This window comes from Priestia sp. SRI_019 (assembly GCF_057586255.1).
In genome coordinates, this window is record NZ_JBYCZN010000002.1 from 1150285 (window position 1) to 1207955 (window position 57671).

The 57671-nt window shown below is 38.2% G+C and carries 57 protein-coding genes (2 of these 57 only partly in view); 13 read left to right on the forward strand and 44 right to left on the reverse strand.

Translation table 11 applies throughout. The annotated features are described in order from the left end of the window. A protein-coding gene (locus tag AC2YJL_RS16105; RefSeq protein ID WP_014460809.1) for a KGG domain-containing protein crosses the window boundary here: on the forward strand, positions 1-114 show its 3' portion. It extends 96 nt beyond the left edge of the window; only the last 114 of its 210 coding nucleotides appear in the window; its start codon lies beyond the left edge, outside the window; the stop codon is at positions 112-114. Between the two features lie 82 nt (positions 115-196). Here AC2YJL_RS16105 and AC2YJL_RS16110 read toward each other — a convergent pair whose 3' ends face one another. From AC2YJL_RS16110 to AC2YJL_RS16120, 3 genes are all read right to left on the reverse strand, one after another. Next, on the reverse strand, positions 197-613 hold the full coding sequence (locus tag AC2YJL_RS16110; protein ID WP_251567726.1) for a hypothetical protein: 417 nt from the start codon (positions 611-613) through the stop codon (positions 197-199). A 231-nt stretch (positions 614-844) separates the two neighbouring features. Continuing rightward, positions 845-991 carry a hypothetical protein gene (locus AC2YJL_RS16115; RefSeq protein WP_014460813.1) on the reverse strand — a complete coding sequence of 49 codons (147 nt, stop codon included), beginning with the start codon at positions 989-991 and terminating at the stop codon, positions 845-847. A 68-nt stretch (positions 992-1059) separates the two neighbouring features. Continuing rightward, a complete protein-coding gene (locus AC2YJL_RS16120) occupies positions 1060-1200 on the reverse strand; it encodes a hypothetical protein (RefSeq protein ID WP_195694882.1) in 141 nt (46 codons plus the stop codon). A gap of 218 nt (positions 1201-1418) precedes the next feature. Here AC2YJL_RS16120 and AC2YJL_RS16125 point away from each other — a divergent pair, with 218 nt between their 5' ends. Together AC2YJL_RS16125 and AC2YJL_RS16130 are read left to right on the forward strand one after the other, a co-directional pair. Continuing rightward, a complete protein-coding gene (locus tag AC2YJL_RS16125) occupies positions 1419-3092 on the forward strand; it encodes a ribonuclease J (RefSeq protein ID WP_195694883.1) in 1674 nt (557 codons plus the stop codon). Positions 3093-3319: 227 nt separating this feature from the next. Next, positions 3320-3472: a YpzG family protein gene (locus AC2YJL_RS16130; RefSeq protein WP_013056278.1), complete on the forward strand. Its 153-nt coding sequence runs from the start codon at positions 3320-3322 to the stop codon at positions 3470-3472. 46 nt (positions 3473-3518) lie between these two features. Here the strand turns inward: AC2YJL_RS16130 and AC2YJL_RS16135 are convergent, their stop codons facing one another. The 3 genes from AC2YJL_RS16135 to AC2YJL_RS16145 form a co-directional block, all read right to left on the reverse strand. Continuing rightward, positions 3519-3659, reverse strand: a complete 141-nt coding sequence (locus AC2YJL_RS16135; protein WP_013082476.1) for a hypothetical protein — start codon at positions 3657-3659, stop codon at positions 3519-3521. Between the two features lie 70 nt (positions 3660-3729). After that, positions 3730-5073, reverse strand: a complete 1344-nt coding sequence (locus tag AC2YJL_RS16140; RefSeq protein WP_195694884.1) for an amino acid permease — start codon at positions 5071-5073, stop codon at positions 3730-3732. 127 nt (positions 5074-5200) lie between these two features. Further along, positions 5201-5827 (reverse strand): LysE family transporter, encoded by a 627-nt coding sequence (locus AC2YJL_RS16145; protein ID WP_116737140.1) that lies wholly within the window; start codon positions 5825-5827, stop codon positions 5201-5203. A 168-nt stretch (positions 5828-5995) separates the two neighbouring features. Here AC2YJL_RS16145 and AC2YJL_RS16150 point away from each other — a divergent pair, with 168 nt between their 5' ends. Then, positions 5996-6232 (forward strand): hypothetical protein, encoded by a 237-nt coding sequence (locus AC2YJL_RS16150; RefSeq protein WP_195694885.1) that lies wholly within the window; start codon positions 5996-5998, stop codon positions 6230-6232. Positions 6233-6366: 134 nt separating this feature from the next. On the opposite strand, the gene AC2YJL_RS16155 is transcribed toward AC2YJL_RS16150, so the two are convergent. The 16 genes from AC2YJL_RS16155 to AC2YJL_RS16230 form a co-directional block, all read right to left on the reverse strand. After that, complete coding sequence (locus tag AC2YJL_RS16155) at positions 6367-7215, reverse strand: MBL fold metallo-hydrolase (RefSeq protein WP_230932155.1); 849 nt, start codon at positions 7213-7215, stop codon at positions 6367-6369. Between the two features lie 151 nt (positions 7216-7366). Further along, complete coding sequence (locus AC2YJL_RS16160; RefSeq protein WP_230932154.1) at positions 7367-8806, reverse strand: aldehyde dehydrogenase family protein; 1440 nt, start codon at positions 8804-8806, stop codon at positions 7367-7369. Positions 8807-9291: 485 nt separating this feature from the next. Continuing rightward, complete coding sequence (locus AC2YJL_RS16165; protein WP_230932153.1) at positions 9292-9582, reverse strand: putative quinol monooxygenase; 291 nt, start codon at positions 9580-9582, stop codon at positions 9292-9294. A 205-nt stretch (positions 9583-9787) separates the two neighbouring features. Continuing rightward, positions 9788-10453 (reverse strand): type 1 glutamine amidotransferase domain-containing protein, encoded by a 666-nt coding sequence (locus AC2YJL_RS16170; RefSeq protein ID WP_251567724.1) that lies wholly within the window; start codon positions 10451-10453, stop codon positions 9788-9790. Between the two features lie 266 nt (positions 10454-10719). Then, positions 10720-11940 carry an MFS transporter gene (locus tag AC2YJL_RS16175; protein WP_251567722.1) on the reverse strand — a complete coding sequence of 407 codons (1221 nt, stop codon included), beginning with the start codon at positions 11938-11940 and terminating at the stop codon, positions 10720-10722. A gap of 360 nt (positions 11941-12300) precedes the next feature. Continuing rightward, the gene (gene hutP, locus AC2YJL_RS16180) at positions 12301-12765 is read right to left on the reverse strand and encodes a histidine utilization transcription antiterminator HutP (RefSeq protein ID WP_013056267.1); all 465 of its coding nucleotides are present in this window, start codon (positions 12763-12765) and stop codon (positions 12301-12303) included. Positions 12766-12975: 210 nt separating this feature from the next. Continuing rightward, entirely contained in the window at positions 12976-13935 is a 960-nt protein-coding gene (locus tag AC2YJL_RS16185) for an L-threonine 3-dehydrogenase (protein ID WP_251567720.1), read from the reverse strand. A 37-nt stretch (positions 13936-13972) separates the two neighbouring features. Then, entirely contained in the window at positions 13973-15163 is a 1191-nt protein-coding gene (locus AC2YJL_RS16190) for a glycine C-acetyltransferase (protein ID WP_487374812.1), read from the reverse strand. 485 nt (positions 15164-15648) lie between these two features. Beyond that, entirely contained in the window at positions 15649-17109 is a 1461-nt protein-coding gene (locus AC2YJL_RS16195) for an MDR family MFS transporter (RefSeq protein ID WP_060747529.1), read from the reverse strand. Between the two features lie 301 nt (positions 17110-17410). After that, positions 17411-17845 carry a ferritin-like domain-containing protein gene (locus tag AC2YJL_RS16200; protein ID WP_013056263.1) on the reverse strand — a complete coding sequence of 145 codons (435 nt, stop codon included), beginning with the start codon at positions 17843-17845 and terminating at the stop codon, positions 17411-17413. Between the two features lie 107 nt (positions 17846-17952). Beyond that, complete coding sequence (locus AC2YJL_RS16205; protein ID WP_285852694.1) at positions 17953-19518, reverse strand: glycoside hydrolase family 32 protein; 1566 nt, start codon at positions 19516-19518, stop codon at positions 17953-17955. Between the two features lie 96 nt (positions 19519-19614). Further along, positions 19615-21069 (reverse strand): glycoside hydrolase family 68 protein, encoded by a 1455-nt coding sequence (locus AC2YJL_RS16210; RefSeq protein ID WP_195694893.1) that lies wholly within the window; start codon positions 21067-21069, stop codon positions 19615-19617. Positions 21070-21656: 587 nt separating this feature from the next. Continuing rightward, positions 21657-23345 carry a gamma-glutamyltransferase gene (gene ggt / locus AC2YJL_RS16215; protein WP_230932147.1) on the reverse strand — a complete coding sequence of 563 codons (1689 nt, stop codon included), beginning with the start codon at positions 23343-23345 and terminating at the stop codon, positions 21657-21659. 226 nt (positions 23346-23571) lie between these two features. Further along, positions 23572-24288, reverse strand: coding sequence for a YjjG family noncanonical pyrimidine nucleotidase (locus tag AC2YJL_RS16220; protein WP_195694895.1), 717 nt, complete (start codon positions 24286-24288; stop codon positions 23572-23574). A 36-nt stretch (positions 24289-24324) separates the two neighbouring features. Continuing rightward, positions 24325-25017, reverse strand: a complete 693-nt coding sequence (locus AC2YJL_RS16225; RefSeq protein ID WP_487374813.1) for a Crp/Fnr family transcriptional regulator — start codon at positions 25015-25017, stop codon at positions 24325-24327. 170 nt (positions 25018-25187) lie between these two features. Then, complete coding sequence (locus AC2YJL_RS16230; protein ID WP_407819052.1) at positions 25188-26561, reverse strand: amino acid permease; 1374 nt, start codon at positions 26559-26561, stop codon at positions 25188-25190. Between the two features lie 289 nt (positions 26562-26850). Between AC2YJL_RS16230 and AC2YJL_RS16235 the strand changes: the two genes are divergently transcribed. Both AC2YJL_RS16235 and AC2YJL_RS16240 read left to right on the forward strand, forming a co-directional pair. Beyond that, entirely contained in the window at positions 26851-27465 is a 615-nt protein-coding gene (locus tag AC2YJL_RS16235; RefSeq protein ID WP_230932145.1) for a LysE family translocator, read from the forward strand. 186 nt (positions 27466-27651) lie between these two features. Then, positions 27652-28794: a SpoIIE family protein phosphatase gene (locus AC2YJL_RS16240; protein WP_195694898.1), complete on the forward strand. Its 1143-nt coding sequence runs from the start codon at positions 27652-27654 to the stop codon at positions 28792-28794. 28 nt (positions 28795-28822) lie between these two features. Here AC2YJL_RS16240 and AC2YJL_RS16245 read toward each other — a convergent pair whose 3' ends face one another. The 8 genes from AC2YJL_RS16245 to AC2YJL_RS16280 form a co-directional block, all read right to left on the reverse strand. Beyond that, positions 28823-29677 (reverse strand): CheR family methyltransferase, encoded by an 855-nt coding sequence (locus tag AC2YJL_RS16245; RefSeq protein WP_013056253.1) that lies wholly within the window; start codon positions 29675-29677, stop codon positions 28823-28825. An 18-nt stretch (positions 29678-29695) separates the two neighbouring features. Then, positions 29696-32461, reverse strand: a complete 2766-nt coding sequence (locus AC2YJL_RS16250; protein ID WP_195694899.1) for a CHASE3 domain-containing protein — start codon at positions 32459-32461, stop codon at positions 29696-29698. Between the two features lie 719 nt (positions 32462-33180). Beyond that, complete coding sequence (locus tag AC2YJL_RS16255; RefSeq protein ID WP_369360842.1) at positions 33181-33429, reverse strand: hypothetical protein; 249 nt, start codon at positions 33427-33429, stop codon at positions 33181-33183. 38 nt (positions 33430-33467) lie between these two features. Next, on the reverse strand, positions 33468-33953 hold the full coding sequence (locus tag AC2YJL_RS16260; protein WP_230932139.1) for a PaaI family thioesterase: 486 nt from the start codon (positions 33951-33953) through the stop codon (positions 33468-33470). A gap of 139 nt (positions 33954-34092) precedes the next feature. Beyond that, positions 34093-34935 (reverse strand): aldo/keto reductase, encoded by an 843-nt coding sequence (locus tag AC2YJL_RS16265; protein WP_369360844.1) that lies wholly within the window; start codon positions 34933-34935, stop codon positions 34093-34095. A 117-nt stretch (positions 34936-35052) separates the two neighbouring features. After that, entirely contained in the window at positions 35053-36297 is a 1245-nt protein-coding gene (locus AC2YJL_RS16270) for a Bcr/CflA family efflux MFS transporter (RefSeq protein ID WP_230932137.1), read from the reverse strand. A 213-nt stretch (positions 36298-36510) separates the two neighbouring features. After that, positions 36511-37698: a methionine gamma-lyase gene (gene megL, locus AC2YJL_RS16275; RefSeq protein ID WP_230932136.1), complete on the reverse strand. Its 1188-nt coding sequence runs from the start codon at positions 37696-37698 to the stop codon at positions 36511-36513. Between the two features lie 156 nt (positions 37699-37854). Beyond that, positions 37855-38904, reverse strand: a complete 1050-nt coding sequence (locus AC2YJL_RS16280; protein WP_230932135.1) for an NAD(P)/FAD-dependent oxidoreductase — start codon at positions 38902-38904, stop codon at positions 37855-37857. Between the two features lie 189 nt (positions 38905-39093). On the opposite strand from AC2YJL_RS16280, the gene AC2YJL_RS16285 reads away from it, so the two are divergent. From AC2YJL_RS16285 to AC2YJL_RS16300, 4 genes are all read left to right on the forward strand, one after another. Next, entirely contained in the window at positions 39094-39888 is a 795-nt protein-coding gene (locus AC2YJL_RS16285; RefSeq protein WP_230932134.1) for an ABC transporter ATP-binding protein, read from the forward strand. Next, on the forward strand, positions 39889-40812 hold the full coding sequence (locus AC2YJL_RS16290) for an iron-hydroxamate ABC transporter substrate-binding protein (RefSeq protein ID WP_230932133.1): 924 nt from the start codon (positions 39889-39891) through the stop codon (positions 40810-40812). An 81-nt stretch (positions 40813-40893) separates the two neighbouring features. Beyond that, a complete protein-coding gene (locus AC2YJL_RS16295; RefSeq protein ID WP_230932132.1) occupies positions 40894-41904 on the forward strand; it encodes a FecCD family ABC transporter permease in 1011 nt (336 codons plus the stop codon). Beyond that, the gene (locus tag AC2YJL_RS16300) at positions 41901-42908 is read left to right on the forward strand and encodes a FecCD family ABC transporter permease (RefSeq protein ID WP_369360848.1); all 1008 of its coding nucleotides are present in this window, start codon (positions 41901-41903) and stop codon (positions 42906-42908) included. Before AC2YJL_RS16295 ends, AC2YJL_RS16300 begins: the two co-directional genes overlap by 4 nt. A gap of 165 nt (positions 42909-43073) precedes the next feature. Here AC2YJL_RS16300 and AC2YJL_RS16305 read toward each other — a convergent pair whose 3' ends face one another. Further along, complete coding sequence (locus AC2YJL_RS16305) at positions 43074-43241, reverse strand: YfhD family protein (protein ID WP_114894669.1); 168 nt, start codon at positions 43239-43241, stop codon at positions 43074-43076. A gap of 128 nt (positions 43242-43369) precedes the next feature. Between AC2YJL_RS16305 and ytzI the strand changes: the two genes are divergently transcribed. Next, positions 43370-43504: a YtzI protein gene (gene ytzI, locus AC2YJL_RS16310; RefSeq protein ID WP_369360850.1), complete on the forward strand. Its 135-nt coding sequence runs from the start codon at positions 43370-43372 to the stop codon at positions 43502-43504. A 29-nt stretch (positions 43505-43533) separates the two neighbouring features. Here ytzI and AC2YJL_RS16315 read toward each other — a convergent pair whose 3' ends face one another. The 4 genes from AC2YJL_RS16315 to AC2YJL_RS16330 all read right to left on the reverse strand — a co-directional run bounded on the left by AC2YJL_RS16315 (position 43534) and on the right by AC2YJL_RS16330 (position 46564). Beyond that, the gene (locus AC2YJL_RS16315; RefSeq protein ID WP_230932130.1) at positions 43534-43731 is read right to left on the reverse strand and encodes a helix-turn-helix domain-containing protein; all 198 of its coding nucleotides are present in this window, start codon (positions 43729-43731) and stop codon (positions 43534-43536) included. A gap of 45 nt (positions 43732-43776) precedes the next feature. Continuing rightward, positions 43777-44205, reverse strand: coding sequence for a MarR family winged helix-turn-helix transcriptional regulator (locus AC2YJL_RS16320; protein ID WP_114894668.1), 429 nt, complete (start codon positions 44203-44205; stop codon positions 43777-43779). A gap of 61 nt (positions 44206-44266) precedes the next feature. After that, the gene (locus AC2YJL_RS16325; protein ID WP_050690710.1) at positions 44267-45892 is read right to left on the reverse strand and encodes a DHA2 family efflux MFS transporter permease subunit; all 1626 of its coding nucleotides are present in this window, start codon (positions 45890-45892) and stop codon (positions 44267-44269) included. 33 nt (positions 45893-45925) lie between these two features. After that, a complete protein-coding gene (locus AC2YJL_RS16330) occupies positions 45926-46564 on the reverse strand; it encodes an HlyD family secretion protein (protein WP_369360854.1) in 639 nt (212 codons plus the stop codon). 279 nt (positions 46565-46843) lie between these two features. Between AC2YJL_RS16330 and AC2YJL_RS16335 the strand changes: the two genes are divergently transcribed. Beyond that, a complete protein-coding gene (locus AC2YJL_RS16335; RefSeq protein ID WP_050690712.1) occupies positions 46844-47305 on the forward strand; it encodes a MarR family winged helix-turn-helix transcriptional regulator in 462 nt (153 codons plus the stop codon). Positions 47306-47354: 49 nt separating this feature from the next. On the opposite strand, the gene AC2YJL_RS16340 is transcribed toward AC2YJL_RS16335, so the two are convergent. The 6 genes from AC2YJL_RS16340 to AC2YJL_RS16365 all read right to left on the reverse strand — a co-directional run bounded on the left by AC2YJL_RS16340 (position 47355) and on the right by AC2YJL_RS16365 (position 52889). Then, entirely contained in the window at positions 47355-48158 is an 804-nt protein-coding gene (locus tag AC2YJL_RS16340) for an endonuclease I family protein (RefSeq protein WP_230932129.1), read from the reverse strand. Continuing rightward, entirely contained in the window at positions 48155-49114 is a 960-nt protein-coding gene (locus tag AC2YJL_RS16345; protein WP_230932128.1) for a S8 family peptidase, read from the reverse strand. The genes AC2YJL_RS16340 and AC2YJL_RS16345 overlap by 4 nt, the downstream gene beginning before the upstream one ends. 200 nt (positions 49115-49314) lie before the next feature. Then, a complete protein-coding gene (locus AC2YJL_RS16350; RefSeq protein ID WP_230932127.1) occupies positions 49315-50055 on the reverse strand; it encodes a DsbA family oxidoreductase in 741 nt (246 codons plus the stop codon). Between the two features lie 200 nt (positions 50056-50255). Next, the gene (locus AC2YJL_RS16355) at positions 50256-51236 is read right to left on the reverse strand and encodes a DUF3231 family protein (protein WP_116737189.1); all 981 of its coding nucleotides are present in this window, start codon (positions 51234-51236) and stop codon (positions 50256-50258) included. A gap of 180 nt (positions 51237-51416) precedes the next feature. Next, entirely contained in the window at positions 51417-52334 is a 918-nt protein-coding gene (locus tag AC2YJL_RS16360) for an oxidoreductase (protein WP_195694952.1), read from the reverse strand. Between the two features lie 183 nt (positions 52335-52517). Continuing rightward, the gene (locus AC2YJL_RS16365; RefSeq protein ID WP_014460871.1) at positions 52518-52889 is read right to left on the reverse strand and encodes a thiol-disulfide oxidoreductase DCC family protein; all 372 of its coding nucleotides are present in this window, start codon (positions 52887-52889) and stop codon (positions 52518-52520) included. Between the two features lie 419 nt (positions 52890-53308). Here AC2YJL_RS16365 and AC2YJL_RS16370 point away from each other — a divergent pair, with 419 nt between their 5' ends. Continuing rightward, positions 53309-54532, forward strand: coding sequence for an MFS transporter (locus AC2YJL_RS16370; protein ID WP_116737193.1), 1224 nt, complete (start codon positions 53309-53311; stop codon positions 54530-54532). A 279-nt stretch (positions 54533-54811) separates the two neighbouring features. Here AC2YJL_RS16370 and AC2YJL_RS16375 read toward each other — a convergent pair whose 3' ends face one another. The 3 genes from AC2YJL_RS16375 to AC2YJL_RS16385 all read right to left on the reverse strand — a co-directional run. Continuing rightward, complete coding sequence (locus AC2YJL_RS16375) at positions 54812-56026, reverse strand: sugar efflux transporter (RefSeq protein ID WP_369360860.1); 1215 nt, start codon at positions 56024-56026, stop codon at positions 54812-54814. A 103-nt stretch (positions 56027-56129) separates the two neighbouring features. Then, positions 56130-57038 carry a UTP--glucose-1-phosphate uridylyltransferase GalU gene (gene galU / locus AC2YJL_RS16380; RefSeq protein ID WP_230932125.1) on the reverse strand — a complete coding sequence of 303 codons (909 nt, stop codon included), beginning with the start codon at positions 57036-57038 and terminating at the stop codon, positions 56130-56132. A 44-nt stretch (positions 57039-57082) separates the two neighbouring features. Then, positions 57083-57671, reverse strand: the 3' portion of a protein-coding gene (locus AC2YJL_RS16385) for a macrolide family glycosyltransferase (RefSeq protein ID WP_230932124.1). The gene runs 614 nt beyond the window's last position; 589 of the gene's 1203 nt are visible here — the last part of the coding sequence; its start codon lies off the right edge, out of view — the gene reads right to left on this strand; it ends in the stop codon at positions 57083-57085.

Below are 57671 nucleotides of genomic sequence, written 5' to 3' on the forward strand. Positions count from 1 at the left end.
CAAGAAATTGGTGAAAAAGGCGGAGAAGCTACTTCCAAAAATCAAGGTAAAGAATTTTACGAGGAAATTGGAAAAAAAGGCGGCAGATCCAGCAACAGCCAGCGTAATAATTAACTAATAATTTGAAGTATATAAAAAACTCGAGGAAGAAAAGTTCCTTATAGTAATAGTACAAGCTACAGGAACTTTTCTTCTTCTAACCAATCTTTTCCATCTCCTTATGGTAGTGGGCTAACGATTCATCTTTGACGGATGAGAATAGCTCTGAATCAATAAAAGGAATCAATTTCTCTCCTATCTCCCAAGCATTACATTCGATTTGATACAAAAGCCATATATCTTCTGTTTGATCAAACTTTGCACTCAAAGATAAAAGGTCTTCATCTAGCGCATGACCTAATTCATGAGCTAAAATAATCCATTGATAAGATTCTAAACACTCATTTGAACCAAACAAGTGCCGACACTGTATTTTAATATCTTTGTCATATAAAAAAATAGAATGCGTGCTAGGGACATACTTTCCGCCTACACACCGCGTTCCAGGAAACTCATCTTCAATAACTAGCTTTATTGTTGGATCTACTCCATGAACAAGATCATGTAAATTCATAAAATCCCCCACTTCTTTTCTCCAAACTTTAACTTTTTTCCAAAAATACATGTACAGATTTACCATTATGCATACGTTTATCTAAAATAACGTATGTATGGTTTTTTTTCAATATGTACACAGCTATATATAAAAAAAGCAAGCATAGCTGCTTGCTTTTTTATATATGAAAGCGGTGCTTCAACTTTTAAATTGCCCACTTATCCTTACAGTTTTATATGTAAAATTTTATTAACGATAACGACTTGAATATTCGAGAATGCTGCGCAGCATTTGACGTGTACTCTGTGATTCATTTGTACGTTCTTTATATTCAAGAGGACGACTAGGCGTTGACTTATTTTCTTTTTTATACTGAGAATTTTTGTGTTCTGACACGTTTTTTCACTTCCCTATCTCTATTTTATCCAGAGCAGCTCAAAGCTGCTCTTTTGTCTGTCACTCTTTTATTTGTTATGACGGCTTACTTTTGCTTTTTGAAGCTCATCTGTATGAATATCGTTTGATAAAATACTTTTATTCACATTATCGACAGCTGCTGCACTGCTGCTGACTCCTTGGCTTGTGCTTTTATTTTGTTTACTCATTCCATCCACCTCCATGTGTAACGTCTATATTTTATGGAGTTATAAAAAGAAAATAAGAGGTAGTATTAGGAAAATGACCTTCTTTTCTTTTTGCTTGCATCCCTCACATTGAATAAAAAATAAAATCTCCATGTTTAACAGAATGCACCAGAAATAAATGTTCATACTAAGAGTAGAAATTCTGCATATTTATTTTGAAAATATAGGAGGAAATAAGTGTGAGTACAAATAGAAACACACTATCCATTTTTGCTTTAGGCGGCATTAATGAAATAGGAAAAAATATGTATGCCGTTCAATATGATGATGACATCATTGTAATTGACTGCGGCTCTAAATTTCCTGACGAAAGTTTATTAGGAATTGATTTGATCATACCTGATATTACATACTTACAAGAGAATCGAGAAAAAGTTCGAGCACTGGTTGTTACGCATGGTCATGAAGATCATATTGGAGGTATTCCTTATCTTTTAAAACAGTTGAATCTTCCAATTTATGCAACAAGCCTTACCCTTGGATTAATTGATATTAAACTTCAAGAGCATCAATTATCTGCTGAGACGGAGCTTATTGAAATCAACGAAGAGTCAGAAATTACATTAGGCAATATTCCGCTTTCTTTTTTTAAAACGAATCACAGCATTCCAGATTGTCTGGGCATTGTCTTTCATACGCCTGAAGGAGCTGTTGTGCATACCGGGGATTTTAAGTTTGATTTAACTCCCGTTAACGACCAATATCCAGATCTTCATAAAATGGCGAAAATCGGCAGTGAAGGTGTACTGGCTTTAATATCCGAAAGCACAAATGCTGAACGCCCTGGATTTACGCCTTCAGAAAAGCTAGTTGGCAAACATGTAGAAGAAGCTTTTCGTAAAGCAACAAGAAAAGTGATTATTTCTACTTTCGCCTCGAATGTTAACCGCGTACAGCAAATTGTAGATGCAGCGATTAAAACGAACAGAAAACTTGCGCTGCTAGGAAGAAGCATGGTTAACGTTGTATCAGTTGCGCTAGAGAAAGGGTATTTAACCATTCCTGAAGGAATGCTGATTGAACCTTATGAAGTACATTCACTTGCGCCTGAACAAGTCGCTATTCTCTGCACTGGAAGCCAAGGCGAGCCGATGGCCGCTTTATCTAGATTAGCCAGCGGAAATCACCGCCAAGTAGAGATTCTTCCTGAAGACACGGTCATTTTATCAGCAGGGCCTATTCCTGGCAATGAACGTAATATCTCTCGTATTGTCGACAGCCTTTTCACACTCGGGGCTCATGTGATTTACGGTTCTGGAAGCGCAACAGGCATGCACGTATCAGGACATGGCTATCAAGAAGAGCTAAAATTAATGGCTACATTGATGAAGCCAAAATATTTCATCCCGATTCACGGTGAGTTTCGAATGCTTCATCACCACAGCTTATTAGCAGAATCCGTCGGGGTGGAAAAAGAGAACATTTTTATTATAAATAACGGTGATGTTGTTGACATCAAGGGCGGAGCAGCTGTTCAAACAAGAAAGATCCCTGCAGGTAATGTATATGTAGATGGGTTTGGCATTGGAGATGTTGGCAATGCGATTTTACGTGACCGCAAACAGCTTTCAGAAGATGGTATGCTGGTTATTGTTATTACTCTAAATAAAGCGGAAGGGAAAATTGTGTCTGGTCCAGATACCATTTCGCGAGGCTTTGTTTATACCAGAGATTCAGAGCAGTTATTAAAAGATGTTAACCGACAAGTGACTAAAATTGTAAATCAATTACAAAAAGCGCACGTTCACCAATGGAACATTATGAAAAAAGAAATCAAGACAACGCTTGGCCAATTTTTATATAACCAAACCAAAAGAAGACCTATGATCCTTCCTGTCATTATTGAAGTTTGATTACTCCACTAAAAAACTGCCTTAGTCCCCACTAAGGCAGTTTTACTTTATAAATCCGAAGCTTAACCCAAAGTGAGAAGTTGCCCTCTATAGTTTATGAATAGTCACTCCCTTTATATGTATGGTTAAAAGTGTTAGGTGTATTTCTTCTTTTTTACCCCATTCTATAAGAGAGATATTTCACCGCAAATATCTTGTGAAAGTATCCTATCCTTGAGGTGATTATGATGAATGATAAAAATCAAGTAGATCAGCATTCAGAACTATTCCGCCACAACTGGACGAGACCGAAGCGTTCAAAGTCCCAAGTAAATGGACATACAGAGATGTCTCAAACGAACATCATCTTGCGAAGTAATGCAAAAGCTCATCGTTGGTAAGGATGATACACTTCAACAAAAAAAGACGCGAACGCGTCTTTTTTTGTTATTGGCCGTCTGCTCCACTTTGAGTTATCTTGCGAATATGACCATCTTCATAATTATTTTCTCGTAGCGCTTTTGCTTTGTCATCTACTACTTGTTTTTGATCTACTTGTGAAGAAGGAGTCTGCTTGTTTTTTGGCATGTTCATAACCACCTTTTATTTTTGTAATTGTACAACGTGCATAGTGTACCTCATAAAGATTAAATATATGTTAGCTAGCGGCTTCTTCTTCTTTCCACTTATGGCGCAGTTTTAAAATAACAAGGCTTATGACAATTAGAAAGCCTAAGCTTGCAAAGAAACCTGGTCTGCTTGCTGATTCTAACAGCGTGCCGCTTACTGCTAGTAAGATTAACAAGATACCAATAGCTTGTTTTACTTTATCCCACACGGTTTGTTCCATTAAACGATGAAAAGAAATTAAAATAAAGAACCAGTTATAAATCAGCATCAGCCCCGCTGCTGTTGTGATGTACTCATAAATTTTCCCGGGCAATAGCAAGGACAAAACAATAGAAATAACTAATCCCGATGTTGTCAAAAGCAAGGCCGGTAAAGGAAACTGCAGCTTTTTCTTTTCTTGCTTTGAAAACAATGCAGGAGCATCTCCATCTTCTGAAAGAGTGACAATCATTGTTGTTACGGAAAAAAAAGACGCTGACATTGTTGAGAAACCCGCAATAATCATTGCTCCATTAAAAACATGAGGGAAAAATGGAAGGTGATATGTTTCTAAAGCCGTTATGAATGGACTTTGATTTCCATAAAAATCATGAAATGGCACAATTAAAATAGCTAAACTCAGTGAAACAATATAAATAATTCCGAGGAGAATAAGCATACTTCTTCCCGCTTTCGGTGCGTCTTCTTGTTTTTCTAAACGAACCGTCATGATTCCCATGACTTCGATGCCGCCGAAAGCATAAAAGGCATAAAGCAAAGCGCCCCATAAACCTAAAAACCCGTGGGGAAATACTTCACTTATCGTTCGCGGCACTCCTTGTTTGGCACCTTCGTCAAGAAATCCAAATAAAGCGAGACTAGCTAATATAATAAACATTAAAATAGCAGCCACTTTTGTGACAGCAAATACATTTTCCATTCGTTCAAAACCTTTTGTCCCAATTAATACAACAGCAATGCCTAAAACAGCATAAATAGAGGCAAAGACCCACAGTGGAATACCGTCAAACCAAAAACGCGTAAAAAGAGATAAAGCCGTGAGCTGACTCCCCATGATCAGCATCTCTGAACTCCAGTATACCCATCCGCTGCTAAATCCGGCCCATCTTCCATAAGCTTTCTTTGCATAGGAACGAAAAGAGCCTTTTTGAGGATCTTGAGCACTCATTTTAGCAAGAGCGTCAAATACAATAAACGTACATACTGCTGCTAATAAAAAGGCGATTAATACAGCGGGGCCGGCTGCTTTTATTGCAATACTTGACCCTAAAAAATAGCCTGTACCGATGATGCACCCTACTCCGATTAAAGATAGCTGCCACCATTTTAATTTCCCTTCAACCTGACTTCCGCAGCCTATTTTCTTTTTCATACTATCACTCCTTACACCTCGATGTAGTGTGTGATAGTTTGAAAAATTTATGCGTAAAAAGAGGCGGCTTTCTACTATTTTTCAGCAGATAGAAAACGCTTTAAATTCAGTTCTGCTTTCTCCCCTTTTAAATAATGAATTGCTGTACAGCTTGCCAGCCGAAATATATACCAAATCCTATTAGAGAAAGACCGGATATAACGGAAACTGCGGTCAAAAACGTCGCTGCTAAATACCTTCGAAAAGTGCTTGCTAAAGCTGCCATAGCAATATCCCAGCATAAAATCCCTGTAAAAATAGCACAGCTGTATAAAATAAGCTGTTCTGTTTCGTATGTATTAGCTGTTTTGGCTAAAACAGAGCCATAAATACCGAGCCAAAACAGAATAGTAAGCGGGTTTGTTAATGAAAGTAAAAAACCTGAAAAAAAACACTTTACGACCGAATCTCCTTTTGCGTTTCTATGCTGTGTAATTTTCCCTGCGCTCATTAACCCTTCAATACCGGTATAAATTAATACGAAGCATCCAAACGAAAAAAGAAACGTTTTCATAAAATCGCTGCTTAAAAAATGAACGGACCCAAAATAAACTACAAGCATATAAAGAGCGTCAACCGATGTTGCTCCTATCCCTAAGAACCAAGCATGTAGAAAACCATTTTTGATTCCTTTATCAAGCTGAGCGGCGTTGATGGGACCGATTGGTGCGGCTAACGATAGCCCTAATAACATATAGCTGAAAAAAGCTCCCACATGTATCCCTCCCTGCTTCTGAGGTTTTATAAATTGAACTATGATAAATGTATGCAGCCTGCTTAGCTTGTACTACGTAATTTTTATTTTTTTTCTAAATCCTTTTGTATAGCGACGAAAAAGCAGCGCATGTTAACTGTAAATACTATACAGAAGGATGAGAGAGGCATGAATTCATACACTCATATTAAAGAAGCACTACAATTAGCTGAGCAGGCTGTTTATCAAGGACAGATGAATTTGAATGGAGCTAATTTTCAAAATGCTCAAATGCATTTGAATATCGTTCAGCAGCAAATTAATGAACAAAAAGAAGCGACGTCTGGTGATAAAGAATTAAGACGAATGGAAGAACACTTAAGACACTTACGCGAAACCCAGCAGGCTATTCAGCAAAATTTTTAATAAGGATAATAACAACCTTTTTTCACTTTTATACGAAAAACTGAAAAAGCTCTACGAACTCAGTGAGTTCGTAGAGCTTTTGATCTTCACCTGCAGCTTTTAAGAGCTGCGTAAAGATTACAATTTTTTTATTCTTATACATACTTTCCGTAATCAGGACGAGCAATTTCATCAAAATTCTTCGTAAGCTTCAATAAATTAGTTGAAAGCCATTCGCCGGAAACGGGTTTTCCATGTCCTGTCACCGCCACAGACGGATGAAGTGACTGAAGCACTTCAACTGATTTTTGGGCAGATGCCCAGTCCGTAGTTAAATAACGAGGAGGACCGCTAATCTCCAATTCTTGCTCTAGTACATCCAGTAAATATTCTTGCTTAGTGGTAACAAAAGCATCTCCAGCGATAAGTGCAAGATCCTGCTTTCTAAAAAGAGAAATATGTCCTGGAGAATGACCAGGGGTGTGAATCCATTCCCATTCCGGCATATGAGGTACAGAGCCGTCGACTGGTAAAGCTTGCACATGAGAGCCTAAATCAATGGCTTCCGTTGGAAATAGTGGAGAAAGCTTTGCCACGAGCCCGCCTTCCACTGTACCATCCGGTGCAGGATAATTTTTTTCACCCGTCACATATGGAAGTTCAAGTGGATGTGCATATACCGGTATGTTCCACTTCTCCACTAGTTCAATAATAGATCCAATATGATCAAAATGTGCATGTGTAAGAATAATTGCTTTTGGTTTTTTTCCTTTTCCAAACCTTTCCTCTGCCTCTTCGATAATCATAGAAGCCGAATTAGGCATTCCCGCATCCACAAGTACAAAACTATTGTCTTTATCTGGATTTCCTATAAAACATATGTTAACAATCTGTGTAGTGTAGCTGTAGATATCCCGCGTCACTTCGACTCCTTTTCCACTGGCTATAGAGCTCATGGGAATAAAGCTTTCCGTTGATGAACTTCCGTGCATCTCTCTATCCAATTATAATTCCCTCCTTTAACGTGTCACTTCATATGCGCCATACACGTTTATGCTATCCACCTTTGCTTTCGTTATTCTTTTTTTAACTAGCTCTCTTTTATGTATCCATAAAAAAAGAAAGGAGAAAAACTCCTTTCTTTTTTTACACCAATTATACTTTTGCTGGAACTTTAACGCCCATGATCGCTTTTGGCTCTAGATATTCTTCGATACCAAATGCTCCCCATTCGCGTCCAATACCAGATTGCTTAAATCCACCGAATGGTGCAGCTCTGTCTTGCTCGGCATCGTTAACAATGATTTGACCAGCTCTAATATTTTTAGCAACATAGTCAAGTGTTTCTTGGTCTTTTCCGACCGCATAGCCTGCAAGTCCATAAATTGTATCATTTGCAATTTCAAGAGCTTGCTCTAGATCATCATACGTAATAATAGTTGTTACAGGTCCAAAGATTTCTTCTTGTGCAATAACCATATCATTTGAAACATCAGTAAAGACTGTCGGTTTAACAAAGTATCCTGTCTCTAAGCCGTCTGGTTTGCCCGTTCCGCCAGTAAGAAGTGTTGCACCTTCGTCCATTCCTTTTTTAATATAATCCTGTACTCGATCCCACTGTTTTTCCGCTACGAGCGGTCCAGTTACGTTGTCTTTATCTAACGGATTACCAACTGGGAATGATGGCAGAACCTTCTTCACTGCTTCTTCAAATTTTTCCTTCATGGAGGCAGGAATGATAATACGTGTTGCTGCCGTACATACTTGCCCTGTATTCATTGCAATGTGTGAAACTGCTATTTTAGCCGCTTCTTCTACATCCGCATCCTCTAATACAACTAGCGGTGATTTCCCGCCTAGCTCAAGCGCTACTTTTTTGATTGTTTTAGCCGCGTTTTGCATAATTTTCTCACCTACAGCACCTGATCCTGTGAATGATACAAAATCAATGTCCGGGTGAGAACTAATACCGTCACCGATTGTGCTTCCCGTTCCGTTTACAAGGTTAAAGGCACCTTTTGGTACGCCAGCTTCATCAATGATTTCTGCTAATATCATCGCTGCATACGGTGTAAGTTCAGATGGTTTTAATACCATTGGGCTTCCTGCTGCGATAGCTCCTGCAATTTTAGTAGACGTCTGATTTGTTGGGAAGTTCCATGGTGTAATAAGTCCGCTTACTCCAATAGACTCTTTCACGACCTTGTAGCTTCCATGATCTTTTTCAAATGTGTAATCTTCAAGTGCATTAGCTGCTTCTTTAAAGTGGCTAAGTCCCATTTCATAGTGAACTTCTTCTGAAATCTTTAAAGGAGCGCCAAGCTCTTCAGTCATAACTTCGATAAGTTCCTGTTTACGCTTTTCATATCCTTTTGCAATATTGCGAAGCATTTTGATTCGCTCTTCTTTTGTTGTTTTTGAAAATGTGGGAAGAGCTGCTTTAGCTGCTGCCACGGCTTTATCTAGATCTTCTTTTGTACCTAAGCTAATTTTACCAATTGATTTTTCAGTAGCAGGATTGATCACATCTGACGTTTCGTTTCCTGTTGATTCAACCCATTCTCCGTTAATAAAGTGTTTTAAGTTTGTACGCATTGATTTGATCTCTCCTTTTAGTTTGTTACTTTTATTTTGTTAATTGTTGAACTATGTCATCTAGTTTTTATCTACCCGCCTGTCTGCTTCTCAAACACCGCTTCTATTATTTTTGTTTCTTTCACTGCCTTATCCCTTTTCCAATCGGCTTTTCGCAGGTGAATTTTTTTCCTCTGCAGCTTTTTAGTTTTTTATAACCAACAGAGATTGAGTCCTAACGAAATCAAGCCAATTTAAAGATGAACAAATGGGATAAAGTAGTGGATTATTTGTTATACCGCTGTTGATTTTCGTGCAAGCCTTCGCTTTCCAAGGTTGTCGATGAGCCCCCTCATCGCTTACGCTCCTGCATGGTCTCATTAAATGAAACCTACATACAACGTAACCAAAAAAAATCCGAACGAGTTTGATTCTCTATCAAGAATCTCGATTCCTCATTCGGATCTTCTTTCCACTAAAATACTTTAGGCCCAACCTCTTTTGTATTAACGTACTTCTTGCAAACGATGTACCACTCTGCTTTCAATTAACGGTTCTGTTTGCTGTCTGTATTGTTGATAGTGAGGTGTTTCAATGTGAGCTTCAATATCTTCTTTGCTTTTCCATTTCTCATAAAAAACAAATGTACCTGCTTTGTCTGTATCCTGGTAGAGAGTGTATTGAATACATCCTTTTTCTCCTCTTGATGGTTCAATAACTTTTACTAACTCTGATCGAAGCTCTTCTTCTTTTCCTGGCTTGGCTTTCAAAATGGCGTTAATAATAATTTCTGACATCGTTTTTCCTCATTTCTTTAAAAAATATTTCCCATAAAAAGCTTCCCTCTTTTTGTATTTATTACACTGACCATCATATTTTTTGTATGATGATTGATTTCTCTAGTCCAAGACAGCAAAACATCCATGTTATCAACAGCGCTCTTTCTTCATGCTGTTGATAAAAGAAGCCTGTAGGCTATAAGCCTACAGGCTTCTTTACATCTTATTTCAATAATTGTTTCACAACTGCTTTTGCTACACTGATTGTTGACTGAGGATTTTGACCTGTTATCAAGTTTCCGTCTGCTTGTACATTATCTGTCCAGTTTGGAGCAGTTACTACATTTGCACCCAGTTCACGCAGACGCGTTTCCAAAAGAAACGGCATGAAGCGGTCCAATGTTGTTTCACGTTCTTCATTATCTGTAAACGCAGCGACATCTTTTCCTTCGACCAACGGCTTTTCATCTGATAATGTAACACCTACTAAGCCTGCCGGTCCATGGCATACAGCGGCTACTACTTTGTCTCCTTCGTATAGTTCACGAATTAAAGCGTGGAGCATTTGATTATCTGGCAGATCAAACATCGTGCCGTGACCGCCTGGTAAGAAAACAGCATCGAATTTAGCACTGTCTGTAATTGTATCAAGTTTTAGGGTATTCTCTAGATGCTTAGCTGTATTTAAGATTTCTTGAGAAGTCTCTCCTTCAAGGCTACGAGCATCCACCGGCGCTTTTCCTCCTAGAGGACTTGCCACAGTAATCGTAAATCCAGCATTTTTGAACTCTACATACGCTTCACCAAATTCTGAAAGCCAAAGGCCTGTTGGATGATTTTCTTTCATTTTGTCAGCCGTTGTTACGACCATTAATATATGTTTAGACATAGTAACGTCCTCCTGTAAATAAAGATAGTATTTTCTGTTTCCGCCTTACACACCATATTGTAAGAGAGGAATTACTATAATACAAATTAGAAAATATCTGCCTATCCATAAATATTTTTATAGATAATGTAGAGGTCTTTGTTAATAAAGCATCTGCGAAAGAAACAACCATATAACACCTGAACTTATTTTTTATACACTCGAAAAAACCGCCCTTTTGAGTAAGCGCGGTTTTTTCCAGAAAAGCATAGAATCTATCTTTTATTTTAAAGAACAGATTGAGCGTCCATTTGTTTCACTTTCTTTTCTCCCGTTCTTTTAAGACTTACCATAAAAATAAACGAAATACAGTATAGCCCCGCCAAGTACGTCATCGCTACTGTCATATCATAGCTTTGCAAAAGATAGCCGACAAGAATGGGTGATAACCCTCCGAGCGCTCGCCCAAAGTTAAAAATGGTGTTCGTTGCAGTGCTGCGAACTTCTACTGAATAGTGGCTGCTGATCAATGCTCCGTATCCCGCGAACATTCCGTTTGAGAAAAATCCGACCACAGCTCCTCCTATAAGCAGCCCTGCACCTCCTTCGGCATACGAGTATAAAAATACCGCACAAGCTGAAGCAAGAAGAAAGATTCCAAAAGTACGTTTCGATCCAAAACGGTCCATAAATTGACCAAATGTTAGCATGCCTATAATCATTCCCACGGCTGTACTGATTGTCCAAAGAGCTGAACTTGAAACAGAGAGGCCTTGTGATTGCTGAAGCATAGATGGAAGCCATATCATCAGTCCGTTATAGCCTGCAATTTGGACTGTAGCCATCACTGCCAGCGAAATAGTCGTCATCGCCGTCCTAGGCGTAGCGAATAATTGACGAAGCTTACCATTATTTTTAACAACCGCTGTTTTCTCTTTTTGAGCTTGTAGCCACTCAGGAGATTCGTTTAAATTTTTTCGTACGATAAAAGCAAAAATGACCGGGATGACTCCCACAAAAAACAGCGCTCTCCATCCGAAAATCGGCAGGATTAGAGAACTTAAAAGCGCCGCAAGGATCACTCCAAATTGTGCGCCAATACTAACATAGGATGAAGCTCGTCCTTGCTTATGTTTCGGCCACGCTTCTGCTACAAGAGCCATACCAATCCCGTACTCTCCTCCAGCCCCAATTCCGGCAATAAATCGCGAAGCATACACTTGTTCAACATTTGCTGCAAAACCTGTTAATGCCGTTCCGACTGCAAATAGAAGAACCGTGTAGGTAAAAACCCGCACTCTTCCAAATTTATCTGCTAAAATTCCGAAGATGACTCCACCTATCAGCATTCCTATATTCGTAATAGAAGAAATAAGTCCACCTGTTGCTAAATCAATGTGAAATTCAGCAATAATCATTGACATAGCAAACGAGATAAACATAATGTCCATCCCTTCTAACGTCAAACCTGCTACTGATGCTACAACTGTCTTGTTACGATAATTCATGTTGTTCCACCCTCCAGTGTATTCTTTCCGTATCAACGCTCTTTCTTTTTTGAAGGAATGGATAAATAACATATCTCCATTCTCTTTTGAAGCCTCTCTGGACTTCGTTTAAAAGAGGTAAGTAACACATAAAAGCCCTTTTGTCGCAGAGGGCAAAAGGGCACAGATAGGCATAGAAGCAGTAAATGAGTGATCCGTCCTTTTCGGCCTCTCTGGACCGTCTTAAAGGCAGTTATTATATTAATTATTATGTTAACACGCCGCACAGAACCTTTCAATAAGAAAAATATCTTCTTTAAAGCAGCTATGTCTATGTACATCTCTCAATTTTTACATTCGTACTATTTCGTTCATTATTTTTTAAATGTGGTTAAAACCAAAGCCTAATGTATCATGTTCAAAGCCTTTTTTAGGCGCACCTATCGTTCCATACACACAAACGCTAATCCATTCGTCGCTTGATCCTGAAAACTCAATTTTTCCGCGCACGATTGAAAATGTGAGTCCTACCGTCCGTAAAATATCACCCAGCTGCAGCGTTCCTCGACTAACTCCTTGAATGGCTTCAAGTATAGCATGATAAAGAGCGTGAACTTCCCGGTACGACTGGGCATTAATAATTTTGTTTGTCTTGGCGCTCGTTTCAATTGCCGCCACGACTTTAGACAGCTCCATCGCTCCGACTTTTCCTACTGTGTAGCTGTATCCTCTCTCATTAATTTCCTTTTCAATACCTTCAGCTAGTTCCGTATTATGTAAAAGAACGAGTAAAGATGTTAATCTTCCCATTGAAAAATCATTAACTTGTTGAAATTTATTGCTCAACTGTCATTCCCTCCCTTCTATCCCCTTATTATTTTAACAGACGGTACTTACAAAGGTGCTGATTATTCAACGAACGAGCGCTCACTTAAAGGATTAGGAGATTTATGTGTACTGTCCACCACTGTTACGAAGTAGAACTTGCATAAACAAGTAACCTACCTTTTAGTAAGCGCTTACTTTAATTTTAAAGAAGAAATCATTTTTCTCTACTTACGTTAAGACAAGCTGTGATTCAACTTTTAACTTTCCCAGCATCTCTCTCGTCATTTTTTCTAGGTTATATTCTGTTTTAAACCCCCACTCTTCTATTGCACAGCTGGAATCTATATGGTTAGGCCAGCTTTCCGCAATTGCTTGTCGAACAGGATCTACTTGATAATTCAGCACAAATTCCGGAATCGTTTTTCTGATTTCAGTCGCCATTTGTTCTGGATCAAAGCTCATGGCAGAAACGTTAAATGAATTTCGATGGTTCAGCTTAGAACCGTCTGCTTCCATTAGTTGGATAACAGCGTTCAGTGCATCAGGCATATACATCATATCCATATATGTTCCTTTGTCGATATAAGACGTATAGCGCTTATGTTTAACGGCTTCATAATAAATTTCAACAGCGTAGTCCGTTGTCCCTCCACCTGGAGGCGTTACGTATGAAATTAAGCCTGGAAAACGCAGCCCTCGTGTATCTACTCCGAATTTATGGTGGTAGTAATCGCAAAGTAATTCACCCGCTACTTTATTAACACCATACATCGTGGTAGGACGTTGAATTGTATCCTGCGGCGTCCAGTCTTTTGGAGTCGTTGGACCAAATGCACCAATTGAACTTGGAGTAAAAAATTGACACTGAAGCTCGCGTGCTACTTCGAGCGCGTTTACTAATCCGCCCATATTTAGATTCCAAGCTAGAAGCGGTTTTTGCTCGGCTGTCGCTGATAACAGCGCAGCCAAGTGAATAATCGTATCAACTTTATGCTTTTTAGCGATCGTAAATAACGCAGTCTGATCCGTTACATCTAAAATCTCGAATGTACCTGAAGTCACGACATCGCTCGTCGTTTTGCGAATATCGGTGGCAATAATATTTTCTGAACCATATATCTCTCTCATTTTCGCCGTTAACTCAGAACCGATTTGCCCTAAAGAACCCGTTATTAATACTTTTTTCATGTCAATATCCTCCTCGTGTACTGCCTAGATTCAACGTTTAGATTAATTTCATTTCCTTGCCTACTTTTTTGTAGATACGAAGTGCTTCATCTAACATTTCTTTCGTATGAGCAGCCATCGGCATATTGCGAACGCGTCCTGTCCCTCTTGGAACGGTTGGGAAAACAATTGATTTAGCGTATACCCCTTCTTCTATTAATCTCTTACTAAAAATCTGGGTTTGGTTTTCATCTCCTATGATGCACGGAGTGATAGGTGTTTCACTTTCCCCAATGTTAAAGCCTAGTTCTTTTAATCCTTGCTTTAAATACCGACTGTTTTCCCACATTTGCTGCTGCAGCTCTGTACTTGTGCTTAGGATTTCAATTGCTTTCATACAGGCAGCAGCCGTGCCTGGTGTAATAGCAGTCGAAAACAAAAACGGACGGCTTCTTACTTTTAACCAGTCGATTAAGTCTTTTTTTCCGGCTACGTACCCACCTACAGCTCCAATCGCTTTTGATAATGTTCCAATCTGGAAGTCTACTTTTTCAGATAAGCCAAAATGTTTAACTGTGCCCATGCCGTTCCCTAATACGCCCGACCCGTGAGCATCATCTACGTATGTGATTAAGTCAAATTCCTCTGCGATTTCTACAATTTCCGGAAGCTTAGCAATGTCTCCATCCATTGAGAACACACCATCGGTAATTACCATTATTTTATTATATAAATCGGATTTTTGTGCTTCGCCTGCTTTTGCACGAAGATCTTCCATATCCGAATGCTTAAAAGGAATAATTTTTGCTTTTGATAGCCGGCATCCGTCAATAATTGAAGCGTGATTCAGCTCATCTGATAAAATTGCATCATGTTTATCCATAACCGCGGAGATGGCTGCCATATTACAGTTAAACCCAGACTGATAAGCTATAGCTGCTTCTGTATGCTTAAACTCGGCTAGCTTTTCCTCTAGCTTAATATGAATATCTAGAGTTCCATTAATCGTTCGGACAGCTCCAGCCCCCACTCCGTATTTTTTAGTGGCTTCGTTGCACGCATTAATAAGCCTCTCGTCTGTAGCAAGCCCCAAATAATTGTTGGATGATAAATTAATTAATTGCTTTCCCTCAATTTGAATCACAGGTCCATTGGGCCCCTCTACCGAATTAATGACATTGTATAATCCTTTATCTTTTAAATCTTCTAAATTATTATTCAAGAATTCTTTTAAACGTCTGCTTGTCATCTTCCATACCCCCTCATTGTTGTTCAACACGTCTTATAAACTTCTCTTTTCCCCATTAAAAGATTCATCTAAGCACTTACAGTATATGAGTTAAAAATCAAGTGTATTCCTGAGAAAGACAAATGTTTCTTTTGAAAGCGCTTAAAATTCAATGCTTATAGAATTCATAATAATCAACAACTAGGTAAATGTCCATACTAAAAAAACAAAAAATAAAAAATTTTCTGCATTGATAAAAATCCTTCTTATTATGAATGAGTTTGCGTGAACGTTATCAGACAATATCTTTTTTCTTTCTTTCTTTGATATTTTTTTAAAAGAAGAGACTGATATATAACGAAATCAATCCAATCAACAGCTAAAAGCAGCTAGATATGTGAAAGCTACATTCACCATACCTATAAAAAATCCGAACGAGTTTGATTCCTAATCAAACTCGTTCGGATTGTCCTTCAACTAAAATACTTGTGTTTCAGCCTCTTTCGTTACTTTTGCACAGATATATTTTTTATTTTTTCATGTCTTGTTTTTACTAGGAAGCATGAAACAGCAAAGCTTAGTAATGCAGCTAAAAATGTTCCACTGTAAATAATGTGAACACCTGATGCAAGAATTTCATGCAGTTTTGACAGTTCTTCTGCTGGTACTCCGCCTGTCTCAAACGAAGCATTTAAATTTTCTTGCCCTAATTTCTTTGCTTGTGAAAGTGTCACTAAGTTAAAGATTGTACCAAACACCGCAGAACCTAGCGTTTGACTAAATGTATTTGTAAACGTATTAAGAGCCACCGCTACTCCTCTTTTGCTAGCCGGGACCGCTGATTGAATAACCAGCATAAAAATAGGCGTAATAATACCCATTCCTAACCCAAGGACCCCAACGGCTACATAAATTAAAAATACGGGTGAGTGGGTGGAAACTAAAAACAGCATAAAACAAGCCGTACTTACAATGGCCGTGCCCAGCGTAAGGATGGAGTGCGTTTTAAGACGCCCTACTAAATTCCCTGAAAGCAGTGAACCAATCGTCCAGCATACTGGCATAGGCATTAATACAAAACCAGCAGCGGTTGCACTTTTCCCCAGCACTCCTTGACTCCAAATTGGAAGGTAGACCGTAATACTAATAACTACTGATCCGACAAGAAGTGTTAATAAGTTTATAACAGATACACTTCGAATGGAAAACAGTTCAAGCGGGATAAGAGGTTCGGGCGATTTCTTTTCTATATAAATAAAGCCAATGAATGTCAGAACAGCTAGAACAAATAACCCTATAATGGTCGGATCTCCCCAGTTTTGATGCTGACTTCCGGTTAAAAGCGCGTATAAAAACGCAATTGTTCCCACTGAAAACGTCACCGCTCCAATATAATCGATATAGCGTTTTTCTTTTACCACTTCTTCTTTATAGTTTACTAAAAGAACAAAAAAAGCCATTAGTCCAAACGGTATATTCAAAAAGAAAATATATCGCCAAGACAGCGTATCCACTAAGAATCCCCCAAGAAGAGGTCCGAGAACTCCCGCAACTCCCCAAACTGCGCTAATCCATCCTTGCGCTTTGGCTCTTTCTTTTGCTTCTTCATACAAGTCGCCAATAATAATCATTGTAAGCGGCATAACGACCCCGGCGCCCAGCCCTTGGATAGCTCTATAGACAATTAATTGCTGCATCGAAAAGCTAAGTCCGCAAAGTATCGATCCGATTAAGAAAATAATGATTCCAACAAGCATCACTTTTTTGCGGCCGAATAGATCCGCTAACTTTCCGTATATAGGTGTAGATACAGCAGTTGTCAGCATATAAATGGCATATACCCAGCTAACTAGCTCAATGCCCGACAAATCACTTGTAATTCTTGGAACAGCCGTACTGACAATGGTTCCTTCCATTGCAGCTAAAACAGTGACAAGCAGCAGCGCTGTCATGATTCGTTTCCTCATCTTTCTCTCTCCTTGTAACTGCGGGCATACCATGGTTTTTTTTATAGAAAATAAAAGCGGTTTCAATATATGGATACCCTTTTAGCCTTTATATGTATGTGATGCCCCGCGTATAGTTGCTGCCATATGCAGCCAAATAATTATTTTACTATAAATTTTTTCAAAGCGATAGATAATTTCAAAAATATGACTTTCCTTTCATTTATAGAAACATGCGTACATGATGTTTTATTTCCTTTTCAAATTACAAAAAAGCACCCCGTAACACCTGGTACGGGATGCTTTTACGTATTTTGTATGATTAACTTAGTCGGGGATCTTTTAATAAACGTTCCATTTCTTCCATATGATTTGTTTCATCTGCAATCATATCTTCAAGCTTTACAACAAGCTCTGTTAACCCTAACTCTTCTGCTTGTTTTTTACGCTCTTCGTAGCGCTGGATAGTTTCTTTTTCAGCCTTGCTCGCTTCTTTAAGCATTTCCGTCACGTTTGAAACGTGCTTCACCTCAGCCGGCTTTGTTGTTGGCTCACCGCCAAGGTTTTTAATTTTTTCCGATAAATAAAGGGCGTGTCCTTGCTCGTCAGGAATTTCTCCTTCAAAGAAAGGTTTTAAAATTTGATATTCTAGGCCAGTTACTGTAGACGCATAGTAAGTGTACTGAATAACCGCCGAATATTCACCCGCTAAATCGGTATTAAGTCCCTCTATTAGTTGTCTCATTTTCTCTTCCATTTGAATAAACACCCTTTCATTTGCTGTTAGTAGACATGTACCCTTTCTGCCTAGTACTAAACCACAATAAGGCGATATTCTGCTCCTTCTTTTTAAAAGTAGGGAAATTACTGAATGGAACGAAAATGTTTGATTTCTATATTTTTAAAGAGAGACGTTCCTCCTTGAGAGAAAAGCGTAATTCCTTGGTCGTTGTGACGCGGAAACACCTCGCTAGAATGCACGGTTTTCCCATCATCAACAAAGACTTCAATACTTGTTTTATCTACTAATATCTTCAAATGAACATTTTTCTTGCCTGCATCAAAGTAATCACGGCTTTCCACATACTCTTTGCTTTGATCAGGCTGATTGCTATAGCTTCTGTTCACATATGAGACGTTATCTTTTGCAAAAATACCCACATCAATGTGCCGCTTTTGATCGGCGGACTCTCGAAGTCGTAAGCCTACATTTTCTGCATCTGACCATGAAATATCTGTATCAAGCTGATAAGCTTCACCTTTTATCTTTAACTTTTTCTCTCCATTCACTTCTACTTGTTCAAGAGAGTTTGTTGAATCAGTTAGCTGATTTAATTCTTCGACAGGCTTTGATAACAGGCTGTACTGATTGTCGTCTTGTTTTGAAAGCATAATTTCACGGGTTACTGAATCGAAGCCGTTAAACCCTTCTTTCATCGTTGGCGTCTTATCTGGATAATCCCAGTTATTCATCCATGCAAAAGCGTAGCGTTTTTTTAAGGAACCTTTATTTTTACCGTCTTCAAACGTGACTGCTCCGTACCAATCGAAGCCATGATCGAGCCATTGCGGCTCGTCCAGATCGGGAGTGAATGTTGTTCCATCGTAAATTCCTGTCCAATAAGCATAGGTGTTTGGCTTTCCGCTTTCTTTTCCATTTGCACTTGTCCCGAGAACCCACTTAACTGTCCCGTCATCTGCCTTCATTTGAAAAAGGTCTGGACATTCGGTAATGCCAATATCTTTAGTTACAAATCCTCCCGTATACGTCCAATCCTTTAGATTAGAAGATTCATAAAATCCGATTTTTTCACCTTCTGACATGACGAGAACCCACTTTTCATGTTCATTATCCCATATGACTTTGGGATCTCTAAAATCTTTGGTGCCTGGATTAGGCATGATAGGATTTTTGCTATATGATTTAAAGGTTTTTCCTCTATCGGTACTATACCATAGATACTGTTCTTGCTTTTGTCCATCGGCAGAAGGCTGGGTCATAATCGCTACAATTGCGCCTTTACCAAACCCTGCTGTGTTCTCTTTATCTTCTACAACCGATCCGGACCATATATCGCCATTTTTATTTGTATACTTTGGAATAGCTACTCCTTCATCTTTCCAATGAACCAAATCTTTAGACGTTGCATGTCGCCATTCCGTCCCGTTCCCTTTAGGATAATCATGATTGTATAAGTAATAGTAATGATATTTCCCGTCAAAATAAATGGGCTTTTGAGGATCATTTTTCCATTTATCAGGCGTGCTGAAGTGATACACTGGGCGGTAAGTGGATTCACTTTTATTCTCTTTTTCTTTTCCATGGTCTTTTGTATCCTCTTTTTTGGATACGGCTGCTATAATGAGTCCGGCTATTACAACTAAAAGAACGGCAAGCGCTATCCATTTATAAGCACCTTTTTTCTTCAAACAAACCCCACCTTTCTCTTTTTTGTCTACATCGAATAAAACAAAAGAAAATGGTGATTACAATCACCATTTTCTTTTGTTGCTATTGCAAAGCGCTCAGTCTTCATCTACTGTTAACTGACCTTGCTCAAGAACACTATCTTTTACAACAGATGTTTTTGAACCGTTAATATTTACTAAGAAGCTTGGTGCAAATGTAGAGTGATTGTCTTCATAAAAGCCTCTATTTGTCATGTAGCTTGTAATAACGACATTATCGCCTTTTGTTTGAGGTACAGCAAAGTGAGAATACGTAAATGTTTTATCATTAGGATCTAAATCCATATGAAGAACTAATCCTGTATCATTTAAAGGCTTATATTTTCCTGTTAACGTATTTGAAACATAGCCTAGCATATACACATCATCTTGTCCGATTCCATCAATTGTCATTTTAGATCCGCGAGAATCGGTGAACAAATACCATTTTCCATCTTTTTTGAAGATGTTTGCACGTTCAATTTCGTCTGTAACTGTGTTTGATGTAATAAGCGGCTTCATTACTTTTTTGAGCGTATAGTCGTCATTTAACTCAATAATGCCTAAAGCCCCGTTTGCTAAAGAAGCTTTTTCTTTATTAGATCCTTCAAGAAGCTTTTTCTTTTCAGATTGGAAGAAAGGATTGTTTCCTCCATAGTATGCTCTGTTATATAAAGAGTCTTCGCCTTGATAGCCATCTTCTGTTCCAGTGTTCGCTTCGAAAACAAGGTACTTATGTCCGTTGTCTTCTATGTAGTGAGGATCTCTTAGCGTATGGTTATCTCCTGTGTCATACCCGCCTTCATCAATAAACTGCTGAACCGTTTGATAAATCTTTCCGTCGCCATCAAAGATTGACTTGTAATCTTCTACTCCGTCAACTTTTAACGTAGTATCGTCTGGCTGAGACATGTTCACTTGAGCTGTCGTTAACGTTTGTTTTCCGTATTGTTTACCTGAATAATCTGTGTAGAATAAACGAACTTTACCATCTTTTGTTAACGTGGCAGAACCAGACCATTCTTGTGTTTGATTTTTAAGATGCGGGTCATTCGGAACGAATTTATCGCTGTCTTTAAACACTCTTCCAGCGTTTTTCCAGCTGTCAATAGATTTGTCTCCAGCTTTTTTATAGAAAAGATAAACAGACGTGTCATTCGAATCTTTTGGGTCACCTGCTAGTGCAAACACAATTTGATATCCATGATAAGTCGCCACTGTTCCATCAGCATTTTGTAATGGCCAGCTGTCCCATACATCTAAGTCAATTGTATTTCCTGATGCATCTTTTCCTTTAGCAGAAGCAATGTTTTTAATAGTTGATTCATCAAAAGCAGGAACTTTAAACTGATCACTGTTTTGCTGCTGCGGAATTTTCACCATATTATCGCGAGTAATATGCGAAATGCCGTAGCTATTATTAAAGTCTTTACTGTCATTTCCTTTAGCAAATGTTTGATATCCTCCACCTACTAGTAGGGCTGCAGCCAATGTAGCTGCAGTTGTATGCTTAGCAACTCGTTTCATTTTCATATGTTTTCTCCTTTTGTGTTAGTAAAGAATATAAATTTATTAATTCAATTAGCTATCAAAAATCCGAAAACAGAACCGGTTCCGTTCAACCAAAAGATTACTTGGATAAATGACGAAAGTCAAACATGCCAAATGTAGCTATTTCTCATTTCTATCTTTTTCATTGAGCTGTAACTAGGACCAAAGTTTACTTGTAAGAGCCCTTTTTATGTAACCGTTTTCCTAACAAAAGTGTACGGCTTTTTTTACATTTCAAACCACGATTTCCAGACGTTTCGTTTTATACTTCTACATGATTAAACACTTTATCTTTCCAGCATTGAAAACGCTATTCCGTTTTTTATACTTTCCGACCATTTTGTTTTCATTAATCTCTTAAAAAATCAGTACCTTTTTTTTATTAGCCGGACATGAAAACGTTCTATTCTTTTTCCTTTCTGAAGATTAGGCTGATAATAATAAAGGTCTAAAGTATGTTTTCAGAAAAAAATATTCCTTCTTTTTACCTACTCATTTTTATCTTTTTTAATGCATTGTACGCCCTCTCTTTTGTAAAAAGAGAGGGCGTACAATGTATTTTTTAACTATTAAGAGTCTAAGCCAGTTGCTTTTCCTTCACGGCTGGAATCAGCTGCTCCAAATAAACGGCCGTTTTCTTTATCGATTTGAATCCCTTGAACATTTCCGATTGGGAATGGCTCATCTCCAAAATTAAATCCCATGGCTTCTAGCTCTCCTTTGGCATTCATATCCACTCCGGCTTCCCAACCGATAAGTGATCCTGTACTATTGAAAATTCTTGGTTCTTCAATCGCTTCTTTTATATCCATTCCATAGTCTAAGACATTCATAAGTGTTTGAAACACAGACCCTACAATCGTTGGTCCGCCTGGAGATCCTAAAGTGAGTACAGGTTCGCTATCTTTAAAAACGATGGTTGGACTTTTACAGCTAACCGGACGCTTTCCTGCATCCGCTTGATTTAACCCTCCAGGAATAGCATCAAAATCAGTAAGCTCGTTGTTGAGTAAAAACCCATGGTCTTTAACCATAATTCCTGTACCAAAAGGATGTTCCACAGTTGATGTACAAGCGACAATGTTACCCCAGCGGTCAACTACGGTGAAGTGAGTTGTTTCACTAAGCTCACGTTCAGGTTCATAAGGCTGACGCACCACGTTCACTTTTTGGCCTTTCTCATAATCCCACGGGTTGCCAAAATCAACTTTCTCATTTTTATGTTTCCAATTAATTAATTTTTGACGTTCCTTTATATATTCGTCATTTAAAAGCCCTTTTAGTGGAATGTCACTGTAGGCTGGATCTCCAGAGAATGCAATTTTATCTGAAAATGCAATGCGCATAGCCTCTGCAAACAAATAATACTTTTCCCAAGATTTCACGTCGTATTGAGACACATCAAAGTCCTCTAATAGCTTTAAGATTTGCAGCACGGTGGTTCCTCCTGCACTAGGCATGTTGGAAGAAGCAATTCGGTATCCTTTATAATCTCCCCACACGGGCTCATCGATCTTAATCTGGTATTCTTTCAAATCCGACAGTTCCATAAAACCGCCGTGCTCTTTGATCGTTGAAATAACGGCTTCTGCAATTTCACCTTCATAAAAAGCCTCGATACCTTTTTCTTGAAGAATACGAAATGTTTTAGCAAGATCTTTTTTATTAATCATATCTCCTTCTTGCATAGGCTTGCCGTTTGGGGAATATAGCTGCTTAGCATGTTCTCCTAGTCGGTAAGCGTATGTTTTTAAAATATCTCCAAGAACCCAGTTTGTTTCTACACCTGCTTCTGCTGCTTTGGCAGCCGGTTCAATCAATTCAGCAAGGGGTTTTGTTCCATACTCTTTACGAGCTGCTTCCATCGCCTTTAAAATCCCTGGAATTCCAATTGCCGTTGCATGAGTAGAACGCTTTCTAAACGGAATAACTTCTTTATTTTCATCAAGAAACATTTCAGGATAAGCTGCTTTAGGAGCCTGAGAATGCCCGTCAAAAATTTTAGTTGTTTTGCTTTCATTGTGATACACCATAAAAAAGCCGCTGCCTCCAATACCGGTCATCATCGGTTCTCCGACGTTGAGCCCAAACTGAACGGCAATTGCTGCATCAATTGCGTTGCCTCCAGCTCTTAGCACTTGTTCTCCGGCGTCTGTTGCAATTGGATGAGCACTGGCTACCATTCCTGTTTTTCCAACCGCTGTTTCTCTTCTATATGAACTCTTTCCTGAACGAGATAAGCTTTTTCCATTAATCATCTTTTACGACCTCCTAGTTACTTACTTTATCTGGGATATTGTTAAAATACCCTATTGCTTTTGGGATAAAACTGTTTAAATATGTATTGATTACCTTAGTAATTACGTTCATAGACCGATATCCCTAGAGTTATTTTTAAGCTCTCAAAAGCCATAAAATAAAAAACACCAGCCTTTTTATTCAAAGGAAAGGACTGGTGTTTTTTTGTTTCTTTTATTATATATTTTACACTTGTAACGAAGCTGCTTCATTACTTACGTTCAGCAAGTCATAAAGCTCTTGAAGTCTTCCTATTTCGTAGGTTGACACCCACTTTGTATCGTTCTTTTTTGCCTGAGGGTTAAACCAGCACGTATCAATACCGGCTAGCTGTCCGCCTTGAATATCTGCACTCAAAGAATCTCCGACAATTAATGTTTTATGTACGGACAGCTCTTCTATATGTGAAAAAACATAATCAAAATATTCCTTCATAGGTTTTTGAAAACCTGTATCTTCTGAAACAAATACTTCTTTAAAATAAGGATATAGACCTGAGTCTTGAAGGCGCTTATACTGTGTAGCCGAGACTCCGTTTGTAACAACGTACAAATCATAGTACCTGCTCAGATTTTTAATTACCTCAATTGCTCCGTCAATTAGCTGATGGCCATTGTTCAAATACGTTCGGTACTCTGCTTCAAGTAGCTTTCCGTCTTTTTCTATTCCATATTCTTTACATAGAGTAGAAAAGCGAGTATTTACAACTTGCTCACGGCTTATTTTATTCTCTTCAAAAGCTGTCCATAACCCCTGGTTAATTAAACTATAACGTTTTTTGCTTTCCTCAGTCAGCGGAATATCGTGGTTAGCATAAAGAAGCTGTAAAGCCTGCTCTTCGGCTGCATTAAAATCTAAAAGCGTATTATCAATGTCAAATAGCAGCGTTCGGTATGTTTTCATTCTTCTCTCTCCCCTTCAACTAATCTATTACTTTTTCTACTCGTATATATTGTCGTTTGCTAGACAGCTCAGTTTTTCCTTATCTTTGAGAATAATGGAGCCTTTCTTTTTTTCAATAACTCCTTGCGCTACAAATTTCTGAAGAACACGATTTAAATGCCGGTAAGTCGTTCCGATTAAATTAGCTATATCTTTTAAGCTTTCTGTTTTTTGATTCATAACCAAATGCGATTCTTCACAAAAAATAGAGAGCAAGTAACTAGCCAGCCGTACTTCCACTGGGTACATTAAATTAAAGCTTAGCGAGTTCGATTTTGCGCAAAACTTTTTTGTGAGCATTTCCAGTAAAAACGTCAGCAGCTGTGGATCATTGCTCGCATGCTGTTTTAATCGTTTGTATGGTATGCCGATAACAACTAAAGGTGAAACGGCTTCAAGCGTATTCATAATCTCAACATCTTGTACATACTCAATATCGCCTATTACTTCAAGGGGCTGTTTAAAGGAAAGAACAAGCGTCTTGCCTTCGGGCGATATGGTATAAACTTTAACCTTGCCTTTCATCAATATGTACAAACAGTGAGACGCATCTCCTTGAGAACAAAGACGTTCCCCTGCCTCGACATCATACAGTGACAAATGCGGTAGTAACTCTTTTTTGAAAACCGACTCTAATTTATAAGTATTTATATACTCCATCAGCTGTTTCTCACTCGTAATTTCCCTCATGTTTTCCTCTCCATCATAACGGTTTCTTTTATTAAACAATAACACTTCCTAAAATAAAAAGGACATATGTCTCAAATAAAGTTTTAATTTTTACGTTATGTTCATAGATCACTTTCAAGAGAAATATATACACAAAAAAGACTCTAGCTTGTTCGCTTAGAGTCTTTTTGTTAAGCGCTCTTGTTCTTTCTGGCGTATCCAACGTAAATAAAGACGCCAATCAGCATCCAGCCGATTGAATACATCCACGTTTTCATTGATAAGTTGAACATGAGAAAGATACAGCAAAGAATAGCAATAATCGGAATAAATGGTACAAAAGGTACTTTGAAACTGCGTTTTAAATTAGGCTGACTTTTTCGCAGAGCCAAAATCGAAAATGAAACGGCAGCAAACGTGACAATCGCCAGCATATTCGCTAAATCTGCCAGCTGTTTTAAATCAACAAAACCAGCTACGATCGCGCCTAACGCCCCGACAAGCCATGTGGATATGACAGGTTCACTGTTTTTTCGGTTTACTTTCGCAAAAAGAGACGGCAATAATCCATCATGGCTCATTGACATCAGTATGCGAGGCACGACAAACAAATAAGCAAATACGACGGCCATAATACCAATAACCGCTCCTATAGATACAATGAGCGCTGCCCATTCTTGTCCTACGCTATTGAGCGCATATGACAATGCATCGCCTACGTTTAGCTCTTTATAAGAAACCATTCCTGTTAATACTAATGCAATTACTACGTAAATGACTGCACAAACACTCAGTGCAATCAAAATACCTAGCGGCAAGTTTCTTTGCGGATTTTTCACTTCTTCTGCCGAAGTAGAAATGGCATCAAATCCGTTATAAGCAAAAAAGACGGAAGCTGCGCCTGCAAAGATTCCTTTCACACCAAAAGGGGTAAATGGATGCCAGTTATTTGTATGAATAAAAAAGACGCCGACAGCTACAAATAAAAGAACAATACCTATCTTGATTAAAACCATTAAGTTATTTATTTTTTTACTTTCTTTTACCCCTCTTGTTAATAAAAACGACATGCACAGCACAATAAATACCGCGGGAAGGTTGATAACACCTCCATCGCTTGGTATAGCCGTGAACGATTCAGGAAGTCTAATACCAAATTCAGTAAGCACATTATTCACATAAGATGACCATCCGCCCGCTACGGAAGCTAAAGATACCGTATAGCATCCTACGATGGACCACCCTATCAAATGCGCTGCAAATTTTCCTAATGAAACATATATGTATGTATATGCGCCTCCCGAACTTGGAACAGCTGAACCAAATTCTGCATAACACAGTGCAACAAGAATACAGGCTACTGCAGAAATAACAAAGGAAATGGAGACCGAGGGCCCTGCATCCCTGGCGGCAACTAGCCCTGCTATAACCAGAACTCCTGTCCCAATAGTTGCTCCTACTCCCATCAAAATAACATCAAATAACCCCAGTGTCTTAGTTGATTCTTTTGCTGCATTTTCCTCTAACAGCTTGTTAACATCTTTTTTTACAAACAGATTACTCATGATGACTAACCTCTCTTCATCTCATTACGAATGACTACTTTTTAGTGGTAGATCTTTCTATATATGTAACAGTGAATTATTTTACTACATTTAATTTTCTGTGTAAAATAATTTAGTTTTTGAACTTTTTAATGATTAAAATAAATTTACTAGTGATGTTTTTTATAACACCATTATGATGTACCCGAACAGACTAAAAATATGTGTTAACAACTTTCTCAAATTTGGCTTCATTCACGATTGCTTTTGTACTATACTAAAGAAAAACTTCATAGGAGCAACGTAAAAGATGAACTTATTTTATTTTCTAAAGGGGTTAGTGATCGGTTTTTCCGTTGCTGCTCCCGTCGGTCCCATTGGGATTTTATGTATCAACCGCACGTTATCTAAAGGGCGATTACACGGATTTGTATCCGGGCTGGGAGCAGCTACAGCAGATGCTCTTTATGGATGTATCGCTGCGTTTGGCCTAACGTTCATTACAACCTTTTTACTAACCCAAAAGATTTGGCTTCAGCTGATTGGGGGATTATTTTTATGTTATTTAGGTGTACAAACTTTTTGTTCTCGACCTGCAGAGCACGCTGCCGCTGCTAAAGGAGAAGGTTTACTTCGTTCTTATACATCCGTTCTTTTTTTAACGGTTACGAATCCAATGACGATCTTATTTTTTATTGGCGTATTTTCTGGTGTAGGCATTAGTAAATCAGCATTTGATGCTGCTTCTGCTTTGACAATGGTTGCAGGCGTATTTTTAGGATCGGCCTGCTGGTGGCTTTCGCTCAGTTTTGCTATTAGTCTTGCCCGGTCGAAGTTTACGAATAACAGCTTGATCTGGATAAATCGTATTTCGGGAGCGGTAGTACTGACTTTCGGGATATTTGCGTTATACAAGTTGCTATAAAAAGTTATTTGTCTCCTTTTCTGGGGACAAGTGACTTTTTAAATAGAAAAGAATAATCTTAAAAAATACCCTAAACGCTGTGTTTTCTGTATAATAGATAAATAGAAAAACAGAAAAAGTATAAAAAATGCTTGAAAACTACATACTCAATCATTAGTCTTCAAACATAATAAGGGGAAATAGAGCATGACCATTCTTCTAGTAGATGACAATCAAGTCAATCTATTTGTGATTGAAAAAATTTTAAAAGGCGCTGGCTACGATAACTGTGTGTCTCTTACGTCTGCCCATGCCCTTTTTGACTATCTTAACCTGGACGATGAGAACTCAAAAACGAATTCGGTCGATTTGATTTTACTTGATATTATGATGCCCGAAATTGATGGAATCGAAGCCTGCAGGCGAATTCAACAGGTAGAACGCTTAAAACATATTCCAATTATCTTTGTCACAGCCCTAGAAGACAGCAGCAAATTAGTAGAAGCTCTAGACGCCGGCGGAACAGATTACGTTACAAAGCCGATCAATAAAGTGGAACTGCTGGCTCGTATGCGGGTAGCCTTACGTCTTAAAGCAGAAATTGACTGGCACACGGAACATGAAAAGAAAATTCAAACTGAGTTAGATTTAGCTACGCACGTACAGCAAAACTTACTCAGTCCCCCTTTACGAGAGAAAGATATTCAAATGGAAGTTTCATATTATCCTTCTTTTAAATTAGCGGGTGATATGTACTATTGGCACAAAATTGACGAGCACCGGTACGGAATTATCCTTTTTGATATGATGGGGCACGGCATCTCTGCCTCGCTTGTTTGTATGTTTATTTCGTCTGTGCTCAGAGAAGCTATCAAGTCTCTCGTAGACCCTGAGCAGGTTATTACAGAGTTGAATCGCTACATGGAATTATTGCACAGCGAAAAAGATGAAATCCCTTACTATTTCACTGCTATTTATTTAGTGATTGATACGAAAGCTAAGACAGTAGAATATGTGAATGCGGGGCATCCAGAAGGTTATATGTTAGTGGATGAACATACGCTTGTTCCTCTTCAACGAGGAAGCTGCCCTGTAGGTTTTTTTGAAGAAATGGACGTTCAGAAATCTGTTGTCAGCTTTGAAAACGATGTGCAAATTTTGCTATTTACAGACGGAGCTCTTGAATCAATGGGCCCTTGCGAAAATGAATCTGCTCTTCGTCTTCAAAAGCTTACTGAACAAAAATGGACAAATCCGCAGACATTTATGAATGAAATTTTTTCAGAAGAACAAAAGTTAAATCAGCCTGATGACATGTGCGTGCTTATGATTCAAGCCCAAGCACAATAAAAAAAGACCTCACAAATGAGGTCTTTTTTTATTGCTTTTGATAAATGCGCTCGTTCCCTGCAAACTCGATATAAGAAGCTGCTCCTTCAGCAAAGCGAAGCGTTTCTTTATCACCAAGCCCAAGAAATCCTTTTGCACACAGGCTTTCTGAAAATAAATTATACACTTGATTTTGCAGCTGAGCTGTAAAATAAATAAGGACGTTTCGGCAAATGATGACGTGAAATTCATTAAATGACTGATCCGTGACTAAATTATGCTGAGCAAAGATAATATTTTTTAACAGCGACGGATGAAAATATGCATAGTGATGATCCGTCTGATAATATTCCGAGAAGGCGTTCTTTCCACCGGCTTGAATATAATTTTTTGTATATGACTTCATTTTACGTAAAGAAAAGGCACCTTGTTTTGCTTTTTCTAATACATCTTCGTTCATATCGGTTGCGTAGATGACCGTTTTATCCATTAACCCTTCTTCTTCTAAAAGAATCGCCATAGAAAATACCTCTTCGCCCGTTGCGCAGCCAGCGTGCCAAATGCGAATTTCTGGATAATCCTTTAATACCGGAATCACTTTTGTGCGAAATGCTTTAAAAAAGCTGGGATCGCGAAACATCTCTGTTACATTTATCGAAAAATCATTTAAAAGCTGATTCATAAATTCTTCTTCATGAATTGCTTTTTCTAACAATCGAGATACGGTTGGAATACGTTCAATTTTCATTCGATTATAGACCCGGCGACAGATAGAAGATTTAGCGTACTGTCTAAAATCGAATCCTGTTAATCGATAAATAGCCGTCAGCAGTAAATCAATCTCCAAATCTGTTTTTTTATTCATAACTAAGTCTTCACTTAAATCTAGGTGCTTCATATCCATTTATGTTTCATACCCCGCTTAATTTACTAGCCATACACGCATAACGGAGAACAGCTGATTCAAATCTAAAGGTTTGCTGATATAATCTGATGCTCCAGCTTCCAAGCATTTTTCACGATCATTTTTCATCGCTTTAGCGGTTAATGCAATAATAGGCAAATCAACAAGCTTTAGCTCTCCTCTAATTTTCTGCATCGCTTCATATCCGTCCATTTGCGGCATCATAATATCCATTAAAATGAGATCAAATGGTTCACTATTCTTCATCATTTCAAGACACTCTATTCCGTTATGAGCTGTCATAATGGTCATACCTTGTTTAGCTAGCGCAGTTTTTAAGGCAAAGATGTTGCGCTGGTCATCATCTACGATGAGCACTCGCTTATCCTGAAATACATTTTCATCATCTTGTAATGAAGGTTCAACTGGTTGTACAGGATAATGAATTTCAGTTATTTCTGCTTCAGGTTTAGGTTCTTCTACAGCTTCTTCTACAGATACTGCTACTTCTTCATATGCAAAATTTACTTTTTCATAGTCAACAAGACCGTTAGAGAGACTAGGAAGATAGAGTGTAAACGTACTTCCTTTTCCTACTTCACTGCTTAGGGAAATCCAGCCGCCCAATAATTTTGCAAACTCACTGCAAATAGATAAGCCAAGTCCCGTTCCTCCGTACTTGCGAACCGTAGCTCCATCGGCCTGCTGAAACGCTTCAAAGATAAGCTGATGCTTTTCTTTTGGTATACCAATCCCTGTATCAGCTACAGCTATTTCTAGCCAGCAATCCGTATCGACTGTACGCATAGCTGTTGTAAGACGATGGTCAGCTACTCGTTGAATAGATACTGTGACAGATCCCGATTCCGTAAATTTAAATGCATTTGATAAAAGATTTTTCACAATTTGCTGGAATCTCTTTTCATCTGTGTGAATGATGTCCGGTACATCTTGTGCTTTATTAATTTTTAATTGCACTTCTTTCTGTTCAGCAACGTGGCTGAAATTACGTTCAATTTGATCTGGAAGCTCACTCATATTCATCTCAGCAAGCAAGACATCTAGTTTTCCAGACTCTACTTTTGATAAATCCAAGATGTCGTTGATTAATGCCAACAAGTCTTTTCCTGAAGAATGGATAATACGAGCATATTCTTCTTCATCTTCAGATAGCGTTTTAGCCGCGTTTTCCTCAAGCATTTCAGACAGAATAAGAATGCTGTTAAGCGGTGTTCGAAGCTCGTGCGACATATTAGCAAGGAATTCAGATTTGTATTGAGAATTCAATTCCAGCTGATGCGCTTTTTCTTCTAAATCTTCTTTTGCAGCCTCTAATTCAAACGATTTTTCTTCTGCATCTTTTGTTCTTTCTTCTAGCTGTTCATTAATCATACGCAGCTCTTCAGACTGCATTTGCAGCTCTTCTGATTGTGTTTGAAGTTCTTCAGACTGAGCCTGGAGCTCTTCTGTCATCGCCTGAGATTCTTTTAATAGACGGGCAATTTCCATTCGTCTGATTACACCATTGATAGTGAGACCAAACGTTTCAATCACTTGACTAATAAGTTCTTGCTCTAAAACTGTAAATTCGTGCAGCGATGCCAGCTCGATAACTGCAATTACTTCATCTTCAAATAAGACGGGCACAATAAAAATACTCTTAGGTTTTACGTCTCCTAATCCTGAAGCAATGAGCTGGTACGTGTCAGGTACATCGTTTATGACAAGGGTTCTTTTTTCTAAAGCAGCTTGTCCAATAAGCCCTTGGCCTATCAAAAAGCTCTCTCTTCCCGCGTCGCCTTTTCTATCTGCAAAAGCAGCTTGTTTGACGAATAGATCTCCTTTATCATTTTCCTCTCGAACATAAAATGCTCCGAAAGAAGCTCCTGTCATTTCTGAAACCGTAAAGAGAAATTTTTCCGCAAGCTTGTCTACAGATGCTATACCTTGGTACATCGTTACAGCATGAGCAATGTTCGTTTGAAGCCAGTTTCGCTCTTCAATATTTTCTAACAACGCGTTCGTAGCTATCCCTAAATCTTTAATTTCATCATTAGATCGAACTTTAATTCTTCCTTTTAACTCGCCTTTTGAAGCCGTAATTCGTTTGATCGTTTGCGTAACTTCTTTAATCGTATTCACAATGGAATTGGACAAAACAATAGCGATAGCAAGTGAAACAAGCGTAACAAATAACAGCAAACCGTAAAGTCCAATTTTAATTTTTTGATTTTTCTCGTCTAACTCTGTTGCTCTTGTTTCAGTCGATTTTTTCTCTACATTTCTAAAAGAAGTAAACTGGCTGCGTATATCATCCATATACTGGCGCCCAGGATCTTTCTCAAAAAACTGCTGAAGCTCTTTTGTATTATTTTCTTTTTTAAATGCAATGGTCGGTTCACCAGCAGCTTCAATCCAGTCTTGAATGCTTCCTTTAATCTTCTCCAGTTTCTCCTGCTGATTTGGATTATTATTTAGAAGCTGATACAGCGCATTATAATCTTTTTCCCAACTTGATGCTGCACTGTTATAAGGCTCTAAGTAACTCGCTTCTCCTGTAATAATATAGCCCCTTTGTCCGGTTTCCATATCGAGCAGGTGTTTTTCAATTCGATTGGTCAGATCATGCACTTCAATATCATGATCAATGATAAAATTTCGTTCTTTTTGCAAAGATGAAATTTGACTGTTTAAAACAATAAATGCAATAAATAAACAGACAATAACAATTAAATATCCAATAATAATTTTGGATTTGATGCCAAACCTCGTTTTCTTTTCCATAATGTTCCTACTTTCATTCTAGATATTCTTCTAGAAGCATTCGAAAAACATGTTTATTTTTGCTGCTGTACCATTTTACGTTTGGTACACACTCTCCACTCCATTTTCCTTTGTTTGATAGGACTTCTCTCTTTTTCCTCTCAAGTTAACATTCCTATTATACACTCTATTTTTGCACAGAAAAATATTTATTGTGCAAGAGGTGAAGATTAATTTTCCAATTAGAAATTGTCGTTTTAAAAAGCCATATAAAAATAAGCTCATACCTTTAAAGGCATGAGCTTATCTCCTAATATATTTGTACACAATAAGGTAATGAAAAGTAATTTATGTTTTGGGGAATCACATAAATTATGACAACATAGGTATGCATAAATACTTACATGCGAGACGTAAAGCATTCATTAGTTAAATTGTACTTGGATAGTAGATAGCAATGCCACTTTTTTTAATTTAAATATGATTTTTAAATTTACATATCAGGTTAAAAAACTTTCATTTATTGAGATTTTACCGACCTTAATCCCTTAGAAAAACTGCAGATAAAAAGTTCTCTCACAAAAAAACCGTCTCTAAGTCAATAGTTTCACATAGTGGTAATTTTACAAATATCCTAGATTATTTCTAATCTCGTAAAAAAACAGATTCTTTTTTAGAATCTGTTTTTTATCAGTGTTTCACATCTCTTCAATTCACTTAATCTATCTCACTTTAAAAACTTAGGCCTTCGTATCTTCTTTATTTAATATCAGCCATTTGATTTTTCGATCTCGCTCTTTTCTTTCTTGTTCATCAACCAAATCATATTTCTTCAGCAAATGAAACATCTCGTTTAATGTTGTTTGCGAAGGGTTTCGTACGAGAAACTCATGAAATAACGAGCGAATATCTTCTGGCAGCCATTGTGACTGCGAGTTAAACTTTTGCTGTACATCTTCTACCGAGTGGCCTAAATTACATTTACCCATACCTTTTCCTCCCTTTTTATGTAACTGTTTTGCATTTTTTAGTCTTCTTTGCGTTTAAACGTACTTGGCATAACAACTGCCACAACTTCTCCGGTCGCAACAATGATGTCACTCGCGTATACTTCTGTTTTAACTCTCCATTTCTTCGGGTGAATTTCTTCAACCGTTCCTATTGCTTTTAATACTTCACCCTGTGGCGTTGGTTTTTTAAAATCTACATGGAGAGAACCGGTAACAAACCGAGGCGGCTCTGCTGAATCTCCTATTTCGTAGCCATTTTTACGATATAGAGCAAGAGATGCAGAGCCTGTTCCATGGCAATCAATCAGTGATGCAAGAAGTCCGCCATAGACAAATCCTGGTATGGCTGTATGTTCAGCCTTAGGTGTATAAAGGGTAATGGTTTTTTCTCCTAGCCATCCTGTCCGAAAATGATAGCCGTCCTGATTTAATCGGCCGCAGCCATAACACCATGCAAAATCATCCGGATATTCGTCTTGAATCGCTTTCACTACTTTTCCCATGGTTCACCACTCCTTTTTTCGGAATATTTTAACACATTTTCTCCTACAATCGTTAGAACTAAACGGACTATTTTCAGTCTTACATAATGAAAAATCATAGAAGAAAAGCCTCACTTAAAAAATAAGTGAGGCTTTATAGTTAAAATTCTTCATAAGCAGCGGGGTCTTGATTATTAAGCCTTCCATCCTCGCGGTTCAATTCTGAAATCATATTCATCTCAGTTTCATCTAAAGAAAATGAAAAAATGGATATGTTCTCAAGCTGCCGCTTGCGAGATGACGATTTTGGAATTGAAATCGCCCCTAGCTGATAATGCCATCGCAAAATTACTTGTGAAACTGTCTTATTATGATGGTCGGCAATTTGTTTAATTGTTTCATTTTCTAAAACAGCACTTGCACGCCCTAGTGGACTCCAAGATTCAATTTGAATGTTTTTCTCCTGATACCAATTTCGATATTGATGTTGATTAAAAAAAGGATGCAGTTCTATTTGATTGATACTTGGTAAAATGCCGGTCTCTTTTTCCAAGCGCTCAATATGCTCAGGAAGAAAATTACAAACACCAATTGAACGGATTAAGCCCCAGCGCTTCGCATCAATCAATGCTTGCCAAGCTTCTACATAATGATCTTGTTTAGGATTAGGCCAATGAATAAGATACAAATCGTAATAGTCTAAATTCGCGCGATATAAAGATTCTTGGATAGTAGGAATTGCTTTGTCATACGTATGGTATCGCCCTGGGAGTTTAGACGTAACAAATAGTTCTTGTCTAGAAACCGGTGTTCTTCGAAGAGCTTGACCCACGGTGCCTTCATTTTCGTAATTATAAGCCGTATCAATTAGACGATACCCTACATCAATCGCACTCATTATAGCGTTGACTCCTTCATTTCCGTTAAGCTTATATGTACCAAAACCTATAGCAGGCAAGGTTACCCCGTCATTAAGGGTTATTTCAGGAATTACTTTACTCATTATTATCCACTCCTTTCGATCATGCCTTAAGGTTAGCATATATTATCCAATACTTGAATAAATTTGCACCTTCCCTTTTTTAAAAAGAGCAGTGCTTTCAACAAGTCAAAAAAGTGATTACGGAGAAACCTCCGTTTTAAACTCATTAACTTCGCACTTTTCTGTTTCTTTCTTGTTTTTAGTTAACGTAAAGAAAGCTACAAAACCTAAAAGTGCCGTACTAAATAAAATGGCAGCCATCGGAATCGCTGTTGTTTCGTTAATACCTACTAAAGGAGAAACAATTGATCCTAAAGTTAGTGGAAGCATCCCTAATACGGCACTCGCACTTCCCGCTCTATGTCCTTGATTTTTCATTGCCAATGTCACCGAGCCTGTGATCGTCATTCCTATAGAGATCATGTAAATAAAAATGGGAATTACAAGCGTAGCAAGCGGCCCTTTAAGCATGGTCATGATAAGAAGTACGCTAGTAGCACTTACAGCCGTAATCACGGCAATGCGAAGCAGGCTTCTTTCATGAAGAATTCCGCTAAAGCGCCCAATAATAAAGCTTCCAGTCACAATGGCCAAGCCGTTAATGCCAAACAAAATGCTAAAAACTTGCGGAGAAACATGGTAGATCCCTTGATAGACAAATGGAGTGCCTGATACATAAGCAAAGCTTCCTCCGTGGACCAGTCCGACAATTAAGGCATACCCAATAAAAGAACGGTCTTGTAATAAACTGCCCATCGTGCGAATGGAATGACCAATTGAACTTGGCGTTCTATTTTCAATTGGCAAAGTTTCTTTTAAACGCATTGAAATTGTTAAAACAATTAAAAGGCCTATTAAGCTTAAAAACAAGAAAATAGTATGCCAGCTTGCAAAAGGAAGAAGTAAAATAGCACCTCCGGCCATTGGTGCTATCATTGGTGCAAAGGCATTAATAACCATTAACAGAGCAAAAAACTTCGTAAGCTCTCTTCCACTAAAAACGTCTCTGACAATCGCGCGAGAAAGAACAACTCCTGCCGAAGCGGTAAACCCTTGTAAAAAGCGTGCGATGACTAAAGCTGTAATAGTAGGAGCCAAAGCACAGAGCAATGACGATATCATAAATAAAGAGATGGAAATGAGTAAAGGTCGTTTTCGTCCCTTCGCATCACTGATTGGACCGATCACGATTTGACCAATGGCAAGGCCTAGTAAACACGATGTTAAACTAAGCTGTACAAGTGAAGCTCGCGCATCTAAATGATCAGCAATAGCAGGGAAACTTGGCAAATACATATCGATATTAAGCGGACCTAATATCGCAAGCGTGCTGAGGAGAAACGCCAATCCTAGACGTTTTTTTCCAGTTGGATTATGAAGCATAATAGCAGAGCACCTTCCTTACCTAAATATTGTATTTTTACAGATAACACTTAGTCTATTGAAAGGCATCTCTTCTGTCTAGGACATTTGTCTAAAGATGTAGGTAAAGTTCCACTCGCAAAAAAAGATCTATGAGTGATGACATGCAGTTGATATTCAAAAAACAACGCTTGAAATATCCTTAAGATACTTCAAGCGTTGTTTGAGCGTTTGTTATATACTATCTAATGCCTGCTGTAAATCTCTCATAATATCTTCCCATGCTTCCAGCCCAACTGATAAGCGAAGGAGTTCATTTGAGATTCCCATTTCTTTTCGAGCTTCTTCCGGCACGACTGCGTGCGTCATCGAGGCAGGATGCTGAATAAGTGTTTCAGCATCTCCAAGACTCACCGCAATGGAAATGAGCTTAAGCTGATTAACCACTTTTACGGTTTCTTCATAACCGCCTTCCACTTCAAAAGAGAGAAGCCCCCCTCCCTTTTTCATTTGCTTTTGCATGAGAGAATAAGCAGTGCTCTTTTTATCACCTGGATAATAAACGGCTTTCACCTTGGGGTGGAGACTTAATTGTTTTGCGATGTGTTCAGCATTTTCACAGTGACGATCCATCCGAACGGCCAGTGTTTTTAACCCGCGAAGTAACAGCCACGCATCAAACGGGGAAAGAATGCCTCCGATATCTTTTTGCGTCGTTTTGCGCAGTACGGAAATAACCTCTTTGTTCCCTACTACAATTCCTGCAACAACATCTCCGTGTCCACTAATAAATTTTGTTGCGCTATGAATGACTAAGTCGCATCCAAGCTTCAGCGGCTGCTGCAAATAAGGAGTTGAAAAGGTATTGTCTACTACCACAGGAATTCCTTTTTGTTTGGCGATAGAAGCAACTAACTCTAAATCTACTAAAGTCATAGTCGGGTTAATCGGTGTTTCAATATAAATACATGCTGTATCTTTTCTGATAGCAGCAAGAATTTCTTCTTCAGTTTCCAAGTTGGAGAAAGAATGATGGATTTGATATTTTTCCTCAAGCATTTCTAAGAGACCAAACGTGCATCCATACACTCCTTTAGAACACAAAATATGATCGCCTGCTTTTGTAAGTCCAATCAATACAGCCGATACTGCAGCCATTCCCGATCCAAATGCCAAAGCTGCTTCTCCTTCTTCAAGCTGTGCCATACGCTCTTCTAAAATGGTGACCGTTGGATTCGATAACCGGGAATATACATAACCATCTTCTGCTCCGCTAAATCGGTTTGCACCTTGTTCTAGAGATGAGAATGTAAATGTAGACGTTTGATAAATAGGCGGAGCTAAGCTATCAAAATGATGTTTTGATTCATACCCTGCGTGAATGGCTTTTGTTTCAAACTGATATTTCTCTTTTTCGTTCATACGGCTTCCCCCTTATGCACACAAGCACTATGTCATTTTTTTAAAAATGTAAGCGTTTTCTTTTATTATATTTCTCTTTTCTTTTTTCGTTCCCTGCCTACTTGCTTAGATAATTCCATCCTAGAAAAAGAAGCGACATGCACCCTGCACCTCGCTTTACTTTATCATTTGTTTAATTAGTGCTGAATTACGTTTTTTGAATACTTCATTATGAGAAGAAACCATAGCCGCCTTAGCAGCGGAGGGCTGAACGAATTTTTTTGCTTTGTTTACGGCATTAGCAGCGTCTTGAAAAGCACCTGTAATCAAATGGACTTTTCCTTCGTGCATGAGAATATCTCCCGCTGCATACACGCCTTCTACAGACGTTTCGCTTGCTGCATTACCTGCAATGTAATAGTCATCAATAGTTTTGATATGTAGTTCACTGCCCTTTAACAGCTCTGTGTCTCTTTCATAGCCGTGATTAATAATAACTTCGTCAATCGGCAAGTAAGCAATTTCACCGGTTTGATGATTAGTCAGTTCAACTTTTTCTATAAATTCATGCGTAGCATCAGCCACTAATTTTGTAATAGATGTATTAAGCAGACACTGCGCTGAACTGTTCGTTAATTGCCTCACTTGTGCTTCATGACCATTTAGTTCGCTGTTTCGGTACGTAATATACACTTTTTTAGCAACGGGCTCTAGCTCATTTGCCCAATCAATGGCTGAATTGCCTCCGCCGGAAACAATCACCGTTTTATTTTTAAAATGCTGCAGAGATTTAACTGTATAGTTTAAGTTTGTTACTTCAAATCGTTCTGCTCCTTCAATTTTGAGCTTTTGCGGGTTTAAAATACCTCCTCCGACAGCAAGGATAATAGTTTTAGAGTAATGATGTTCACCTGAAGAACTCGTTAGCTGGAAAATACCATCTTCTAAGCGAGAAATTAATTCAATCTTCTCATTTAAAACAACAGTTGGATCAAACGTCAGCCCTTGTTCAACAAGCTGTTCAATAAGCTTTGCACCAGCCACAGGAGTTTGTCCGCCCACATCCCAAATCATTTTTTCAGGATAAACGTGAAGCTTCCCGCCTAGCTTTGGCTGGTATTCAATCAGCTTTGTTTTCATTTCTCTTAGTCCACTGTAAAAGGCCGAGTAAAGGCCAGCCGGTCCCCCGCCGATAATTGTCACATCAAAAAGTTCATGTTGTGTCATGCACGTTCACTCCTTATAATCAACCGTTATTGATTATCATTCTCATTTAAATATACATCTTCTTCAACGTTTTGACAATAAAAATAACTATTGACATACGAAAACGTTCGAATTATAGTATGTAAAGAAAACGATATTGATAATCATTATCATATATTTGTTGTATTAAACATAAACGGAGGTTCAGATATGGTTCGCCTATATACAGAAGAATTACATATTAGTTATGGTGAACGTCTAATAGTAAAAGATTTAAGCGTTAACATTCCAGACAAAAAGATTACAACGATTATTGGTTCCAACGGATGCGGCAAATCAACGCTTTTAAAAGCCATTACCCGCATTATTTCTCATCAATCTGGTTCCGTTATTTTAGATGGGGAAAACATTTCAAAAGAACATACAAAATCACTCGCTAAAAAAATGGCCATTCTCCCTCAAACACCGGAAAGTGCGAGTGGGTTGACTGTTGGCGAGCTCGTGTCTTATGGGCGCTTTCCCTATCAAAAAGGGTTTGGGCGTCTATCAAAAGAAGACTATCAAACGATTGACTGGGCGCTTGAAGTCACCGGCATAAAAGACTACAAGTTTCGTCTCGTTGACTCTCTTTCAGGCGGTCAGCGTCAGCGAGTGTGGATTGCAATGGCTTTAGCTCAAGAAACCGATATTATATTCCTCGACGAGCCAACTACCTACTTAGATATGGCCCATCAGTTAGAAGTTCTTGAGCTGCTTCAAAAACTAAACAAAGAGCAAGAACGTACAGTTGTAATGGTTCTTCATGATTTGAACCAAGCCGCTCGCTTCGCTGATTATGTTATCGCTTTGAAAGATGGCGAAATTGTCAAAGCCGGAAATTGCGAAGAAGTGATCACACATGACGTTCTAAAAAAAGTGTTTCATATCGATGCTGAAATTGGACGAGATCCGAGAACAAATAAACCGATGTGTATCACGTATAATTTATTAAGAGGAGATAACTAAATGAAAAAACTACTACTTCCCTTCATGCTCATATTCGTACTACTTATCAGTGCCTGCGGCAACGGTTCAACTGAAAGCAAAAACGATTCTAGTAAAAGAAACAGCGAATCCAAGACGATTACATATCAATCTGAAGACGGCCCTGTAAAAGTTCCGGCTAATCCGAAACGTGTTGTTGTATTAGGTTCCTATGCAGGTAACGTACTTTCTTTAGGTGTTAACATTGTCGGAGTGGACTCATGGTCTAAAATGAATCCCCGCTTTGAAAAAAAATTAAAAGGCGTTGAAGAAGTATCAGACGAAAATTTAGAAAAGATCATTGAATTAAAGCCTGACTTAATTATTGGCTTATCCAATACAAAAAACATTGATAAATTGAAAAAAATTGCCCCTACTGTGACGTATACATACAATAAAGTAGATTACCTTACTCAGCATGTAGAAATCGGAAAGCTATTAAATAAAGAAAAAGAAGCACAATCATGGGTAGACGACTTTAAAAAGCGTGCGGCAAAAGCTGGATCTGACATCAAAGCTAAAATTGGCGAAGATACCACGGTTTCGGTTATTGAGAACTTTGACAAGCAGCTTTATGTGTTTGGCGATAACTGGGGACGCGGAACTGAAATTCTTTATCAAGAAATGAAATTAAAGATGCCGGAGAAAGTAAAGGAAATGGCTTTGAAAGATGGGTACTATGCGATTTCACCGGAGGTTCTTCCTGAATATGCCGGAGATTATTTAATCTTTAGCAAAAACCAAGATGGAGATACATCATTTGAGAAAACAAATACGTACAAAAATATTCCTGCTGTAAAGAATAATCACGTATTTGAAGCGAATGCAAAAGAATTTTATTTTAATGATCCAATCACATTAGATTATCAATTAGATTTCTTTACTCAAAAATTTCTTGGTAAGTAATTCATTCAAGAGGAATTCTTTTTAGAATTCCTCTTGCTTTGTTTTACTAAATTTATTCTTACATGAAAAGATGGGTGTTATATGAAAAAAGACAATCAGCGTTTCATTCCTTTTTTATATAAATTAATAGGTATGCTGCTCGTATTTATCACAATGTTTGTTCTTTCAATGGTTTTTGGCGCTGCTGACATATCTATAAAAGATGTGTGGTTAGCACTTTCATCAAACACTGTAAACGAACAAATTTCGATCATCCGGGATATTCGTTTACCTCGTGAAATCGCCGCTGTTTTTGTCGGTGCTGCTTTATCGGTATCAGGAGCAATTATGCAAGGTATGACAAGAAACCCTCTTGCAGATCCAGGACTCTTAGGCTTAACTTCTGGCGCAAATGCAGCTTTAGCTGTGACAATTGCCTTTATCCCTTCTACAAATTACTTAGGTATTACCGTTGCTTGCTTTATCGGAGCTGCAGTTGGAGCAATCCTGGTGTTTGGGATTGCTGCTATAAAAAGAGGCGGTTTTTCTCCGCTTCGAATTGTACTAGCCGGGGCTGCCGTTTCAGCATTTCTTTATGCGATTGGAGAAGGCGTCGGTATTTATTTTAAAATTTCAAAAGATGTATCAATGTGGACAGCTGGCGGAATTGTAGGCACTTCTTGGGAACAGCTTCAAATCATTGTTCCTTTTATTGTTGGAGGTATATTCATTGCCCTTTTGCTTTCTCGGCAGCTTACTATTTTAAGCTTAAATGAAGAAGTCGCTGTAGGATTAGGGCAGCAAACGACCAAAGTCAAAACCATTTTATTTATTGTCATGATTCTTCTTGCCGGCGCTTCTGTCGCCCTGGTCGGAAACATGGTATTTATCGGCTTGATGATTCCTCATATTGTACGAGGAGTAGTAGGAACCGACTATCGTTATATTATCCCTATGTCCGCTATCACTGGCGCAGCGTTCATGCTGCTGGCGGATACATTGGCCCGAACAGTAAGTGCTCCTTATGAAACACCAATAGCAGCAATTGTATCGATGATTGGTTTACCTTTCTTTTTAGTCATTGTTCGTAAAGGAGGAAAAGCATTCTCATGATTCACCCAGCGCTTATTAGAAAACAACGAATAATTATGACGCTGCTCACTGCGCTGATTCTTGGAACGATTGTGATAGGAATGGGGCTCGGTGATGCACCGCTTGCTTATAATAAAGTGTTTCCTACTCTTTTTGGCAAAGGGAATTTTACAGATGAGTTCGTCCTTTTTTCAGTTCGACTTCCGCGAATTCTCATTACCCTTTTAGCCGGGATGGCTCTTGCTTTGTCAGGGGCTATCTTACAAGGTGTTACGCGCAATGATTTAGCGGAACCTGGAATTATAGGAATTAATTCAGGGGCAGGTGTCGCAATTGCTGTATTCTTTTTATTTTTCCCAATTGAAGCTGGCTCTTTCGTCTATGCCCTTCCGTTAGTAGGATTCATTGGCGCCTTATTTACAGCTGGTCTTATCTACCTTTGTGCATATAGTAAAAGCCAAGGGCTGCAGCCTGTAAAGCTTATTTTAACAGGCGTAGGTTTTTCCATGGCTCTTTCTGGAATGATGGTTGTGGTTATGTCATCAGCTGATCGTGCCAAAGTTGATTTTATTGCTAAATGGATTGCAGGAAACATTTGGGGAACAGACTGGCCTTTTATATGGGCTCTTCTACCTTGGCTTCTTGTATTAATTCCTTTTATATTGTATAAAGCGAATTCATTAAATATTTTTAACTTAAATGAAGCTGCAGCTATTGGAGTAGGTATCTCTATGGAGAAAGAGCGTGTAACATTGCTTCTAGCCGCGGTTGCATTAGCGGCAGCCGCAGTTTCAGTTACAGGCGGCGTGGCTTTCATTGGGCTTCTTGCTCCTCATATTGCCAAAGGCTTAGTCGGACCGAGAAACCAGCTTTTTATTCCCGTTGCCATTTTACTTGGCGGCTGGCTCTTGCTGATTGCAGATACAATAGGACATAACATTGCCGATCCTAACGGTGTACCAGCAGGAATTATTTCCGCCGTAATCGGTGCTCCTTACTTTGTTTATTTACTTTTGAAAAAATAATAAACGAGGCTGAGAAATAACAACATCAATCCAATCTAAAGACAAACCAATTGAATGTATGAGCTGAACCGCTCGTTACACCATAACAAAAAAAACGAACCGCTAATCAAACATTTCGATTAGTGGTTCGTTTTTTACTTGGGCTAAAATACTTTTATCTCAGCTTTAGTTTTGCTTTTTTTGTCTTTCATCTGCAGCGTTCGCTCTAGCCTGTGCTTCTAAGTCCTCTTGGTCTGCTAATTCACGAGAAAACTCTTCGTCTACTCCATCTGCTTTAGATACAGGATAATCCGCTACCTTTTTTAATTGTTTTTTCAACTCTTTTTCATTCATTATGAACACTCCTTTATTCTAGACTGTTACTAGTATGCGTTTGTCGTTTCTGCACTATGTGGAGAAAGAAGGAATTTTACCAATAAGACCGAAGGCATACGTAATAAGAAAAAGAAAGGATGTTTTATATGATCATCATTATTACGCTCTCTATTATCATTGTATTTGTTATTTTACTGCTGTGCGTAGTTATCACTTCGAAAGCTTATGATTACAAACATACGGTAGATCCGCTTACAAAAAAACAAGACGAAAAAAAGTAGGTGCGCTCGTTTCACACCTACTTTTTGTATTACCCTTGCAGTGTTTTTAAATCATGATCGCTCAATTGAAATGCTTGCTTAATTTTGTCTTCCAAGTTTTTTGTTACTCTTCGCTTCCCCACTTCAACCAGTGCAATTAAAGAAAAACTGCAGTTTACTGCTTGAGCGAAGTTTCGCTGATTCATATTGTAGTTTTTCCGAATGTTTTTTACCGTTTCTTTATTCATTTCCACTCACTCCGCTTAACTCAATATACTTTTTTCTACTCAAGTTCAAGTCACATGTTCATCTAGCTGTCGACAGAGCGTGAGAAATTGCTGCTGTTCTTCTTCTTTATAGCAAGCAAACAGTTTTTTAACCCCTTGCTGCATGTCTTTCTCAGCAGCTTGAATCACTTGTTTCCCTTTGTTTGTAAGCTCGACCATAACTTTACGCCGATCTCTTTTTGAATGGTAGCGCTCCACGAGATTCAGTTCATACAAACGTGTAATCGATGCTGTAATAACGCTTGGGCTCGCCTTTATCTCGTCTGCCACTTTGGTGACAGGCATTGTATCTGCACGTTCAACAATCAGTAAAATATGATATTGAAAAGGGGTAATTCCGTAATGCTGTAAAAGGCTTTTTACATTTGTCATTACTTTTTTGTTTAAAGATATTGAAATTCTTTGAATTTCTTCACCAAATATCAATGGATCCATCCGCCTCACTGCCCCTTTCTCTCCAACATTTTTATGATGAACTTTAGATTTCTATAGCTCCTTATGAATTTATACTTTTTGGAGCTGGAAGCATACGAATATCTTCCTCTTGAGCTTTTGATTTCTTTTCTTCGACTACTTTATCTTTACGTACGTCACGAAGGAAGAAACTTAAAATTAAACCAATAACAGAAATTGCTGTTGCCCAGTAAAAGGCATCGTTAATACCTTGAATCGTACCTTGCTGCGTCATTTTTCCAGATAAAACCTTCAGCGCTTGCTGCTGAGCCTGATCTTGTGATAAATGCAAAGTAGCAGCTACTTTTTGGACAAATAAATGAAAGCTGTTCATAAAGAATGGATCAGACGTATTCATAGAACTGCTGATTTCATTTACATGATACGTTGTACGGTTCGTAAAAATGGTCGTCATTAAACTAATACCAATTGAACCACTTACTTGACGAAGCGTATTAGACATTGATGTTCCGTGACTGCTTAGTCGCTGCGGAAGCTGATTCAAACCCGCTGTCATAATTGGCATCATTAACAGTGACATACCGAACGAGCGGATAATATAAATCGCTAAAATATGATTAAACGGTGTATCCATCGTCAGCTTCGTAAATTCAAACGTTGAAATAGATGTAATGAGCATACCAACGATTGCTAGCGGACGAGGTCCCACCTTATCAAACAATGTACCTGAAATCGGCGACATAACCAGCATAACAAGTGCGCCAGGAAGCAAGAGCAGTCCTGAATCAAAAGCAGAATATCCGCGGATATTTTGCAAGTAAATTGGAAGCAAGAACATACCTGCGTACATACTGATTGTAATCGCAATACTAATAATATTTGATAGAGAAAAAATATTATATTTAAACACACGCATATCCAATAGCGGCTTTTCAGATTTAATTTGTTGAAGAACAAATATAATTAAAAGAACTGCCCCGCCAATGATTGTAGAAAGAACAACTGAATCCGTCCAGCCGTCATTTCCAGCTTCACTGAATCCATAAAGCAATAATCCCATACCTGCAAGTGATGTCACAACAGAAGGCATGTGAACTTTTACATCCTTTGGAGGCTGAATGTCTTTTAATTGAAAGAAAGCAATAATTAATACAATGGCACCTAATGGCACCATGCCGTTAAAAAGGATGTGCCAATCATAGTTTTGAATAACCCATCCAGATAACGTTGGTCCAATAGCCGGTGCGAACATCATGGCTAAACCAAAAATCCCCATCCCTTTTCCTCGCATGTGAGGAGGAAAAATAAACACAATAATGGTCATAACAAGAGGCGACAAGACACCTCCGCCAATAGCTTGAATTAAACGGCCGGTAAGCATAATCGAAAACGTAGGTGCAATTCCACAAATCAATGACCCTACTGTAAAACAAACCATTGCAAATAAGAACAAGCGACGCACACCAAATCGTTCAATTAAAAAAGCTGAAAGCGGAATTAATGCCCCGTTCACAAGCATATATCCCGTTAACAACCACTGAGCTGTATTTGCCGTTACGCCAAACTCAGTAATCAAATGCGGGATGGCTACGTTCAGTAACGTTTGGTTTAATATCGCAAGAAACAAACCAAGCATTAACACAATCAATAGCGGAATATGCTTTTTGATGGATCCATCACTTGTGTTCTCTATACTGGCTGTCATCATATTTCCTCCCTTCTTAAACTTTTGTAGTATGAATTAGTCTTTTGAAATTTTTACTTCAGCGTTCATTCCTGGTAACACATGCTCTGAATAATTCGAAATAGAAATTTTCACAGGAACCGTTTGAGATACTTTTGTGTAGTTTCCATCCGAGCTTGAGTTCGATGTTAAAGATGAAAGTGAATTGGTTGCATATCCCACTTCTTCAACTTTACCGTCAATTTTTGTACTGCTATCTCCGTCTACCGTTACATCTACATCGTTGCCTTCTTTAATATCCTTAAGCTGATCCTCTTTGATATTCGCTACGATAAATAGATCTTTCATATCTACTTCCGTTGCAATTTGCTGTCCAGCTTGAACCATTTGATTTTCTTTTACGTTTGTTTGAATAATTTTTCCATCGGCTGGTACTTTAGCAGCTACAGACCCTTTTTCAGCTTGTATTTTAGCAATTTCAGCATCTTTTGATACATCATTTCCTTCTTCTACTGTCCAGCTTGCTACTTTACCTGCTGCAGGTGCAACTACATTGTATACATCTCCAGATACTTTAGCGTTATCCGTTGTAATATAGTTCGATTTTTGAACGTAATAATATCCTCCTCCAATTAATAAAGCTAAAATAACGATAATTCCAATAAAATTTGTTACCATTAAGCGACTTCTAGACATTCATTACTCCTCCTTAATACTTCATTAATAAAATTACTTTTTTATATAGCTTTTTCATAAAGGTATTATCCCCATCTATTATGAGATATGTTTCTTTATAATCATCTATTTGGTTAACTACCTAAATAACTTTATCATAAAGATATTTTTTCGTAAAGATATTAATTTAAAAATAATAATGATGGTTAAAGATAATCATTGCCATCCTTTACAATTGTTTCATTTTATTTTAGAGTTAGTTTATATATGTCCGTAGTGTACAAGGAGATGGAAGCTAGCATGGATAACAATTTAGATTCAAAAATTGAACACCTTTATCAAATTAACACATCTTTTTTTCAATATATGCGACATTTAGTCGAAGAAACATTAAAAACACAGCCTTATCACTTAACACCCACTAAATTTTATATCTTAAACTACATTGCCAGCGGCACAAAGTATATGGTAGCAGATATTTCAAATAAACTTCACTTAACCTCGGGCGCTACAACTAGCTTATTAAATCAATTGGAAGAAGAATCTCTCATTCAGCGCGTGCGAGACGAAAAAGACCGGAGAGTCGTATGGGTTTCACTGACCGATGAATCAAAGAAACTTGTTTTAATGATTACAGAGAAGCGAAATGGATTTTTAAAAGATATGCTAGCAGCTCTAACTGTAGAAGAACAGGAAGAATATTTTCGCTTATTAAATAAAATGGATGCCCTTTTAAGTGATAAATATGGATTTTCATATTAGATTATCCAAAAGAGCTCCGCTTCAATTCGAAGCGGAGCTCTTCGCTATTTTAGAAAGCAGAACTCATTAACGCACCTGCTTTGTCAGGAAAATCGATAAAAGGATTTCGGTTGCCTTGCAACTCAAAGATTGCTGCATTGCGATGTTTTTCATAAAGTGAAACAGTAAATTCTTCATGCCATTTTAGTAAAAGAGGAAGATCTACTCGCGAAGAGTCAATTTTATTATGATAGCGAATTAAAAAATAAAGCGTAGCCCGAGCCACAATTCCTTTGCCATATTCAGGTTCAAACTTACCTTTTTCTGCTTTGCCACATCCTTCTTTCACATCTGATTGCTTTACTTCCGGCGTATAATCCGGGAAGTCAATATAAGAAGAATTACCTCTTCTACTGTTACAAGAAGGTTCACACGCAAATAAATGATGCAGGTCGCCTCTCATAGGCTCTTGTTTCCCAAACCAAGATTGCGGGACAACGTGCTCACAGTTTAGCAGTATATCATTGCTTGAAAAAGATGATTTACTAAGCGCCTGAAGTTGATCAATATCTTGCTGTATAGTTTCTAACGGATCCATCCCTTTCCCTGAGTATAGACTTTTCAGCTCCCCATTCTCCTGTAGATCCACCCATGGATATACATATTTATGGGGCGAATAACTTAGCAAATGCTGATGTGTTTCCGTTAACAAAGTTTGCATGGCTTCTCTTTCAAAGAGCGTATCTTGATAATAAAGATTTTTATTTTCTTCATCCGTCTTTTCATCATAATAACTTCGATTGTTTACGTATTCGTGATAAAGAGCTTTTGCCTGCTGCTTTTCCATCATTAACATATCTAAACTGCTTCTCAACCGATCACCTCTGAAGTCATTTGACGTTGAATTTCACGCAACAGCTTTTCAACGACGGTCAAGTGCACAAATCCGTTTCCTACTTCTCTTGGTGATTCATTTAATGGAAGTGTTCTTCTGATTAACTGTGCATAAAGCTCTGGTTCCGTAAGTGTCCTTCCAAACGTTTCATTTGAAAGAACTTTTATCAATGCTAAGGCCCCTGCTACGTGAGGTGTTGCCATAGAGGTTCCGCTCAGTGCGGCATACTTTCCGTTCAAGTAAGTTGATACAATCTTCTCTCCCGGAGCCACTACATCTACTTCGTTGTTTGAGTTAGAAAATACCGAAGATCGTTTCTCTAAATCAACAGCTCCTACGCTAATCACTTCATTATATGACCCTGGGTACGCAAACTCATCTGTGGAGCCTTCTCCATCTCCTTCATTTCCGGCTGCGCAGACAACTAAAATATTCTGTTCAACAGCATCTTGAATCGCTCCATGTAGCTCAGGTACATCGGCCGGACCTCCAAGCGACATCGAAATGATATCTACTTTTTGCTTAATGGCGTAGGTAATACCTTCAATAATCCACTCATATTGACCTGAACCATTTTCATCAAGTACTTTCAGAATAAGTAAATTCACTTCGGGAGCCACTCCTACAACACCTGTACCATTATGAGCTGCTGCAATTGTGCCTGCTACGTGAGTACCGTGACCATTATAATCTTGAAAAATATCTGGATTTTGTTGATCATCGTGTGTGAAATTTCTTCCTCCAATAATTCGTTCCTGCAAATCTGGATGTGTAACATCACAGCCAGTATCCAAAACTGCTATGGTTATTCCCCGTCCCTTTGTTTGCTTCCATACTTGCTCTGCTCCAATTAGAGCGACTCCTTCTGGGACTTCATTAAATTGATTCCATTGTTCAACTACTTGAAATGGGATAATGCGCACTTTTCTCTTCATTCAGATTCCCCCTGCAGGATTAAATGGAAGCTAGTTCATGGTGGGATCACTTTTAATCGCTTATTTTTGGAGCTTACTCATCGAGGTTTGTTGCTTCTAAACTTATTATAACATAAAAACAGAACACATGTTTGTGTTTTTGTAAATTTTTTTGCAAATAAACAAAAAGCAGAGGCGGAATTTCCGCCTCTGCTTTTTGTTTATTGTTGGTTTTTAGAGGAATCAGGAACGGCACATTGCCCATCTGCACAAAAGGCATCATCTGCGCCTTCTGGAGAAAGACTCTTCAAAGTGGGAGTCGGATTTTCTTCTTCCCATACTTGTTGGAGAGCCCCTACGAATGTTTCGACTGGCTGTGCACCTGAAATCGCATATTTTTGATTAACAACAAAATATGGAACACCGCTAATACCATATTGCTGAGCCGTTGCTTCATCACTGCGCACTTCATTTGCATATGCGTTTTTATCCGTAAGAATTTGACGTGCTTCTTCTCGGTCAAGACCGGCATCTTCTGCAACAGCAACCAGCGTCTCTTCTTCACCTAAATGTTTTGACTCAGTAAAATATGCATAAAGAAGCTTTTCTGTCATGGCTGCTTCTTTTCCTTGAGCTTTTGCAAATTTAGCTAAACGATGAGCGTCAAATGTATTAGTTGGCTTCATATCGTCAAAATTAAAGGATAATCCCACACCAGCTGCCTGCTGTCCGATACCTTCATTTGCTTGCTTTGCTTGTTCAATGGTCATTCCATACTTAGCAGCAAGAGCTTCATTAATCGTTTTACCAGTATTAACTGGGGCATTTGGATCTAGCTCGAAGCTTTTAAATTCAACCTGCACATCATCTTTGTGTGCAAATTGCTGAAGCGCTTGCTCTAATCGACGCTTTCCAATATAACAAAAAGGACAGACAAAATCTGACCAAACTTCTATTTTCATCGTGACACCTCTTCAATTCAAGATAATTCTTATCGTAGCATACCTTTGAAGAATTTCCATCATAACTTGCTCAAACAAAGCAAAAACACGGTGTTGATTTACATACTAAGTGTATTCAATCAACACGGTGTTTTTATCTCACTTATTTTAAATTCATTGCTTTTAGAAGAGCATCATGTAAATACGTATTTTCATATTAGCTAATTAATGCTTGGGGGAACTTCAAGCCAGCCTTTTTTGATCATAATTTCTGTTGCTTCGCTTGCATATTGAAACGCATCTTCTCCTATCAGCATCATTTTAGCTACAATATCTCTTCTAAAACTAAAGGCTGCTCCAAATGCCTGACTTCCAATACTAAAATTACTAAGTAAAATATCGCATGTCAGCATCAAACGATCAGAAAAAGCAGGCGTCTCAGAAGTCGTTATGCTTCCTGTTGAGGCAACAGAAGGTGAAATATCGTCTTGTATAATTACTTCTTCTAGACGCGTAATAATCTTTTTACTGAGCTCTTTTCCTTTCAAAAAATGCTTTTTGACTTCAGTATCTTTAGCCGTTTGAGAAAAAGCCTTCATTAACTTCATCCCGACAATGTTTGTTTCGACCCCATGATAAAGCTGAGCTAGCTCCATCGTATTTAATACTCTTTTATCCGCAAATACATTTAAGCCGCTTAGATATTTTCTATCCGAAACAAACTCAACGCTAGTTGGCATCGGAATATAGGGTGGGCGTGATAAAATCCCTTTTTTCAGTAAATACTGCGTACAGGAATCGTAGCAACCTTGCGTAATCTTTGTTAAATCTTGATAAAATTTCACCACATCTTCTCTGTAGGCCTTACCTAAACTTAATGTATACATCCCCATACTAATTTCTTTAATAACACGAAGAAACATAATATCAAATCCATTAGTAAATAGTTTTGGAGCCTGTACGTTTACGTCTTGAGATGAAAGCCCCGTTGGCACTACGGCTCCTTCTTTTTCAAATATTGTTTTTATCTTTCGTATGTATATAATAAGCTGTTCACGCAAGTCCGTCATGATTGTTTTAGCATCTTCATCGTCTGCATGTTCAATCATATAATCCAACAAGCAAATGATTAACGTTTTCTGCTGATATGTCATCCACAGCGTTCCAATTTCACTTGAGGTAATACTAGGTTTATCAGGCACTGTTACTTCCCTCCGCTTCTTCAGCTTTGTTGAGTGCTTTTATCTCTCAAAAGAGAACATACTCATTGTACGTTTACTTATCATTATGCTATCCAACATTCTTTTTTTTATTTAACCCGCTGACCTATAGCTTTTGAGCAACAAAAAAACAGCTCCGCACTTACAGAACTGTTTTTTATCTTAACGAAACGAGTACTCAACACCTGTTAAGTCCTCAGATACGCTCCATAGTTTTTCCGCTACGTCCGGTTTAAATAAAACGTCTCCCATCATATCTTTTACAGGATATCCTTTTTTAGCATCTTTTCCGTCTGGCCCAATATATGTACCGCCTTCTATTGGTTCAGTAGCTGCATAAAGAGTAGGCAGCGCGCCCATTTCTGCAGATTGACTAAATAGCTTGACTAAAAATTTCAACAAGCCGTTTGGTTCTTTACCTGAACCGCGTGATAATAGGTTTGTATTAGAAATACCTGGATGTACAGCGGCACTAATTGTCGTTGATCCGGCTGCTTCTAAGCGAGTTTGCAATTCTTTGGCAAACAATAGGTTGGCGAGTTTGCTTTGTCTATAGAACTTCATTGGACTGTAGCCTTTTTCTCCGTCTAGATTATCAAAATAGATTTCTCCAGAATTAGCGGCTATACTGCTTACCGTTACGACACGTGAATGTGGAGTGGCCATTAGTAAAGGAAGCAGCAAACCCGTAAGTGCAAAATGCCCTAAATGATTACAGCCAAACTGCAGTTCAAATCCGTCTTTCGTTTTGCTGTGAGGCGGCACCATCACGCCTGCATTATTAATGAGAAGATCCAAAGACAAGTATTGTTGAAGAAATTGATTGGCAAAATCCCGAATAGAGCTCAAGTCACTGAGATCTAATGACATAATAGTCACTTTAGCATTCCCGTTATCTGCTTTAATTCTCTTCTTAGCTTCTTTCCCTTTTTCCTCATTACGCACAGCAAGAATGATTTCTGCTCCGCGAGCTGCTAGAGCCTTTGCAGCTTCAAAGCCAATACCACTGTTTCCTCCCGTTATAAGGGCTGTTTTTCCCGTTATATCAGGCATTCGTTCAGCTGTCCATTTTGTTGTCATATAAATTTCTCCCTTTCAGCTATAGCTTTTTTCTAGAATTTACGCGTCTCAGTCACACTAAATTTTACGTTTTTTTATCTGAAACCTTCTTGTGTTCTTTTTTAAAAATCAAGATATGTATAAAGTATAATGTCTTCAAAACAAAAGGAACAAGCTTTTTCACAGCTCGTCCCTTTTATATGTTCATGTGGTCCGCGGTGAATCGTAGCGTCCAAACCAGTCGTACCTGTTTGTGGAGATCCATTTATATAGCGGACTAAACGCTTTTTTCATCAATGGTAAATGCAGAAGCACACCTATTGGGAATGTAAGAGGCAAAACAGCTAAAAGCCTTCTGACCGTTTCAAATCCTGCTAATACTTCCCCTTTTTTGGTGACCATATGAATTTGATCATATAAGTCTCTTCCTTCTTCTTTTAAATAGCTATACTCCGTTCGTTCAATGTATTGAACTGGAATCCACTGGATTTGGTTCGTCCAGTCTAGCGCTTTAATTATTTTTTTTACGTTGTAACATAAAGGACATTCCGCATCAAAAAATACTTTGTGCTTCATTGTTTCCACCTTTCTTCCCTTATTTCTTTTTCCTTAGTTTATAAATACCCTTTTCTCATTTTTAATAACCATCATTAGGAGGCATTTCTTGTATAGCCTGGCTTTAAAGCGAACATTTTTTGTGGGGTTTCTTTTGTGAAGCCGTGAAAGAAGGCAGGATTTTCTTATAAAATATCACTTTTTTGGTTTAAAGCGCTAAAAACATGTTAGAATAGATTTCATATTGATTTGAAGCACTAGACACACCCATTCAGTCGCATACTAAAAAGAACTGAATAAATCCAATGATAAAAGGTAAAGGTAATGTCTTCATAAACTTATCATGGAAGTAGGTTTATAAATAACGAAGAAAAAAGGAGGAACGGATGATTACTTTTATCCATTTCATATAAGCTTTTTTACGTAAGGATGTGTAAACGATGAAAAATAAGTACATGCTGTCAGCTTCAGGTATGTATATTAACTATTTTCTACTTGGCATGGTCAATATCATGCTTGCATCAAATATGTCATTTTTGACAAAACAATTAAATACCGACGGTGCTGGAATCAGCTATATTATTTCGGCTATCGGAATTGGAAAATTGCTTTCGTATTCTCTATCAGGCATCTTGTCTGATAAAGTCGGACGAAAACCTTTGATTCTTGTTTCGTCTCTGACGATGGCTATTTTCTTAATCGGCATTCCATTATCGCCAAATTATCCAACAGCCTTTATCTTTGCCATTATTGCTGGTATTGCAAACTCTGCTATGGACGCTGGAACATACCCTGCTTTAATTGAAGTTTTCCCTAAATCTTCAGGTTCAGCCAGTGTTCTTGTAAAAGCATTTATATCAGCTGGAGCGGCACTTCTTCCGTTTATGATTGCCTTTTTTGCAGATCGTGATTTGTTTTATGGGTATGCTTTTTTCCTTCCGGCTCTTATTTATTTACTAAATATGATCTTTATGTTCAAACTGCCTTTTCCCAATCATAAACGCGAACAGAATACAGTTCAACAAGAAAGTGCGGCAGAAAATAAATTCGTCTCTCCTCCTAAGATGAAGCAAGAAGGAATTGCTCTTATTGTGATTGGATTTACTTCTACAGCGCTTTTTACAGTGGCTCAAATTTGGCTTCCTACTTATGGTCAACAAGTATTAGGTATGGCTGAAAGCAGCTCGGTTCGCCTTTTAAGCTACTATAGCATCGGAGCTTTAATCTCTGTTTTAGTATTAGCCGTATTATTAAGCAAAGTGCTTCGCCCTGTAACGGTTATCCTTGTTTACCCGATGATTACTCTTATCGCTGTACTTACCCTGCTGTTTGTTAAAGTACCTGCTATCGCGATTGCAGCTGCTTTTTTGATGGGATTTTCTACGGCTGGGGTCTTTCAATTAGCGATTACCGTTATGACCGAGCTTTTCTGGAACAAAAAAGGAACGGTTACGGGAATTGTAGCGACCGCTGCTGGATTAGCTGCAATTTTATTGCCTTTAGCAACAGGGCTCATGTCTAAAACAGGACATATTTCGATCATCTTTATTTTTGATGCGATGCTTTCAGTAGTAGGTATGGCGGCAGCGGCTTTTGTTAATTACCGCTACCGAAAAATTTTAAATAAAAATCGCAGCGAACAAATACAAGAAACAGCATCATAAATAAAGAGGCTGGGGCAAAAGTATTTTAGAGAAAGTAAAAAAACGAACCATTGATTAATGGTTCGTTTTTTTATTATGGTGAACGTATGGGTCATTTGTTTAGGTCCTTCTAGCAGTTGATTGGAGCGCAAGCGACGAGGAGGCTCATCGGCCATCCGCGGAAAGCGAAGACTTGCACGGAAATCAACTGCGGTGTCACAAGCAGTCCAGCTCATGCATACTATTTGTTCGTCTTTATATTGGATTAATTTAGTAAAACCTCAACTTCTTCTTAACTTTTTAAGTCATTTCCTCAGCTGATTTTTGCTTCATAAATAGAAACATCACACCTGAAATAACCGCAAAAACAGCTAAAATGTAAAAGGTAGAAGGCAACGGAATCACGTTAACTAGTGACCCCATAGCTAAGCTGCTGACAACTGCTGAAGTTTGTATAGCCGTCATATATGCCGTTGTGGCTAGTCCAATTTGACGCGGGGCTAGTGACTGAGCATACACCATTCCTACTCCCATTGTAGCGGATAGAATAAAAGCATAAAATACTTGAAGCGCAATTAATCCACTCAGCGGTAGATGAAGACTCGTTAAAATAAAATAAAGCACTTGGCAAGCTATTCCAATAACAAAGAATCGTTTAACGCCAATCTTATCAGAAAAATAGCCTCCTAATGGCATAAATACTAGCTCAAAAACAGATGTTACGGTAAAGAGAATACCTACAATCGAAACGGATTGCTTTAAGGTATCTGTTACATACAGCGGCAAATACATAGAACGACCGGAGTCCCCCGCAAAAATGAAAAGAGCTGCTACGAATACAGCTATCAATACAGAAGGTATACGAGCTGGCGCTTTTGAAGATGCATGAGCTGAAGTTTGAGGTATACTGCTTTCTTCTTTAAGCGCAAAAAGAACCCACACTAAAGTTGCTAGGGATAACAACCCTGATAATAAAAATAAAAGAGTATACCCTCCGTGGTCAATGATTAAAGCACCAAGCATAGGCCCAAAAATATAGCCTTGTGAAAAAGCCATTCGCACGGTACCAGTAATCGTACCTGCCTGCGATTTGCTTTCTTGCTTTTTAACAATAAAATCATTCAGCAGGGCAAAGAAAAAAGAAAACGCATTAAACCCTCCTATAGCAAGTAAAATGAGTGCTATTGTATAAGAATGCGTAAACGCTAATGGCACTCTTGAAATGGTTCCAATCAGTAACGCCCAAATAATAAATGGCTTTCGTTTCCCCCATTTGTCTGATAACGAAGCTAAATAAAACGATACGATTAAACCAATAATGCTCATTGGCACAAATAAAAACCCTGCTTGAAAAGAAGTGGCATGCAATGTATTTGTTGCCCAAACCGTTAAATAAGGCATAAAGCCGCCAACAGACAATCCGATAATAAATAATGAAATAAAAATCGTTCGAAAATCCCGGTCTGTAAATACAAGCTTTATGCCTGATACAAACGAATTTTCTGCTTTCGACATAAACTCATTTCAACCCTTTCTATCCAGCTGTTAAACGTTCCATTTCCGCAAAAAAATGCACCTTTCTTCAAGAAAAAGTAGAAGAAAGGTGTGTAAATAAAGCTTATTTTCCAATTTGCACAGCGATTTTTTCTTTTTGTTCTTCTTTGCTAATAAGTTCTTTGAATTTGCTCAAAAGAGGTGCTTTTAATTCTTCATCTTTTAATGCAAAAGCAAGAGTCGTAAAAATAAAATCTAATTTTTCCCCTGCATCATAACGTTTGCCTTCGAATTCGTAAGCATAAATAGAACGGTCTATATTCATACGCTGAATAGCATCCGTTAGCTGAATTTCCCCGCCTTTTCCAGCTTCTTGCGTTTCAAGATAATCAAAAATGTCAGGTGTAAATACATACCGTCCAATAATTCCTAAATTAGACGGAGCTTCTTCGACTGACGGTTTTTCTACAAAACCATTCACTTCGTATAACCGTTTTTTATTTGCTTTTGGATCTATAATCCCGTAACGGTGAACGGATTCTTCCTCTACGCGCTGTACGCCGATAACCGACGATCCCGTTTGGTTATACTGGTCAATCAGCTGTTTTAAACAAGGCTGGTCTGGGTCTGTTAAGTCATCTCCAAGTAAAACTGCAAACGGTTCGTTTCCAATAAACTGTCGAGCGCAGTTAATCGCATGGCCAAGACCCTTCATTTCTTTTTGACGCACGTAATGAATATTCGCTAGTTCAGAGATATGCTCCATTTCTTCTAATAGTTCAGTTTTTCCTTTTTGATCAAGCAAGTGTTCTAGTTGAACATTATGATCAAAATGATTTTCAATTGCTTGTTTCCCGTTTCCTGTAACAATTAAAATATCTTCGATTCCTGATTTTAAGGCTTCTTCTACAATAAATTGAATTACGGGCTTATTTACAATTGGAAGCATTTCTTTTGGAATAGATTTTGTAACGGGTAAAAAACGAGTACCTAACCCTGCTGCCGGTATAACTGCTTTTTTTATAGTCTTCATATTATTTACTCCTCTCTGTTAGTTATCTAGCTGCCTTACATCTATTACGCTTTAACAGGCACCATCTTGAAAATTTCTTTCACTCCTTGTTTGTATCCTCCCGCTGAGCGAAGTGATTCTCCAATTTGTTGTGCATGCTGTTTATATGTGGGAGTAGTTAAAACGTCGTTAACTGTATTTTTGATTAGCTCAGCAGATACATTATTTTTATCTAATTTTACACCTGCTCCTAACTCCTGCACACGATCTCCAACCATAAATTGATCCACGGCCATTGGAATAACGACAAGCGGCGTATCGTAGTATAAACCTTCACTGCTGCTGTTCATTCCGCCGTGAGTAATAAATAAATCCGCACGTTTTAAAATTTCTAGCTGCGGTACGTACTGTTTCACAATGAAGTTTTCTGGAATGTGTGCTAATTCTTCAGGTTTTGTATTTTTACCAATAGATAAAATAACTTTACCCTTAAAATCTTTTAATGCTTCTATACATAAGTTATAGACTTCTAGCTGCTGATTAAAAATAGTTCCCATAGAAACAAAAATAATTTTTTCATTTTCATTTTGTAAGTAAGAAGGATCTTCAATATCTAGTCGTTTAACAATTGAAGGACCAATAAACTTGTACTCA

What these genes read in the sequence shown, in the direction of transcription:
- AC2YJL_RS16290 (WP_230932133.1), top strand. Translation starts at nt 39,889, where the DNA reads ATGAAAAAACTACTACTTCCCTTCATGCTCATATTCGTACTACTTATC.
- AC2YJL_RS16295 (WP_230932132.1), top strand. Translation starts at nt 40,894, where the DNA reads ATGAAAAAAGACAATCAGCGTTTCATTCCTTTTTTATATAAATTAATA.
- AC2YJL_RS16135 (WP_013082476.1), bottom strand. Translation starts at nt 3,659, where the DNA reads ATGCCAAAAAACAAGCAGACTCCTTCTTCACAAGTAGATCAAAAACAA.
- AC2YJL_RS16195 (WP_060747529.1), bottom strand. Translation starts at nt 17,109, where the DNA reads ATGAGGAAACGAATCATGACAGCGCTGCTGCTTGTCACTGTTTTAGCT.
- AC2YJL_RS16315 (WP_230932130.1), bottom strand. Translation starts at nt 43,731, where the DNA reads ATGAATAAAGAAACGGTAAAAAACATTCGGAAAAACTACAATATGAAT.
- AC2YJL_RS16210 (WP_195694893.1), bottom strand. Translation starts at nt 21,069, where the DNA reads ATGAAAATGAAACGAGTTGCTAAGCATACAACTGCAGCTACATTGGCT.
- megL (WP_230932136.1), bottom strand. Translation starts at nt 37,698, where the DNA reads ATGAACGAAAAAGAGAAATATCAGTTTGAAACAAAAGCCATTCACGCA.
- AC2YJL_RS16320 (WP_114894668.1), bottom strand. Translation starts at nt 44,205, where the DNA reads ATGGATCCATTGATATTTGGTGAAGAAATTCAAAGAATTTCAATATCT.
- AC2YJL_RS16265 (WP_369360844.1), bottom strand. Translation starts at nt 34,935, where the DNA reads ATGAGTAAAGTAATTCCTGAAATAACCCTTAATGACGGGGTAACCTTG.
- AC2YJL_RS16330 (WP_369360854.1), bottom strand. Translation starts at nt 46,564, where the DNA reads ATGTCTAGAAGTCGCTTAATGGTAACAAATTTTATTGGAATTATCGTT.
- ytzI (WP_369360850.1), top strand. Translation starts at nt 43,370, where the DNA reads ATGATCATCATTATTACGCTCTCTATTATCATTGTATTTGTTATTTTA.
- AC2YJL_RS16365 (WP_014460871.1), bottom strand. Translation starts at nt 52,889, where the DNA reads ATGAAGCACAAAGTATTTTTTGATGCGGAATGTCCTTTATGTTACAAC.
- AC2YJL_RS16260 (WP_230932139.1), bottom strand. Translation starts at nt 33,953, where the DNA reads ATGGGAAAAGTAGTGAAAGCGATTCAAGACGAATATCCGGATGATTTT.
- galU (WP_230932125.1), bottom strand. Translation starts at nt 57,038, where the DNA reads ATGAAGACTATAAAAAAAGCAGTTATACCGGCAGCAGGGTTAGGTACT.
- AC2YJL_RS16335 (WP_050690712.1), top strand. Translation starts at nt 46,844, where the DNA reads ATGGATAACAATTTAGATTCAAAAATTGAACACCTTTATCAAATTAAC.
- AC2YJL_RS16255 (WP_369360842.1), bottom strand. Translation starts at nt 33,429, where the DNA reads ATGGGTAAATGTAATTTAGGCCACTCGGTAGAAGATGTACAGCAAAAG.
- AC2YJL_RS16185 (WP_251567720.1), bottom strand. Translation starts at nt 13,935, where the DNA reads ATGAAAAAAGTATTAATAACGGGTTCTTTAGGGCAAATCGGTTCTGAG.
- AC2YJL_RS16190 (WP_487374812.1), bottom strand. Translation starts at nt 15,163, where the DNA reads ATGACAAGCAGACGTTTAAAAGAATTCTTGAATAATAATTTAGAAGAT.
- AC2YJL_RS16130 (WP_013056278.1), top strand. Translation starts at nt 3,320, where the DNA reads ATGAATGATAAAAATCAAGTAGATCAGCATTCAGAACTATTCCGCCAC.
- AC2YJL_RS16175 (WP_251567722.1), bottom strand. Translation starts at nt 11,940, where the DNA reads ATGAATTATCGTAACAAGACAGTTGTAGCATCAGTAGCAGGTTTGACG.
- AC2YJL_RS16350 (WP_230932127.1), bottom strand. Translation starts at nt 50,055, where the DNA reads ATGAAAATAGAAGTTTGGTCAGATTTTGTCTGTCCTTTTTGTTATATT.
- AC2YJL_RS16170 (WP_251567724.1), bottom strand. Translation starts at nt 10,453, where the DNA reads ATGTCTAAACATATATTAATGGTCGTAACAACGGCTGACAAAATGAAA.
- AC2YJL_RS16305 (WP_114894669.1), bottom strand. Translation starts at nt 43,241, where the DNA reads ATGAATGAAAAAGAGTTGAAAAAACAATTAAAAAAGGTAGCGGATTAT.
- AC2YJL_RS16300 (WP_369360848.1), top strand. Translation starts at nt 41,901, where the DNA reads ATGATTCACCCAGCGCTTATTAGAAAACAACGAATAATTATGACGCTG.
- AC2YJL_RS16270 (WP_230932137.1), bottom strand. Translation starts at nt 36,297, where the DNA reads ATGCTTCATAATCCAACTGGAAAAAAACGTCTAGGATTGGCGTTTCTC.
- AC2YJL_RS16245 (WP_013056253.1), bottom strand. Translation starts at nt 29,677, where the DNA reads ATGGATATGAAGCACCTAGATTTAAGTGAAGACTTAGTTATGAATAAA.
- AC2YJL_RS16200 (WP_013056263.1), bottom strand. Translation starts at nt 17,845, where the DNA reads ATGGAAGAGAAAATGAGACAACTAATAGAGGGACTTAATACCGATTTA.
- AC2YJL_RS16220 (WP_195694895.1), bottom strand. Translation starts at nt 24,288, where the DNA reads ATGAAAACATACCGAACGCTGCTATTTGACATTGATAATACGCTTTTA.
- AC2YJL_RS16140 (WP_195694884.1), bottom strand. Translation starts at nt 5,073, where the DNA reads ATGAAAAAGAAAATAGGCTGCGGAAGTCAGGTTGAAGGGAAATTAAAA.
- AC2YJL_RS16370 (WP_116737193.1), top strand. Translation starts at nt 53,309, where the DNA reads ATGAAAAATAAGTACATGCTGTCAGCTTCAGGTATGTATATTAACTAT.
- AC2YJL_RS16165 (WP_230932153.1), bottom strand. Translation starts at nt 9,582, where the DNA reads ATGTCAGAAATTATTATTAACGCCATTTTGAAAGCCAAGCCAGGAAAA.
- ggt (WP_230932147.1), bottom strand. Translation starts at nt 23,345, where the DNA reads ATGATTAATGGAAAAAGCTTATCTCGTTCAGGAAAGAGTTCATATAGA.
- AC2YJL_RS16120 (WP_195694882.1), bottom strand. Translation starts at nt 1,200, where the DNA reads ATGAGTAAACAAAATAAAAGCACAAGCCAAGGAGTCAGCAGCAGTGCA.
- AC2YJL_RS16360 (WP_195694952.1), bottom strand. Translation starts at nt 52,334, where the DNA reads ATGACAACAAAATGGACAGCTGAACGAATGCCTGATATAACGGGAAAA.
- AC2YJL_RS16285 (WP_230932134.1), top strand. Translation starts at nt 39,094, where the DNA reads ATGGTTCGCCTATATACAGAAGAATTACATATTAGTTATGGTGAACGT.
- AC2YJL_RS16250 (WP_195694899.1), bottom strand. Translation starts at nt 32,461, where the DNA reads ATGGAAAAGAAAACGAGGTTTGGCATCAAATCCAAAATTATTATTGGA.
- AC2YJL_RS16280 (WP_230932135.1), bottom strand. Translation starts at nt 38,904, where the DNA reads ATGACACAACATGAACTTTTTGATGTGACAATTATCGGCGGGGGACCG.
- AC2YJL_RS16225 (WP_487374813.1), bottom strand. Translation starts at nt 25,017, where the DNA reads ATGAGGGAAATTACGAGTGAGAAACAGCTGATGGAGTATATAAATACT.
- AC2YJL_RS16240 (WP_195694898.1), top strand. Translation starts at nt 27,652, where the DNA reads ATGACCATTCTTCTAGTAGATGACAATCAAGTCAATCTATTTGTGATT.
- AC2YJL_RS16110 (WP_251567726.1), bottom strand. Translation starts at nt 613, where the DNA reads ATGAATTTACATGATCTTGTTCATGGAGTAGATCCAACAATAAAGCTA.
- AC2YJL_RS16150 (WP_195694885.1), top strand. Translation starts at nt 5,996, where the DNA reads ATGAATTCATACACTCATATTAAAGAAGCACTACAATTAGCTGAGCAG.
- AC2YJL_RS16235 (WP_230932145.1), top strand. Translation starts at nt 26,851, where the DNA reads ATGAACTTATTTTATTTTCTAAAGGGGTTAGTGATCGGTTTTTCCGTT.
- AC2YJL_RS16375 (WP_369360860.1), bottom strand. Translation starts at nt 56,026, where the DNA reads ATGTCGAAAGCAGAAAATTCGTTTGTATCAGGCATAAAGCTTGTATTT.
- AC2YJL_RS16230 (WP_407819052.1), bottom strand. Translation starts at nt 26,561, where the DNA reads ATGAGTAATCTGTTTGTAAAAAAAGATGTTAACAAGCTGTTAGAGGAA.
- AC2YJL_RS16160 (WP_230932154.1), bottom strand. Translation starts at nt 8,806, where the DNA reads ATGCGTACAAACTTAAAACACTTTATTAACGGAGAATGGGTTGAATCA.
- AC2YJL_RS16345 (WP_230932128.1), bottom strand. Translation starts at nt 49,114, where the DNA reads ATGAAGAGAAAAGTGCGCATTATCCCATTTCAAGTAGTTGAACAATGG.
- AC2YJL_RS16325 (WP_050690710.1), bottom strand. Translation starts at nt 45,892, where the DNA reads ATGATGACAGCCAGTATAGAGAACACAAGTGATGGATCCATCAAAAAG.